This window comes from Mycolicibacterium sp. XJ2546 (assembly GCF_053483195.1).
In genome coordinates this window covers 1-57,231 of record NZ_JBEFRW010000004.1, presented here as the reverse complement: position 1 = coordinate 57,231, position 57,231 = coordinate 1, and the positions used below count along the sequence as shown (strand labels likewise).

At 67.3% G+C, this 57,231-nt stretch carries 53 protein-coding genes and 2 pseudogenes (1 of these 55 only partly in view); 34 read left to right on the top strand and 21 right to left on the bottom strand.

Annotation, left to right across the window (positions count from 1 at the left end; translation table 11 throughout):
• Positions 1-463, top strand: partial view of a Na+/H+ antiporter NhaA gene (gene nhaA, locus ABQE44_RS09230; RefSeq protein ID WP_448429310.1) — the final stretch only. 1,382 nt of this gene lie to the left of the window's left edge; 463 of the gene's 1,845 nt are visible here — the last part of the coding sequence; its start codon lies off the left edge, out of view; the stop codon is at positions 461-463.
• On the opposite strand, the gene ABQE44_RS09225 is transcribed toward nhaA, so the two are convergent.
• Complete coding sequence (locus tag ABQE44_RS09225; RefSeq protein ID WP_448429308.1) at positions 460-1,437, bottom strand: LysR family transcriptional regulator; 978 nt, start codon at positions 1,435-1,437, stop codon at positions 460-462. The two genes, nhaA and ABQE44_RS09225, sit on opposite strands and share 4 nt — an antisense overlap.
• 137 nt (positions 1,438-1,574) lie before the next feature.
• Here ABQE44_RS09225 and ABQE44_RS09220 point away from each other — a divergent pair, with 137 nt between their 5' ends.
• The 8 genes and pseudogenes from ABQE44_RS09220 to ABQE44_RS09185 all read left to right on the top strand — a co-directional run.
• Positions 1,575-2,447 carry an FAD binding domain-containing protein gene (locus ABQE44_RS09220; protein ID WP_448429306.1) on the top strand — a complete coding sequence of 291 codons (873 nt, stop codon included), beginning with the start codon at positions 1,575-1,577 and terminating at the stop codon, positions 2,445-2,447.
• An 18-nt stretch (positions 2,448-2,465) separates the two neighbouring features.
• On the top strand, positions 2,466-2,948 hold the full coding sequence (locus ABQE44_RS09215; protein ID WP_448392424.1) for a (2Fe-2S)-binding protein: 483 nt from the start codon (positions 2,466-2,468) through the stop codon (positions 2,946-2,948).
• Positions 2,945-5,347, top strand: coding sequence for an aerobic carbon-monoxide dehydrogenase large subunit (locus ABQE44_RS09210; protein ID WP_448429304.1), 2,403 nt, complete (start codon positions 2,945-2,947; stop codon positions 5,345-5,347). The genes ABQE44_RS09215 and ABQE44_RS09210 overlap by 4 nt, the downstream gene beginning before the upstream one ends.
• An 8-nt stretch (positions 5,348-5,355) precedes the next feature.
• Positions 5,356-6,129, top strand: coding sequence for an XdhC family protein (locus ABQE44_RS09205; RefSeq protein ID WP_448429302.1), 774 nt, complete (start codon positions 5,356-5,358; stop codon positions 6,127-6,129).
• Positions 6,111-6,707 carry a nucleotidyltransferase family protein gene (locus ABQE44_RS09200; protein WP_448429300.1) on the top strand — a complete coding sequence of 199 codons (597 nt, stop codon included), beginning with the start codon at positions 6,111-6,113 and terminating at the stop codon, positions 6,705-6,707. Before ABQE44_RS09205 ends, ABQE44_RS09200 begins: the two co-directional genes overlap by 19 nt.
• Positions 6,704-7,591: an AAA family ATPase gene (locus ABQE44_RS09195; protein ID WP_448429298.1), complete on the top strand. Its 888-nt coding sequence runs from the start codon at positions 6,704-6,706 to the stop codon at positions 7,589-7,591. Before ABQE44_RS09200 ends, ABQE44_RS09195 begins: the two co-directional genes overlap by 4 nt.
• Positions 7,592-7,610: 19 nt before the next feature.
• Positions 7,611-8,267 carry an SRPBCC family protein gene (locus ABQE44_RS09190; protein WP_448429296.1) on the top strand — a complete coding sequence of 219 codons (657 nt, stop codon included), beginning with the start codon at positions 7,611-7,613 and terminating at the stop codon, positions 8,265-8,267.
• 2 nt (positions 8,268-8,269) lie between these two features.
• Positions 8,270-9,442, top strand: a pseudogene (locus ABQE44_RS09185) (vWA domain-containing protein); the annotation flags it as partial.
• A gap of 21 nt (positions 9,443-9,463) precedes the next feature.
• On the opposite strand, the gene ABQE44_RS09180 reads toward ABQE44_RS09185, so the two are convergent.
• The gene (locus ABQE44_RS09180; RefSeq protein ID WP_448392679.1) at positions 9,464-10,141 is read right to left on the bottom strand and encodes a DedA family protein; all 678 of its coding nucleotides are present in this window, start codon (positions 10,139-10,141) and stop codon (positions 9,464-9,466) included.
• 130 nt (positions 10,142-10,271) lie between these two features.
• Between ABQE44_RS09180 and ABQE44_RS09175 the strand changes: the two genes are divergently transcribed.
• A complete protein-coding gene (locus ABQE44_RS09175; protein ID WP_448392418.1) occupies positions 10,272-11,285 on the top strand; it encodes an alcohol dehydrogenase catalytic domain-containing protein in 1,014 nt (337 codons plus the stop codon).
• 44 nt (positions 11,286-11,329) lie between these two features.
• On the opposite strand, the gene ABQE44_RS09170 is transcribed toward ABQE44_RS09175, so the two are convergent.
• Positions 11,330-12,178 (bottom strand): Rv0361 family membrane protein, encoded by an 849-nt coding sequence (locus ABQE44_RS09170; RefSeq protein ID WP_448392417.1) that lies wholly within the window; start codon positions 12,176-12,178, stop codon positions 11,330-11,332.
• A 92-nt stretch (positions 12,179-12,270) separates the two neighbouring features.
• Between ABQE44_RS09170 and ABQE44_RS09165 the strand changes: the two genes are divergently transcribed.
• Positions 12,271-12,687, top strand: coding sequence for a DUF3151 domain-containing protein (locus ABQE44_RS09165; protein WP_448392416.1), 417 nt, complete (start codon positions 12,271-12,273; stop codon positions 12,685-12,687).
• Here the strand turns inward: ABQE44_RS09165 and ABQE44_RS09160 are convergent.
• A complete protein-coding gene (locus ABQE44_RS09160) occupies positions 12,684-13,574 on the bottom strand; it encodes a cation diffusion facilitator family transporter (RefSeq protein ID WP_448429294.1) in 891 nt (296 codons plus the stop codon). The genes ABQE44_RS09165 and ABQE44_RS09160 overlap by 4 nt on opposite strands.
• Before the next feature lie 75 nt (positions 13,575-13,649).
• A complete protein-coding gene (locus ABQE44_RS09155; RefSeq protein ID WP_448429292.1) occupies positions 13,650-14,429 on the bottom strand; it encodes a site-2 protease family protein in 780 nt (259 codons plus the stop codon).
• Positions 14,430-14,462: 33 nt separating this feature from the next.
• On the opposite strand from ABQE44_RS09155, the gene ABQE44_RS09150 reads away from it, so the two are divergent.
• Positions 14,463-15,815, top strand: a complete 1,353-nt coding sequence (locus ABQE44_RS09150) for a cytochrome P450 (RefSeq protein WP_448392413.1) — start codon at positions 14,463-14,465, stop codon at positions 15,813-15,815.
• Here ABQE44_RS09150 and ABQE44_RS09145 read toward each other — a convergent pair.
• Positions 15,766-16,341, bottom strand: a complete 576-nt coding sequence (locus tag ABQE44_RS09145; protein ID WP_448392412.1) for a peptidase M50 — start codon at positions 16,339-16,341, stop codon at positions 15,766-15,768. The two genes, ABQE44_RS09150 and ABQE44_RS09145, sit on opposite strands and share 50 nt — an antisense overlap.
• An 89-nt stretch (positions 16,342-16,430) precedes the next feature.
• Between ABQE44_RS09145 and ABQE44_RS09140 the strand changes: the two genes are divergently transcribed.
• Genes ABQE44_RS09140 through ABQE44_RS09130 form a run of 3 tightly spaced genes read left to right on the top strand, consistent with a single transcriptional unit; the run spans position 16,431 to position 19,017 of the window.
• Positions 16,431-17,729: an adenylosuccinate synthase gene (locus ABQE44_RS09140; RefSeq protein ID WP_448392411.1), complete on the top strand. Its 1,299-nt coding sequence runs from the start codon at positions 16,431-16,433 to the stop codon at positions 17,727-17,729.
• The gene (locus ABQE44_RS09135) at positions 17,726-18,361 is read left to right on the top strand and encodes a PaaI family thioesterase (RefSeq protein WP_448392410.1); all 636 of its coding nucleotides are present in this window, start codon (positions 17,726-17,728) and stop codon (positions 18,359-18,361) included. Before ABQE44_RS09140 ends, ABQE44_RS09135 begins: the two co-directional genes overlap by 4 nt.
• 44 nt (positions 18,362-18,405) lie before the next feature.
• On the top strand, positions 18,406-19,017 hold the full coding sequence (locus tag ABQE44_RS09130; RefSeq protein WP_448392409.1) for a hypothetical protein: 612 nt from the start codon (positions 18,406-18,408) through the stop codon (positions 19,015-19,017).
• A gap of 108 nt (positions 19,018-19,125) precedes the next feature.
• Here the strand turns inward: ABQE44_RS09130 and ABQE44_RS09125 are convergent, their stop codons facing one another.
• From ABQE44_RS09125 to ABQE44_RS09115, 3 genes are all read right to left on the bottom strand, one after another.
• Complete coding sequence (locus ABQE44_RS09125; RefSeq protein ID WP_448392408.1) at positions 19,126-19,344, bottom strand: ferredoxin; 219 nt, start codon at positions 19,342-19,344, stop codon at positions 19,126-19,128.
• Positions 19,341-20,546 carry a cytochrome P450 gene (locus ABQE44_RS09120; RefSeq protein WP_448392407.1) on the bottom strand — a complete coding sequence of 402 codons (1,206 nt, stop codon included), beginning with the start codon at positions 20,544-20,546 and terminating at the stop codon, positions 19,341-19,343. The genes ABQE44_RS09125 and ABQE44_RS09120 overlap by 4 nt, the downstream gene beginning before the upstream one ends.
• A gap of 62 nt (positions 20,547-20,608) precedes the next feature.
• Positions 20,609-22,633: an MMPL family transporter gene (locus ABQE44_RS09115; RefSeq protein ID WP_448429290.1), complete on the bottom strand. Its 2,025-nt coding sequence runs from the start codon at positions 22,631-22,633 to the stop codon at positions 20,609-20,611.
• A 66-nt stretch (positions 22,634-22,699) separates the two neighbouring features.
• Between ABQE44_RS09115 and purT the strand changes: the two genes are divergently transcribed.
• Genes purT through ABQE44_RS09090 form a run of 5 tightly spaced genes read left to right on the top strand, consistent with a single transcriptional unit; the run spans position 22,700 to position 26,432 of the window.
• Positions 22,700-23,923, top strand: a complete 1,224-nt coding sequence (gene purT, locus ABQE44_RS09110) for a formate-dependent phosphoribosylglycinamide formyltransferase (RefSeq protein WP_448429288.1) — start codon at positions 22,700-22,702, stop codon at positions 23,921-23,923.
• 2 nt (positions 23,924-23,925) lie between these two features.
• The gene (locus ABQE44_RS09105) at positions 23,926-24,366 is read left to right on the top strand and encodes an Rv0361 family membrane protein (RefSeq protein WP_448392404.1); all 441 of its coding nucleotides are present in this window, start codon (positions 23,926-23,928) and stop codon (positions 24,364-24,366) included.
• Between the two features lie 19 nt (positions 24,367-24,385).
• The gene (locus ABQE44_RS09100; RefSeq protein WP_448392403.1) at positions 24,386-24,799 is read left to right on the top strand and encodes a rhodanese-like domain-containing protein; all 414 of its coding nucleotides are present in this window, start codon (positions 24,386-24,388) and stop codon (positions 24,797-24,799) included.
• Positions 24,796-26,016: an O-succinylhomoserine sulfhydrylase gene (locus ABQE44_RS09095; RefSeq protein ID WP_448429286.1), complete on the top strand. Its 1,221-nt coding sequence runs from the start codon at positions 24,796-24,798 to the stop codon at positions 26,014-26,016. Before ABQE44_RS09100 ends, ABQE44_RS09095 begins: the two co-directional genes overlap by 4 nt.
• Positions 26,016-26,432, top strand: coding sequence for a hypothetical protein (locus ABQE44_RS09090; protein ID WP_448392401.1), 417 nt, complete (start codon positions 26,016-26,018; stop codon positions 26,430-26,432). Before ABQE44_RS09095 ends, ABQE44_RS09090 begins: the two co-directional genes overlap by 1 nt.
• An 88-nt stretch (positions 26,433-26,520) precedes the next feature.
• On the opposite strand, the gene ABQE44_RS09085 is transcribed toward ABQE44_RS09090, so the two are convergent.
• Positions 26,521-27,372, bottom strand: a complete 852-nt coding sequence (locus ABQE44_RS09085; RefSeq protein WP_448429284.1) for an SDR family oxidoreductase — start codon at positions 27,370-27,372, stop codon at positions 26,521-26,523.
• A gap of 82 nt (positions 27,373-27,454) precedes the next feature.
• On the opposite strand from ABQE44_RS09085, the gene ABQE44_RS09080 reads away from it, so the two are divergent.
• Together ABQE44_RS09080 and ABQE44_RS09075 are read left to right on the top strand one after the other, a co-directional pair.
• Positions 27,455-27,973: a GNAT family N-acetyltransferase gene (locus tag ABQE44_RS09080; protein WP_448392399.1), complete on the top strand. Its 519-nt coding sequence runs from the start codon at positions 27,455-27,457 to the stop codon at positions 27,971-27,973.
• The gene (locus tag ABQE44_RS09075) at positions 27,970-28,266 is read left to right on the top strand and encodes a hypothetical protein (protein ID WP_448392398.1); all 297 of its coding nucleotides are present in this window, start codon (positions 27,970-27,972) and stop codon (positions 28,264-28,266) included. Before ABQE44_RS09080 ends, ABQE44_RS09075 begins: the two co-directional genes overlap by 4 nt.
• On the opposite strand, the gene ABQE44_RS09070 is transcribed toward ABQE44_RS09075, so the two are convergent.
• Entirely contained in the window at positions 28,259-29,005 is a 747-nt protein-coding gene (locus tag ABQE44_RS09070; RefSeq protein WP_448392397.1) for an MBL fold metallo-hydrolase, read from the bottom strand. The genes ABQE44_RS09075 and ABQE44_RS09070 overlap by 8 nt on opposite strands.
• 34 nt (positions 29,006-29,039) lie before the next feature.
• On the opposite strand from ABQE44_RS09070, the gene fgd reads away from it, so the two are divergent.
• A complete protein-coding gene (fgd, locus tag ABQE44_RS09065) occupies positions 29,040-30,050 on the top strand; it encodes a glucose-6-phosphate dehydrogenase (coenzyme-F420) (RefSeq protein WP_448429282.1) in 1,011 nt (336 codons plus the stop codon).
• Here the strand turns inward: fgd and ABQE44_RS09060 are convergent.
• From ABQE44_RS09060 to ABQE44_RS09045, 4 genes are read right to left on the bottom strand one after another with little or no spacing between them, the layout of a single operon-like run.
• Entirely contained in the window at positions 29,953-31,767 is a 1,815-nt protein-coding gene (locus ABQE44_RS09060; RefSeq protein WP_448392395.1) for a glycosyltransferase family protein, read from the bottom strand. The two genes, fgd and ABQE44_RS09060, sit on opposite strands and share 98 nt — an antisense overlap.
• A gap of 1 nt (position 31,768) precedes the next feature.
• Positions 31,769-33,706: a hypothetical protein gene (locus tag ABQE44_RS09055; RefSeq protein ID WP_448392394.1), complete on the bottom strand. Its 1,938-nt coding sequence runs from the start codon at positions 33,704-33,706 to the stop codon at positions 31,769-31,771.
• The gene (locus tag ABQE44_RS09050; protein ID WP_448429281.1) at positions 33,703-35,130 is read right to left on the bottom strand and encodes a glycosyltransferase family 2 protein; all 1,428 of its coding nucleotides are present in this window, start codon (positions 35,128-35,130) and stop codon (positions 33,703-33,705) included. Before ABQE44_RS09050 ends, ABQE44_RS09055 begins: the two co-directional genes overlap by 4 nt.
• Positions 35,123-36,625 (bottom strand): hypothetical protein, encoded by a 1,503-nt coding sequence (locus ABQE44_RS09045; RefSeq protein ID WP_448392392.1) that lies wholly within the window; start codon positions 36,623-36,625, stop codon positions 35,123-35,125. The genes ABQE44_RS09050 and ABQE44_RS09045 overlap by 8 nt, the downstream gene beginning before the upstream one ends.
• A 274-nt stretch (positions 36,626-36,899) precedes the next feature.
• On the opposite strand from ABQE44_RS09045, the gene pta reads away from it, so the two are divergent.
• Positions 36,900-38,972, top strand: a complete 2,073-nt coding sequence (gene pta, locus ABQE44_RS09040) for a phosphate acetyltransferase (protein WP_448429279.1) — start codon at positions 36,900-36,902, stop codon at positions 38,970-38,972.
• The gene (locus ABQE44_RS09035) at positions 38,972-40,177 is read left to right on the top strand and encodes an acetate kinase (protein ID WP_448429277.1); all 1,206 of its coding nucleotides are present in this window, start codon (positions 38,972-38,974) and stop codon (positions 40,175-40,177) included. The genes pta and ABQE44_RS09035 overlap by 1 nt, the downstream gene beginning before the upstream one ends.
• 91 nt (positions 40,178-40,268) lie before the next feature.
• On the opposite strand, the gene ABQE44_RS09030 is transcribed toward ABQE44_RS09035, so the two are convergent.
• Complete coding sequence (locus tag ABQE44_RS09030) at positions 40,269-40,703, bottom strand: STAS domain-containing protein (RefSeq protein WP_448429275.1); 435 nt, start codon at positions 40,701-40,703, stop codon at positions 40,269-40,271.
• 259 nt (positions 40,704-40,962) lie between these two features.
• Positions 40,963-42,600 carry a PGRS repeat-containing protein gene (locus ABQE44_RS09025; protein ID WP_448429273.1) on the bottom strand — a complete coding sequence of 546 codons (1,638 nt, stop codon included), beginning with the start codon at positions 42,598-42,600 and terminating at the stop codon, positions 40,963-40,965.
• A 176-nt stretch (positions 42,601-42,776) separates the two neighbouring features.
• On the opposite strand from ABQE44_RS09025, the gene ABQE44_RS09020 reads away from it, so the two are divergent.
• A complete protein-coding gene (locus ABQE44_RS09020) occupies positions 42,777-45,356 on the top strand; it encodes an ATP-binding protein (protein WP_448429271.1) in 2,580 nt (859 codons plus the stop codon).
• Between the two features lie 6 nt (positions 45,357-45,362).
• Here ABQE44_RS09020 and ABQE44_RS09015 read toward each other — a convergent pair whose 3' ends face one another.
• Genes ABQE44_RS09015 through glnX form a run of 3 tightly spaced genes read right to left on the bottom strand, consistent with a single transcriptional unit; the run spans position 45,363 to position 49,949 of the window.
• Positions 45,363-47,657: a serine/threonine-protein kinase PknG gene (locus tag ABQE44_RS09015; RefSeq protein ID WP_448429269.1), complete on the bottom strand. Its 2,295-nt coding sequence runs from the start codon at positions 47,655-47,657 to the stop codon at positions 45,363-45,365.
• Positions 47,657-48,622: a glutamate ABC transporter substrate-binding protein gene (locus tag ABQE44_RS09010; RefSeq protein ID WP_448392387.1), complete on the bottom strand. Its 966-nt coding sequence runs from the start codon at positions 48,620-48,622 to the stop codon at positions 47,657-47,659. The genes ABQE44_RS09015 and ABQE44_RS09010 overlap by 1 nt, the downstream gene beginning before the upstream one ends.
• A 10-nt stretch (positions 48,623-48,632) precedes the next feature.
• Positions 48,633-49,949 (bottom strand): protein kinase G-activating protein GlnX, encoded by a 1,317-nt coding sequence (glnX, locus tag ABQE44_RS09005; RefSeq protein WP_448392386.1) that lies wholly within the window; start codon positions 49,947-49,949, stop codon positions 48,633-48,635.
• Positions 49,950-50,071: 122 nt separating this feature from the next.
• On the opposite strand from glnX, the gene ABQE44_RS09000 reads away from it, so the two are divergent.
• The gene (locus ABQE44_RS09000) at positions 50,072-50,569 is read left to right on the top strand and encodes an NUDIX hydrolase (RefSeq protein ID WP_448429267.1); all 498 of its coding nucleotides are present in this window, start codon (positions 50,072-50,074) and stop codon (positions 50,567-50,569) included.
• Here ABQE44_RS09000 and thiE read toward each other — a convergent pair.
• Positions 50,562-51,230 (bottom strand): thiamine phosphate synthase, encoded by a 669-nt coding sequence (gene thiE / locus ABQE44_RS08995; protein ID WP_448429265.1) that lies wholly within the window; start codon positions 51,228-51,230, stop codon positions 50,562-50,564. The genes ABQE44_RS09000 and thiE overlap by 8 nt on opposite strands.
• A gap of 114 nt (positions 51,231-51,344) precedes the next feature.
• Here thiE and thiO point away from each other — a divergent pair, with 114 nt between their 5' ends.
• From thiO to ABQE44_RS08960, 7 genes and pseudogenes are all read left to right on the top strand, one after another.
• Positions 51,345-52,400, top strand: a complete 1,056-nt coding sequence (gene thiO, locus ABQE44_RS08990) for a glycine oxidase ThiO (protein ID WP_448429263.1) — start codon at positions 51,345-51,347, stop codon at positions 52,398-52,400.
• Complete coding sequence (gene thiS / locus ABQE44_RS08985; RefSeq protein ID WP_448392382.1) at positions 52,397-52,594, top strand: sulfur carrier protein ThiS; 198 nt, start codon at positions 52,397-52,399, stop codon at positions 52,592-52,594. The genes thiO and thiS overlap by 4 nt, the downstream gene beginning before the upstream one ends.
• Positions 52,587-53,345 carry a thiazole synthase gene (gene thiG / locus ABQE44_RS08980; protein ID WP_448429261.1) on the top strand — a complete coding sequence of 253 codons (759 nt, stop codon included), beginning with the start codon at positions 52,587-52,589 and terminating at the stop codon, positions 53,343-53,345. The genes thiS and thiG overlap by 8 nt, the downstream gene beginning before the upstream one ends.
• Positions 53,342-54,103 carry an SGNH/GDSL hydrolase family protein gene (locus ABQE44_RS08975; RefSeq protein ID WP_448429259.1) on the top strand — a complete coding sequence of 254 codons (762 nt, stop codon included), beginning with the start codon at positions 53,342-53,344 and terminating at the stop codon, positions 54,101-54,103. The genes thiG and ABQE44_RS08975 overlap by 4 nt, the downstream gene beginning before the upstream one ends.
• A 12-nt stretch (positions 54,104-54,115) precedes the next feature.
• Positions 54,116-55,027: an ATP-binding cassette domain-containing protein gene (locus tag ABQE44_RS08970; RefSeq protein ID WP_448429257.1), complete on the top strand. Its 912-nt coding sequence runs from the start codon at positions 54,116-54,118 to the stop codon at positions 55,025-55,027.
• Positions 55,024-55,779, top strand: coding sequence for an ABC transporter permease (locus tag ABQE44_RS08965; RefSeq protein ID WP_448429255.1), 756 nt, complete (start codon positions 55,024-55,026; stop codon positions 55,777-55,779). The genes ABQE44_RS08970 and ABQE44_RS08965 overlap by 4 nt, the downstream gene beginning before the upstream one ends.
• A 660-nt stretch (positions 55,780-56,439) precedes the next feature.
• Positions 56,440-57,231: pseudogene (locus ABQE44_RS08960) on the top strand (hypothetical protein); the annotation flags it as partial.

Genomic DNA, 57,231 nt, shown 5'->3' with positions numbered 1-57,231 from the left:
GAGCCTGGTCGAATACGGCGACTTCGAATGCCCGTTCTGCAGCCGCACCACGGGCGCCATCGACGAGGTGCTCGCCCATTTCGGTGACCAGCTGTGCTACGTGTGGCGCCACCTGCCGCTGGAACGGGCGCATCCGCGGGCCTTCGACGCCGCGCGGGCCAGCGAGGCCGCCGCGCTCCAGGACAGGTTCTGGGAGATGGGCCACGAGCTATTCGGACACCAGGACGATCTGGAGTGGTCGGATATGTACCGCTACGCGGTGGCCGCGGGCTGCGACATCGAGCAGTTCGACCAGGATGTGCGTGTGCATCCGTCGAAGGTGCTGCACCGGGTGACCGACGACGCGCAGGATGCCGAGGAGATGGACCTCAACGCGACCCCGACGTTCTTCGTCAACGGCAGGCGGCATAAGGGCCCGTGGGACGCCGCCAGCCTGATCCGCGCGTTGGAGGCGGCCCGCTAGCTCCAGAGCGTGACGTGGATCTTGGGCCGAAACCGCCGCACGCTCACACCGGCGCCCCGCAGCATCGCCTGGGTGCACCGCGGTGTGGTGATGAACCGGAGCAACTCGGAGGCGGCGGGCTGGCGGGCTGCGGGTGACAATGTCATCGCGCACCACTCGCCTGGCCGCTGCAGCCGCGGACCCTTGACGTGCACGAGCCGGCCCGCGGCCAGGTCCTTACCCACGGCGAAACCGATCGCCAGGCTGACACCGCCGACATGCTCGACCTCCTCCAATGCGGCGGCGTCACTTTGGAAGATCCGCTGTTGTCCTTCCGGAATCGCCAGATCCTCGAGCATCAAGGCGATCTCACCGTCGACGCTGCCCGCCGACGGGCCGAGCATCCACTGTTGTTCGTGCAGCGCCGAAAGGGGTGGCGGCACATCGGCGAACGCCGCCAACGGGTTGTTGGGCGCTGTCACCGTCAGGATCTGGTAGTTGAGGAACGGCCGCAGGACGATCGACCCGTCGTCGAGGCCGCCGACGTCGTCGGCGATACGGCCCAGGGCAATGTCCACGGCCCGGGAGGCGATCAGTTCCCGGAACCGGCTCGTCGGGTGCACGCTCAGCTCCACCGAGAGGTCCTTGGCGCGCGCCGAGAACAGCTCGATGAGGCCAGGCGCCGCGTGTTCGGCGAACGCGCTGGACGCCGCGACGCGCAGCAGCCGCCGACCGTGGGCGGCCTCGGTGACCTCGATCGCCGTCTGCTGCTGCAGGCCGAGGATCTCCACGGCCCGGCTGGCCAGCCGCAGACCGCCGGGGGTGAACGCCAGACCCGCAGACGTCCGGGTGAACAACGGGTCGTCGAGTTCCTTGCGCAACTGCGCGACGTGCATGGAGATCCCGGCGTCGGATACGCCGAGTTCCTCGGCGGCCGCGTGCACCGAACCCAACCGCACGACGGCCGAGAACGCACGAAGCTGAGCCGGGGTCACGACGTGAGACTACGTCGGTAGTCGCCGGACCGGACCGAAGTCGACGGGCCAGTTAAGCGATCGCTTAACTCGCGGTTGACGCCCTGGTCAACGGCACCCACACTGGGGGCCCAGCCCAAATCTGTGAGGACGATCACATGCAGGTCCCCGGACCATTCGAATACGAACGCGCCACCAGCGTCAGTCACGCCGTCGGGCTCCTGGACCGCCTCGGAGACGGGGCGATGGTCGTCGCGGGCGGCCACAGCCTGTTGCCGATGATGAAGCTGCGCATCGCCAACCCCGAGTACCTCGTCGACATCAACGACCTGGTGGGCGAGCTGGGCTACATCGAGGTGGAACCGAGCCGGGTGCGCATCGGCGCGATGACGCGGCACCGACAGGCCCTGGAGTCCGACGCGCTCGCCGCGGTGTGCCCGATCTTCCGGGACGCCGAGAAGGTGATCGCCGACCCGGTGGTCCGCAACCGCGGCACCGTCGGCGGCTCCCTGTGCCAGGCCGATCCCGCCGAGGATCTGACGACCGTGTGCACCGTGCTCGACGCGGTGTGCGTGGCACGCGGCCCGTCGGGAGAGCGCGAGATCCCGATCGACGACTTTCTGGCCGGGCCGTACGAGACCGCGCTGGCCCACAACGAACTGCTCACCGAGGTCCGTATCCCGCTGCGCCGGCACAGCTCCAGCGCCTACGCGAAGGTCGAGCGTCGCGTCGGGGACTGGGCGGTCGCTGCGGCCGGCGCCACGGTGACGCTGGACGGTGACACGCTGGCCACGGCTCGGCTCGGGCTGACCGCGGTCAACACCGACCCGGCCGCGCTGGCCACCGTCGGTGCGGGCCTGGCCGGGCGGCCGGCCACCGAGGAGACGTTCGCCGAGGCGGGCCGCGACGCCGCGCAGGCGTGCAACCCGGTCAGCGATATGCGCGGCAGCGCGGAGTACAAGCGCCACCTCGCCTCCGAGCTCATCATCCGAACGTTGCGCACCGCGGTGGCGCGGGCGCGAAACAACTGAGGCCGAAGGGGTCTGAGAATGCAAGTGAACATGACCGTCAACGGCGAACCGGTGGCCGCCGAGGTTGAGCCCCGCACGCTGCTCGTGCACTTCCTGCGAGACCAGCTGCGGCTCACCGGAACCCATTGGGGTTGCGATACCAGCAACTGCGGCACCTGTGTGGTCGAGATGGACGGCGAGCCGGTCAAGTCGTGCACGGTGCTCGCTGCGATGGCCAGCGGGCGCGCCATCCGCACCGTGGAGGGCCTGGAGGTCGACGGCCAACTCGATCCCGTGCAGGAAGGCTTCATGCAGTGCCACGGGCTGCAGTGCGGCTTCTGCACTCCCGGGATGATGATCACCGCGCGCGCCCTGCTGGACAAGGATCCCGACCCCGACGAGGACACCATCCGGGAAGCCATCTCCGGGCAGATCTGTCGCTGCACCGGCTACACGACGATCGTGCGGTCCATCCAGTGGGCCGCCAAAGCCGGCGCGACAGAAGAGGCGGCGAACGCATGACCACCACCGAAGTACGCCCGGAAGGGTTGCCCGGCGACGCCGTCGACAACGACCAGAAGCCGTGCGGACACGGCCGGATGCTGCGCAAGGAGGATCCCCGGTTCATCAGGGGCCGCGGCAACTACGTCGACGACGTGGCCCTGCCGGGGATGCTGCACCTGGCGATCCTGCGCTCACCGTATGCGCACGCCCGCATTGTCGGCATCGATACCACTGCGGCACAAGCACATCCGAAGGTCAAGGCCGTGGTCACCGGCGCAGATCTGGCCGCCAAGGGGTTGGCGTGGATGCCGACGCTGTCCAACGATGTGCAGGCCGTGCTGGCCACCGACAAGGTGCGCTTCCAGGGTCAGGAGGTGGCCTTCGTAGTCGCCGAGGACCACTACTCGGCGCGCGACGCGCTCGAGCTCATCGACGTCGACTACGACCCCGTCGACCCCGTGATCGACGCCCGCCGTGCCCTCGAGCCCGACGCCCCGGTGATCCGCACGGATCTGGAGGGCAAGACCGACAACCACTGCTTTGACTGGGAAACCGGCGATGCCGCCGCGACCGAAGCCGCGTTCGCCAAGGCCGACGTCGTCGTCAAACAGGAAATCGTCTATCCCCGTGTGCATCCGGCGCCGATGGAAACCTGCGGCGCCGTCGCCGATCTGGACCCGGTCAGCGGCAAGCTGACCCTGTGGTCGACCACCCAGGCGCCGCACGCGCACCGCACGCTGTACGCGTTGGTCGCCGGGCTGCCCGAGCACAAGATCCGAGTCATCGCCCCCGACATCGGCGGCGGGTTCGGCAACAAGGTGCCGATCTACCCGGGTTACGTGTGCGCGATCGTCGGCTCGCTGCTGTTGGGCAAGCCGGTCAAGTGGATGGAGGACCGCAGCGAGAACCTGACGTCCACCGGGTTCGCCCGCGACTACATCATGCTCGGCGAGATCGCCGCCACCAACGACGGCAAGATTCTGGCGATCCGGTCCAACGTGCTGGCCGACCACGGCGCGTTCAACGGCACCGCGGCCCCGGTGAAGTATCCGGCCGGGTTCTTCGGAGTGTTCACCGGCAGCTACGACATCGAGGCCGCGTACTGCCATATGACCGCGGTGTACACGAACAAGGCGCCCGGCGGGGTGGCCTATGCCTGTTCGTTCCGCATCACCGAGGCGGTCTACCTCGTCGAGCGGTTGGTGGACTGTTTGGCCTACGAGCTGAAGATGGATCCCGCGCAGCTGCGGCTGGCGAACCTGCTCAAACCCGAACAGTTCCCGTACAAGTCCAAGACCGGCTGGGTCTACGACTCCGGCGACTACGAGACCACGATGCGGCTGGCCATGGAGATGGTCGACTACGACGGGTTGCGCGCCGAACAGAAGGAGAAGCGCGAGCGCGGCGAGCTGATGGGCATCGGCATGTCGTTCTTCACCGAGGCCGTGGGCGCAGGCCCGCGCAAGGACATGGACATCCTCGGCCTCGGCATGGCCGACGGCTGCGAGCTGCGGGTGCATCCCACCGGCAAAGCCGTTGTGCGGCTGTCGGTTCAGACCCAGGGCCAAGGCCACGAGACGACGTTCGCCCAGATCGTCGCCGAGGAACTGGGCATCCCGCCCGACGACATCGACGTGGTGCACGGCGACACCGACCAGACCCCGTTCGGGCTCGGCACCTACGGCAGCCGCTCCACCCCGGTGTCGGGTGCGGCGGCCGCCCTGGTGGCACGCAAGGTCCGCGACAAGGCCAAGATCATCGCCGCGGGAATGCTCGAGGCCAGCGTCGCCGACCTGGAGTGGGACAAGGGCACCTTCCGGGTCAAAGGAGACCCGTCGGCCTCGGTCACCATCGCCGACATCGCGATGCGGGCCCACGGCGCAGGCGACCTGCCCGAGGGTCTCGAAGGCGGCCTGGACGCGTCGATCTGTTACAACCCCGAGAACCTCACCTATCCGTACGGCGCGTACTTCTGCGTCGTCGACATCGACCCCGGCACCGCGGTGGTCAAGGTGCGCCGGTTCCTCGCCGTCGACGATTGCGGCACCCGCATCAACCCGATGATCATCGAGGGGCAGGTGCACGGCGGCATCGTCGACGGGATCGGCATGGCGCTGATGGAGATGATCGCCTTCGACGAGGAGGGCAACTGCCTGGGCGGATCGCTGATGGACTACCTGATCCCGACCGCCGTCGAGGTTCCCAACCTGGAGACCGGCCACACCGTGACGCCATCGCCGCACCACCCGATTGGCGCGAAAGGAGTCGGCGAGTCGGCCACCGTCGGCTCACCACCCGCGGTCGTCAACGCCGTGCTGGATGCGTTGGCGCCGTTCGGTGTTCGCCACGCCGACATGCCGCTGACCCCGTCGCGGGTGTGGGAGGCGATGCAGGGCCGGGCGCAACCGCCGATCTAGGAGCTGACATGACGATCACCGAACGCGTCACCCAATTGCGGCGCGCACGCACACCGTTCGTGCACGCCACCGTGGTACGTGCCCAACAACCCGCGTCGGCACACGCGGGCGATGAGGCGATCCTGTTATCGGACGGCACGATTGAGGGGTTCGTCGGCGGGCACTGCGCGCAGAACTCGGTACGCAAGGCCGCGCTGGGCGCGTTGCAGGCCGGGGAGAGCGTGCTGCTGCGGGTGCTGCCCGACGGCGACGTGCACTATCCGGACGCGCCCGGCGCGTGTGTCGTCGTCAACCCGTGTCTGTCGGGCGGGGCGCTGGAGATCTTCCTGGCGCCCCAGGTGCCCCCACCCCTGGTCCGGATCTGCGGCGCCACCCCGATCGCCGATGCGCTGGCCCAGATGTGCACGGTCCTGGGCTACGACGTCGCACGCGACGACGGCGATTTCGGCCGCGCCACCGCGGTCGTCATCGCCACCCACGGGGGACCGGAGGCCGAGATGATCCGCGCGGCGCTCGATGCCGGCGCGGGATACGTCGGGTTGGTGGCCAGCAGGGTCCGCGGCCAGGCGATCCTCGACGAACTCGACCTGACCGATGCGCAGCGGCAACGTGTACACACCCCGGTGGGCCTGCCGATCGGCGCGAAGACACCGGCGGAGATCGCGGTGTCCATCCTGGCCGAGGTCATCCGGGGCATCCGCGTCGACGGCCTGACCGCCGCCCGCGCCGCGGCGAGCACACCCGAGACGCCGAGAGAGGAAGCATGCCACGGTCACCGGTGACGGGAATTGTGCTGGCGGCGGGGTCATCTCGCCGGTTGGGTGGTACGCCTAAGCAGCTGTTGAAACTCGGTGACACCACCCTGCTGGGCGCCACCCTCGCGGTCGCCAGAAGTTGTCCGTTCGACCAGCTCATCGTCACCCTCGGCGGCGCGGCGGATGCGGTGCGCAAGGCGGTGTTCCTCGACGGCATCGACATCGTGATCGCCGACGACGCCGCATCGGGTTGTTCCTCGTCGCTGCGCACCGCGTTGCCGTGGGTGGACCCGCGCGCCGAGGGCATCGTGCTGATGCTAGGCGACCAGCCGGGCGTGGCACGTGAGACGGTCACCGAACTCATCGCGGCGGGCCGGCGGGCCCCGATCGCGGTGTGCCGGTATGCTGACGGCATCGGCCATCCGTTCTGGTTGAGCCGCAAAGTGTTTGGCGATCTCGCCGAATTGCACGGTGACAAGGGTGTGTGGCGGATGATCGAGTCCGATCGGTACGACGTGCGGCACGTCGACATCGACGAGTCGATACCGCTGGACGTCGACACCTGGGACGACTACGAACGCCTGCTCGCATCGGTGGCGCGATGACCCGATCATCGGCACTGTTCGCCGATGTCGACGACGTCATCCGTCGCTTCGACTCCCACGACTACCTGCTGGACACCGGTACTGCGTCGGCGATCTATCTGGCGGTCACGCTGGGACGTCCGCTGCTGCTGGAGGGCGAACCCGGGGTCGGCAAGACGACTGCGGCCAAAGTCCTTGCCGCGGTTTCGGGTTCACCACTGCTGCGGCTGCAGTGCTACGAGGGGCTGACCGCCGCCGAGGCGCTCTACGACTGGAACTATCAACGTCAGCTGCTGTCGATCCGGTTGGCCGAAGCCCGCGGCGACGGGATCGACGAATCCGATCTGTACACCGAGGCGTATTTGGTCGACCGGCCGATCCTGCAGTGCGTCCGGTACCGCGGACCCGGCGCGCCGATCCTGCTGATCGACGAGATCGACCGAGCCGACGACGAATTCGAGGCGCTGCTGCTGGAGTTCCTCGGCGAAGCCGCCGTCACCGTGCCGGAACTGGGCACCTTTGTCGCCGACCGGCCACCGATCGTCGTGCTCACCTCGAACCGCAGCCGTGATCTGCACGACGCGCTGCGGCGGCGGTGCCTGTACCACTGGATCGACTACCCGGACCCGGTGCGCGCAGCGGACATCTTGCGCCGCACCGTGCCCGGCGCAAGCGCCCCGCTGATCGAGCACGCCGCCCAGTTCGTCGGCGCGACAAGGAGTCTCGACCTCGATAAGCCACCAGGCGTTGCGGAAACTATCGACTGGGTCGCCGCGCTCGTCGCGCTCGGGGTGACCGACCTGGTCGGTGCTGACAGTGAACGAGGTCTGGCCAGTTTGGGTGCACTGGCCAAAACCCCCGACGATTACGCGGCGATCAACGATGCGTTCGCCGAGTACCGCTGAAAACTGAGAGGAAAGCTTGATGAAAATCGCCAACGAGTTCACCGTCAGTGTCCCGGTCGAAGATACTTGGGAGCTGCTGAATGATCTCGAACAGGTCATCCCGCTCATGCCGGGAGCCCAGATGACCGGCCGCGACGGCGACGACGTGCTCGGCAAGGTCAAGGTGAAGGTCGGTCCGGTGACCAGTGAGTTCAGCGGCAAGGTGCACTTCGTCGAACAGAACGCCGAGGAGCACCGCGCGGTCATCGACGCCAAGGGTAAGGAGGCCCGCGGCACCGGAAACGCCGCCGCGACCGTCATCGCTCAGTTGCACGCCGAAGGCGACCACACCCGGGTCAACGTCGACACCGATCTGAAGGTGGTCGGCAAGCTGGCCCAGTTCGGAAGCAGCATGCTGCAACAGGTTTCGGAAAAGCTGCTCGGCCAGTTCGTCGAGGCGCTCGAGGAGAAGCTGGCCGCCGACCGGGCGGCCGCGCTGCCCGCACCCGAACACGACGGCGTTGCACCGGTGACCCCGCTGCCCCAACCCGCTGCCGCCAAGCCGCAATCGGAAGCCATCGACCTGCTGGAACTCGCCGGTGGCGGAGCGTTGAAGAAATACGCGCCTGCGGTGCTGGGTGCCGTCCTGGCCGCGGTTGTCGTGTTGATGCTCGTGCGAAAGGCCCGGCGCGGGTAACGATGACGACACCGTATCTGCTGCGCGGCGTCGATATCGCCGCCTTCGCCGTCGCGCTGGTGGATCGGTTACACAACGGTGGTGTGGCGGTCTCCGCCAGCGGACCGACAGGATTCGTCGAGGTGCTGCAACACCGATGGCCCGCCACCCGAACGCAGCTGTACTGGGCGGCGCGGCTGACCCTGGTGAACCGGGTCGAGCACATCGCGCCGTTCGACGCGGTGTTCGACAGGGTGTTCGCCGACGCCGTACTCGGCGTGGACCCGCCCGGGCTCAAACGCAGCCTCGGCACCACCGTCGCCACCGAAGTGGGCGTGCCCGGCCGCGCGGACGTCGTCGCTGAAGGCGGGCTGCCGTGGAGCACCCGGCCCGCATCGGTGACAGCGACCGACCCGCACGACGGCGATCTCGGCATCCCCGACACCCTGCCCAGCCGGATCGTGGCCTGCGCCGACGAACCGTTCGGCAGCTTCGACCCCGACGAGCTTCGGCTGCTGGGCCGGTGGCTGGAACAGTCCGTAGTGCGCTGGCCGCAGCGCCGCACCATGCGTCGCGAGCCGCATCGGACCGGTAAACGCATCGACCTGCGGGCGACCATGAAGCAGTCGCGCGAGACGGGCTGGGAGACGATGCGGGTCGCGCGAACCCGGGCCCGTGCGCACCCGCGTCGCGTCGTGCTGCTGTGCGACGTCAGCCGCTCGATGCAGCCCTACGCCACCATCTATCTGCACCTGATGCGCGCTGCGGCGTTGCGGCACAGCGGGATCCGGCCCGAGGTGTTCGCGTTCTCCACATCGCTGACCCGGCTCACCGCGGCACTTTCCCACCGTTCCGCGGAGGTCGCGCTGGCCAGGGCCAACGCCAAGGTCACGGACCGATACGGCGGAACACGCGTCGGGCACTGCGTGGGGGAACTACTGTCGGCGCCGCACGGCAACGCGCTACGCGGCGCGGTGGTGATCATCGCCTCCGACGGATGGGACAGCGATCCGCCGGAGATTCTGGATCGGGCGCTGGCGCGGGTGCGTCGGCGCGCGCAGACGCTGGTGTGGCTCAACCCCCGCGCCGCACATCCCGACTTCCGCCCGCTGGCCGGTTCGATGGCCGCCGCAATGCCCTACTGCGATCACTTTCTGCCCGCGGACTCGGCTGACCGGGCTGAAGAAATTGTTCGCCGTGCTCGCCGACCAAGCGGTCTAGGACGGCTGCTCGGTGGCCGGCTGCGCGGTCCCGCCGGCGCGCTTGGCGGCGCGACGACGTTTGAGCCACTCCAGCAGCATCGGCATCACCGACACCACCACGATCGCGATGACGATCGGCTCGAGCAGGTTCTGGATGAACTCGAACTGGCCCAGCCAGTAGCCGAGCAGCGTCAATCCCACGCCCCACACGACGGCGCCGACGATGTTGTACAGCGCGAACACCGGATAGCTCATCCGGGCCGCGCCCGCGGTCAACGGCGCGAGCGTCCGCACAATCGGCACGAACCGGGCGATCACGATCGCGAACGGGCCGCGCTGCACGAAGAACTCGTGCGCCTCGTCGAGGTACCTCTGCTTGAGGAACCGGGCGTCGGGCTTGAACATCGCCGTGCCGATGTTGCGGCCGATCCAGTAACCGGCCTGACCGCCGAGGATCGCGGCGATCGGAATGAACACCAGCAGCTGCCACAGCTGGAAGTTGATGGTTTGGCCGCCCTCTTCGGCCAGCGCCGCCGTGCCCGCGGCCAGCATTCCGGCCACAAACAGCAGCGAGTCCCCCGGCAGGATCGGGAACAGCACCCCCGACTCGACGAAGATCACGACCAACAGGCCCACCAGCGCCCAGGTACCGAAGTACCCGAGCAGCGTCATCGGGTCCAGAAAGTCCGGCATGAGCGCCAGCTGGTCACTCGCCGCCAAAAAAGCCGTGGTGGTCACAACGCCCCAAGATACCGTCGCTCGCGCCGATCCAGGAAAACGTCGTCGGCGGGCGCCGGCGCGTCGGCGCCACTAATCTTCGAATATGCCGACGCACAGAGCCGTCCTTGTGGAATCCGCCGGTGCGCCCCTGGTGCTCAGCGACGTCGAGACGACGTCACCGCCGCGCGACCACGTGCGCATCGCCGTCGCGGCGTGCGGGGTGTGCGGCACCGACCACGGCATCGTCAACGGCGGGTTCCCGGGGATGACATGGCCGGTCACGCCGGGGCACGAACTCAGCGGCACGATCGCCGAACTCGGCGACGGCGTCGACACATTCGCGGTCGGTGACCGGGTCGTGGTCGGCTGGTTCGGCGGCAACTGCAACAGATGCGTGCCGTGCCGCAAAGGTCAGTTCCTGCAGTGCGTGCGGATGCAGGTGCCGAGCTGGCACTATCCGGGCGGCTATGCCGAGTCGGCCGTCGTACCGGTGACCGCGTTGGCGCGCATCCCGGATGAGTTGTCCTTCGCCGAGGCAGGCCCGATGGGCTGCGCCGGCGTCACCACCTTCAACGCGCTGCGACGCACCGCGGCCCGGCCCGGCGACCTCGTCGCCGTGGTCGGCGTCGGCGGGCTCGGACATCTCGGGGTGCAGTGGGCCAGGGCGATGGGCTTCGAAACGGTCGCGGTCGCCCGCGGTGCCGACAAAGCCGACGACGCGCGCACCCTCGGTGCACACCACTACGTCGATTCCACCGCCGAGGACGTCGCGGCGGCGCTTCAGGCGCTCGGTGGCGCGTCCGTGGTGTTGGCGACCGCAGCGAACTCGGCGGCGATCGGCCAGGCCGTCGGCGGTCTCGGCCCCGAGGGCGATCTGGTGGTCGTCGGCGTGTCACCCGATCCGTTGCCGATCACCCCGGGGGAGTTGATCATGGCCGGGCGTCGCGTGACCGGGCACCCTTCGGGCACGTCGCGCGATGTGGAGGAGACCATGCGCTTCGCCGTACAGACGGGGGTGCGGGCCTGGATCGAGGAGCGGCCGCTGGCCGAGGCCGCCGATGCGTACGCCGCGATGGCGGCCGGCCGCGCACGCTACCGCGTGGTCCTCACCATGTGATTTGGGCGCGCCTACGCCCGCTCAGCGTCCATGAGCGCGCCGAATCACGCTTGCGGCGCCTGGCAGATCTTCCACTGGTCGTCGCGGAACTGCAGGTCGAAACTGCGGGTCGAGCGGGTCTGCGGGGCGAACGCCATGAACGTGGTGACGTTGGCCTCGGCGTGGTCGCCGTTGACCACCACCTCGTCGATGCTGGCCACCACCGGGTACTGCTTGGCCGCCGCGACGCGGGCGTGGGTCTCGGCCCACGCCTGGTCGTTGTACTTGACGTAGCTGTCGCGGGTGGCGCCGCAGGTGATGCTGCGCAGGGTGGCCAGATCGCCGTTCTGGATCGCGATGTCGAAGTTCTGGATCGTCGAGCGCACCTGGTCCTGCTGCGACACCTTCGACTCCGAACCGCGCGTCAGCAACACCGTGCCGAGGATCGCGACGGCTACCAGCGCCGCGATCACCAGGACCACCGCGATCACCCAGCCCCAGCTGCGACGGTTCTGCGGCGGCGCCTTGGGCTCCTCGCCGCGAGGCGGAATCACCTGCGGTGCAACGGGTTTCTGCGGTGGTGGCGCACCCGGCGGCGGCGAGAACACCTCGGTGGCTGGATCGTGCGGGGTGTCGATCTGCTGGGTAGAGCCGGCGTCGAAACCCGACGGCGCGGTGAACCGGCGCTCGCCCGGTTGGCTCACCGGGGCCTGCTCGGTGTTGGCCTCGGCCTGCGAGATCACCTCGGTGGCCGGTTCGTGATCGGGATCCGGCGGCGGCAGCACCTCGGTGGCGGCGTCGGAATCGTGGCGCGCGACGTCGCCGGATTCGGTGGAATCTACGCGGTCGGCGTCGTCGACGGCGGCCTCGTCGACCTCGTCATCTGGCTGGTCAGGCCCTGATGGGTTCGGCATCCGTGCTGCATTCCTCCCTTACGACGCTACGGCCGGAAGCTTAATCATCCGGCCGGATCTCTGCTTTGCCCGACGCACGGCACAATGGGGCCATGACGCGGATGGGTGATCTCCTCGGACCGGATCCGGTACTACTTCCCGCTGACAGCGCCGCGGAAGCGGAGTTGGCGGACGCCGAGAACCCCGCCATCGTGGCGGCTGCGCATCCGACGGCGTCGGTTGCGTGGGCGGCGCTGGCGGAGACCGCGCTGGCCGATGATCAGGCCGTCACCGCCTACGCGTACGCCCGCACCGGCTACCACCGCGGGCTGGATCAGTTGCGCCGCAATGGCTGGAAGGGCTACGGGCCGGTGCCCTACAGCCACGAACCCAACCGCGGGTTCCTACGGTGTGTCGCGGCGCTGGCCCGCGCCGCCGACACGATCGGCGAGGCCGACGAGTATCAGCGCTGTCTTGACCTGCTCGACGACTGCGATCCCGAAGCACGCTCGGCGTTCGGGCTGGCTTAGTCGGCCTCACACCGGCAGTCCGCGGCGTCGCCTGGCGGCTCCACCTGAACCGTTGAGTGGTCCAAACCGCGGGCCGTCAACACCGCACGCGCGTCATCGAGTACCTGCGCGGAGTCTCGGGTGCTCGTCAGGTGCGCGGTGACTATGTCCTTGCCGGGCACCAAGGTCCACACATGCAGGTCGTGCACTTCGGTGACGCCCTCGACCTCGCACAGCGCGGTGCGCAGCTCGTCGACGTCGATGTGGGTCGGTGAGGATTCCGAGAGGATTCGCAGGGCGGCGCGGGCCAGCGAGAACGCCCGCGGCAGCACCCACAACGCAACGAAGACGGCGACCACCACGTCGGCGTAGGGCCAGTTCGTGGTGACCGTGACGATGCCGGCGATCAGCACGCCCACGCTGCCCACGGTGTCGGCGAGGACTTCCATGTAGGCGCCCTTGACGGCCAGGCTGCTCTCGGAGTGCGACCGCAACAGCAGCACGACGACCGCGTTGGCGGCCAACCCGGCCAGCGCAACGACGATCATCGGTACGCCGGGCACGTCGGGCGCGTCGCCGAGCCGTTCGACCGCCTCGTAGAGGATGAACGCCGCCACCCCGACCAGCAGCACCGCGTTGGCGACGGCGGTGAACACCTCGGCGCGGTGCCACCCGTAGGTGCGGGCGGGAGAGGTGCTGCCGCGGCGGGCCAGTAGCACCGCGGTCAGGCCCATGAACATCGCCACCAGGTCGGTGAGCATGTGGCCGGCGTCGGCGAGCAGCGCGATCGAGTTGATCAGCAGCGCGGTCGTGAGCTCCAGCACGAAGAATGCGGTGAGGATCGCCGCCGCGATGACCATCCGCGATACGCGGGCATCAACCGATCCGTGCGCATGTCCGACACCCATGCCAGCAAGATATGCATAAATACGCATATATTCAAGGCGGCGGCTTGCGCGGGGCCTTTCGCCGCCCCGCAGGATCTAGAGCCAGGCGGACCAGAACCGAGTCAGCGCGTTGCCGGTACCCACGAGCTGTCGAGGCACGCCGGAGATGTCGAAGATCCACAGCACGATGTCCCAGAACCACTGGTTGAGCCCGGGGGCCAGCAGCAGGATCAGCAGGATGAAGAAGCCCCACTGCTTGACGGGTTGCAGGGCCCGCTGGGTTTCCGGGCTCAGGTGCGGTTCCAGGGCGCCGTAACCGTCGAGGCCGGGGATCGGCAGCATGTTGAGCACGAACGCGGTGACCTGCAAGAAGCCCAGGAACGCCACGCCGGACCAGAACACCGAGCGCTGCGCGTCGTGCATGACCGCGGTCAGGCTCAGCAGCAGCACCGCGAAGGCCAGGTTGACGGCTGGGCCGCCGAGGCTGACCAGAGTCTTCTGGCGGTTGGTCATGAACGACGTACGCACCCACACGGCTCCGCCGGGTAGGCCGATGCCGCCGATCGCGATGATCAGGATCGGCAGCCCGATCGACAGCAGCGGGTTGGAGTACTTGAACGGGTTCAGCGTCAGGTAGCCGCGGAGGGGGACGTCGTGGTCGCCGAAGCGCCACGCCGTGAAGGCGTGGGCGAACTCGTGCAGGCACAGCGTCACCACCCAGCCGGCGATGACGAAGATGAACACCCCGACGTAGGCCAGCACGTCCGGCGCGTCGGCGGCCGCCCATGCCAGTGCGCCGCCGACCGCCGTCAGCGCGACGATGGCCAGGAAGACCGGGCTGGGCCGCACCGACTGGTTCAGCGGACGGATAGTCACGGCTCGAAACCTACCGCTGTGAGACAGTCGGGTATGCGACCACCGAGCCTGCCTGCACCGAAACCGTTCAGCGCGGTGTTCGGGGGCGTGTACGCCGCGGCATACGGGGTGGGCGGCCAGCAGCTCGTGCACCAGCTGGTGCGGCGTTGCGGCCCGGTGGTGGAACTCCCGGTGCTGGGCTTCGGAAAGGTGGTCGCCGTCGGCGATGCGACGCTGGCCAAGCAGGTGTTCACCGAGAAGTCCGACGTCCTGCTGGGCGGCGAAGGGGTGGGGCCGGCGGCGGCCATCTACGGCCCACGATCGATGTTCGTCCAAGAGGAGCCCGAGCACCTGCGCAGGCGCCGGTTGCTGACCCCGCCGCTGCACGGCCAGATGCTGGACAGCTACGTGCCGATCATCGAGGCGGCGACGCGGTCGGCGATGGCGACCTGGCCGGTCGGGCGGCCGATGCGCATGCTGAAAGCGGCGCGTGAACTCACCCTGGATGTCATCGTGCAGGTCATCTTCGGGGTCCAGGATCCGGAATCGGTGGCGCGGTTCGGCAAGCCGTTCGAGCAGCTGCTCGACTTGGCGCTGGCCGAGGAGACACCGGTGCGATACGCGCTGCGCCGGGTGGGAGCGCTGCGCCGGTGGGGCAAGCTGTCCGACGTCAACCGCAGGATCGACGAGCTGGTAATGCCGCTGATCGCCGAACGGCGCTCCGATCCTTGCTCCGCCGACCGAACGGACATTCTCAGCATCCTCGCGCACGCCCGCACCGACGACGGGGACCGGCTGTCCGAGGACGAGATTCGAGCCGACCTCATCACCTTGATGCTCGCGGGTCACGAAACCACCGCGACGACCCTGGCTTGGCTGATCGACCTGCTGCTGCACCACCCGGACACGTTGGCACGGGTGCGCGAAGAAGCCCGGTCCGGCGACACCGAGTACACCGAGGCCGCCATCTCCGAAACGTTGCGGCTGTGGCCGGCCGCGCCGATCACCGGCCGGATGACCACCGGCCCCTACCGGCTGGGCGACTACCTCCTCGACCCGGGAACGCGCATCGTGCTGCTGCTCGATGTCGTGAATCGCGATCCCAGCACCTACCCCGAGCCCGACGAGTTCCGGCCCGAGCGGTTCATCGGCAGCCGACCGCACCCCTATGCCTGGATCCCGTTCGGCGGCGGTCTCAAACGGTGTATCGGCGCCAGCTTCTCGATGTGCGAGCTGACCACCACGCTTCACACCATCCTGCGTGAGGGCCATCTGGAACCGGTCAGCTCCCGGCAAGAGGCCGCGCCACTGCGGGCCGCGCCGGTCGTTGTGCCACGCGACGGCACGATGGTGCGGTTCATACCCGCAACCAGCCCTCGGTGTGCCGGTAGAACGTCGAACGCCTGACCGGGCGGGCGGCCGGCACCCCGTCGCGCAGCACGGTGGCGCCCGTCGTGCCCAACTGGGCGGCGCGGCCGGTAACCCAGCGCAACCGACCCCTGCGCAGTACCGCCGCGCGCAGCCCCGGCAACGTCGACGTGGGTTCGACGCGGACCCCGGGGGTCTCGCCGTCGAACAGCACGGTGTCGTCGACGACGGCCTCACCAAGAAGGGGCTTACCGGCCGGGTCGCCGCGCCATTCCGCGGCGCCGACGACCACGGTGCCGGTTTCGTCGCGGATCAACGGCACCCGCGTGGCGGCGCCGTGCAGCGCCCGGCGCACCTGCCATGGACGTCGTACGTGCGCGACCTCGACGTCGAGCCGGTCGGTGCGCAGTAGCCGGGTCAGCACGCCGGCCAGGTCGGCATCCGACCCCACGACGATCATCCGACGACAGGCGACCTCGGGGCTGTCGACGACGGGCAAACCACGCAGCGGGCGGGGCAGTCTGCGGTCGCCGAACGACAACACCACGATGTCAGCGGCGCTCAACGCGGCTCCTCACATGGGGCTGGGATAAGGTAGCTCACCGGCTGCAAAGTGTTGATGCAAGAGTAGCGGCGAACTGCGAGGACCGAGCCATGCCGGCAATCGTGCTCATCGGCGCCCAGTGGGGCGACGAGGGCAAAGGAAAAGCCACCGATCTACTCGGTGGGCGTGTCCAGTGGGTGGTGCGCTACCAGGGCGGCAACAACGCCGGCCATACCGTCGTGCTGCCCACCGGCGAGAACTTTGCCCTTCACTTGATCCCCTCGGGCATCCTCACGCCCGGCGTTACCAACGTCATCGGAAACGGCGTCGTCGTCGACCCGGGTGTACTGCTCACCGAGCTCAAGGGGCTCGAAGACCGCGGCATCGACACCGAACGGCTACTCATCTCGGCCGACGCCCACCTGCTGATGCCGTATCACGTCGCGATCGACAAGGTCGTGGAACGCTATGCGGGCAGCAAGAAGATCGGCACCACCGGCCGAGGTATCGGCCCGTGCTACCAGGACAAGATCGCCCGCATCGGAATTCGCGTCGCCGACGTCCGCGATCCCGTCTTGCTCGCCGAAAAGATCGAAGCCGCACTGGAGTTCAAAAACCAGGTGCTGGTGAAGGTCTACAACCGCAAAGCGGTCGACGCCGACGAGGTGGTCGAGACCCTGCTGGAGCAGGCCGAAGGGTTCGAACAACGCATCGCCGACACCCGCTACCTGCTCAACACCGCGCTGGAAGACGGCGAGACGGTTCTGCTGGAAGGCTCGCAGGGCACCCTGCTCGACGTCGACCACGGCACGTATCCCTATGTGACGTCGTCGAATCCGACGGCTGGTGGTGCAGCGGTCGGATCCGGTATCGGCCCCACCCGCATCACCACGGTGCTGGGGATCCTCAAGGCGTACACCACGCGGGTGGGCTCGGGCCCGTTCCCGACCGAGTTGTTCGACGAGAAGGGCGAATACCTTTCGAAGGCGGGCGGTGAGGTCGGTGTGACGACGGGACGGCAGCGCCGCTGCGGATGGTTCGACGCGGTGATTGCCCGCTACGCCACCCGCGTCAACGGAATCACCGACTACTTCCTGACCAAACTCGACGTGCTGTCCAGCCTGGAGACCGTGCCGGTGTGCGTGGGTTACCGAGTGGACGGTAAACGCCTCACCGACATGCCGATGACCCAGTCCGACATCGCTCGCGCCGAACCGATCTACGAGGAACTGCCAGGTTGGTGGGAAGACATCTCCGGGGCCCGTGAGTTCGACGATCTGCCCGCCAAAGCACGCGACTACGTGTTGCGGGTGCAAGAGCTTGCAGGAGCGTATGTTTCGTGTATCGGGGTGGGCCCTGGCCGCGAACAGACCATCGTGCGCCGTGACGTCCTGGCGGCCCGTTCGTGAGCCAAGATCCGCATCTGATCGACCCCGACTACGACAAGCATGGCGGCTTCCCCGATTTCGAGCCCGCGCAGCCAGGGCCGGGGTTCGGCCGGTTCCTGACCGCGATGCGCCGCCTGCAGGATTTGGCTGTCTCCGCCGATCCCGACGGTGACACATGGGACTTGGCCGCCGACCGCACCGAGGAACTCGTCAAGCTGCTCGAACCTTTCGAAGCACCCGAAGGCGTCGGGCCGGCCAACCGGGTGCCGGATCTGCCCGGCGCCGGCAGCCTGCTGATGCCGCCGTACCGGGATGTCACTATGAGCCCCGAGGGTGTCGAGCTCACCGTGCAGTTCAGCCGGTTCTCGGTGGGCGGTAACTCCGCGGTTCACGGGGGCGTGCTGCCGTTGCTGTTCGACTCGGTGTTCGGCATGGTCATCCACGCCGTCGGCCGGCCGATCAGCCGCACCGCGTTCTTGCACGTGGACTACCGCAAGGTGACCCCCATCGACACGCCGTTGACGGCGCGGGGGTGGATGCGAAAAGCCGAGGGCCGCAAGGCGTTCGTCAACGCCGAACTGCGAGACCCGGACGCGAACCTGCTCGCCGAAGCCAACGGGCTGATGATTCTGCTGCTGCCCGGACAACCGTGAACTCGCCGCGACCACACCGGCTTTCGACACCGAGGGCGGCTGCGGTGGCCGGGGTGCTGTTCGCGCTGCTCTTCGGTACTGCACTCGTGCTGATCCGCACCGCTCTGCCCGACGGGGCTGAACCCGGATCGCAGTGGATCGCGGGCGCGAGCGGCCAACTGCGGGCCTCGGCGATCCTGATGCCGTTCGCCGGCATCGCGTTTCTGTGGTTCATCGGTGTCATCCGTGACGGCTTCGGCCGCTACGAGGACAAGTTCTTTGCGACGGTGTTCATCGGCAGCGGTCTGCTGTTCTTGGCGATGATCTTCGCGTCGTCGGCGGTGGGTGCGGGCCTGGTCGCCAGCCGGGCTGGTCAGGCCGACGTGACCGCGCGCGACGAGGTAGCGGCGTTCGGCCAGGCCATGCTCGAAGTCCTCAGCACCACCTACGGACTGCGGATGGCTGCGGTGTTCATGATCTCGCTGGCTACCATCTGGCTGCGGACCGGGCTGATGCCCCGCTGGCTTGTCGTGGCCACCTACCTGGTGGCCGTCGGGCTTCTGATCGCCGCCGACGTCAGCATGTGGCTGGTGCTGGCGTTCCCGCTGTGGGTGCTGGTGGTCAGTATTTTGCTGCTGGTCCGGGCCGGCGTGATCGACCTCGATCATCAGCCGTAAGCCACGAGCGCTGAATATGATCGTGGGCTCGGTGCAAAAGGCTGACGACGGATGGCGCAGCTGGGCGTGGCCCGCCAGCAACCGCGGGCTGTGCTTGGAGCAGGACGACTAGTCGATCAGCCGCAACGCCTGTGAGGGGCAGAGCTTGACCGCTTCCTGCACGTTGTGCACCTGTTCCTCGGGCACCTCGCCGGTTTGGACGTCTCCGCCGTCCGTGTCGACAAGGACCACCACGATGCCGTCGTCGTCCTGATCGAACACCGCGTCGGCCACCATCACACAGTTTCCCGCTTGGATGCACACATTGCGGTCAGCTTGAACTTTCACCATTTCACCTTCAACGATTTCAGACCGTAGATGAAGTGAAACGACCGGAACGGTACATCGTCGAAATCCTCGGCCAGCTCCAACGTCGGAAACCTGCGCAGCAGTGCGGGAAACGCGATGCGCATCTCCATTCGGGCCAGCGGCGCGCCGAGACAGTGGTGCACACCGTGGCCGAACCCGAGATGCCCGATCGCGCCGCGCCGGATGTCGAACAGGTCGGGCGCGTCGATGAAGTCCGGATCGCGGTTGCCCGACGGCAATGAGACGAACACGAGTTCGCCCGCCGGGATCTTTACCCCGGCCACTTCGACGTCGGTGGTGGTGTAACGCGGAATCGCGCTGTGCACGATCGACAACCACCGCATCAGCTCCTCCACCGCGGGTCCCACGGCGTCCGGGTCGTCACGCACTGCGGCCAACTGGTCGGGGTGGCGCAGCAGCGCCAATGTGCCCAGCCCCAACATGTTCGACGTGGTCTCGTGTCCCGCGAGCAGCAGCAGGCCGGCCACGCCGATGAGCTCGTCGTCGGTGAGGTCGGCGCCGTGCTCGCGGACCAGCATGCCAAGGATGTCGTCGCCGGGCTCGGTGCGGGCGCGCTCGACCAGCGAGCCCATGTAGGCGCGGCCCTGCCGCTGCATGTCCAGCCGCTCGGCAACGGGCGCGGACAGGTCGAGTTGACGCGCGCTGCGCTGCTGGAACTCCGCGCGGTCTTCGTAGGGCACCCCCAGCAGTTCGCAGATCGCCAGCGACGGAATCGGCAGCGCGAAGGCTTCGACCAGGTCGACGGGCGGACCGGCGCCGGCCATCGCGTCGAGGTGCTCGTCGACGATTTGGGTGATGCGCGGTTCCAGCCGCTTCATCCGCCTGATGGTGAACTCCGGGGTGAGCATGCGGCGCAGCCGCTGGTGTTCGGGCGGGTCGAGGCCCAGCAGGTTTCCGGAGCGGGCCCTGGCCAACTCTTCCTCGGAAAGCGTTGGCGCGCCGGGCAGCACGAAACCGGGTGGACGGACGTTGGAGAACCGTTCGTGATCCGACAGCACGGCCTTGATGTCGTCATGGCGGGTCACCAGGTAGACCTGCATGCCGAACGAGTTGGTCGACGTGGACACCCCGAGGCGCTCGCGGATCTCCCGCAGCGCTGGCGTCGGGTTGAACCCGTCGCGCCGCATGTGCAGCGGCGGCGCCGCAACGGATTCGGTCATGCTTTCGACGGTACCGGCGAGCGCTCGCGCCGGGACCGACGCTTTGGTCGTTTTTACTCGCGCTAACCGTGCAAATCGTCCCTTTCGGCGGGAGAGTGGGCGCCCGACTCCCTGACCCACGGGGCCGGCCACCAGATGCGCGGGCCGATCAGCGTGAACAACGCAGGGATGATCACCGTGCGCACCAGGAACGTGTCCAACAGGATGCCGAGCCCGACGATGATGCCCACCTGGGTCAACACGATCAGCGGCAGCACGCCCAGCACGCAGAACACCGCCGCGAGCACGATGCCGGCGCTGGTGATGACAGCGCCGGTCGCCGATACCGCACGCACGATGCCGTTGCGGGTGCCGTGCTCGGGTGTCTCCTCACGCGCACGGGTGACCAAGAAGATGGTGTAGTCCACGCCCAGCGCCACCAGGAACAGGAACGCGAACAGCGGCGCGGTGTTGTCCAACGCCGGGAAGCCGAAGATGTGCACGCTGGCCCAGCCGCCCAGACCCAGCGCGGCCAGCGCGCTGAGCACCGTCACCGCCACCAGCACCAGCGGCGCCAACGCCGACCGCAGCAGCACATACAGCACAGCCAGCACCACGACCAGAATCGCCGGCACCACAACCGCCCGGTCGTGCCCCGCGGCGGCGCTGGCGTCGCGCGCGGTGGCATCCGATCCGCCAACCAACGCGTCGTCGTCGACCGCGCTGACCGAGGCGCGCAGCTCGTCGACGATGGTGAACGCCTCGTCGGACGCCGGTTCCGCGTCGAGCACCACCGACCACTGGGTGAGCCCGGTCGGGCTTTGGCCCGCCGGCGTCGCCGACACCACGCCGGGCGTCTCGGTGATCGCGCGTTCGACGTCGGCCGCCCGATCGGTCGGCGCGACCACGTGCGTCGGGTCGGTCAGGCCGCTGGGAAAGTGCTCGGAGAGCCGTTCGTATCCGGTGACGGACTCGGCCTGCACCCGGAATTGTTCAGTCTGAGACAGGCCGACCGGCGTGTTCCACACCCCGATGCACAACAGCGCCAGCCCCGCGATCGACACCGCAGCGACCGGGCCGGGACGGCGGGCCACCGATTCGGCGATGCGGTGCCAGATCCCGCTGTCGGTCAGGGGTTTGGCGCCCATCTGCGGAATGAACGGCCAGAACAACCGCCTGCCGAACAACGCCAGCAGCGGCGGCAGCACCAATAGCACGTACACCGCAGCGACGATCAACCCGGCCGCCGCCTGCACCCCGAGGCTGCGCACACTCGGTGAGGAGGCGAAGATCAGCGTCAGTAACGCCAGCACCACCGTCGCGTTGCTCGCCAAGATGGCCGGCCCGGCCCGACGCACCGCGGTGCCCAACCCCTCGCGGTGGTTCTCCTTGCGGCCCAACTCCTCTCGGTAGCGCGAGATCAGCAGCAACGCGTAGTTGGTGCCCGCGCCGAACACCAGCACGCTGGTGATGCCCGACGTCGACCCGTCCGGCGTCATGCCGACGGCCTGAGCCACGGCGGTGCCCAGCACCGCGGCCACCCGGTCGGCGAACCCGATCACCGCCAACGGCACCAGCCACAGCACGGGGGAGCGGTACGTGATGATCAGCAGCACCGCCACGACGGTGGCCGTCACCGCCAGCAGCGTGATGTTGGCGCCCGAGAACGAGTTGGCGATATCGGCGCCGAACGCCGGGCCGCCCGTGACCTCGGTGCGCAGATCCGGCGGTAGCCCCGCCGCGGCCTGCTGGCGCAGCTGCTTGACCGCGTCGTTGAGCTCGAAGCCCGACAGCTCCGAGTCCAGCGGCACCGCCGCCAGCGCGGCCTGGCCGTCGGCGGAGACCTGTGCGGGCCACTTCTGGTTGACGGCGTCGATGTCGGCCGGGCTCAGCAACGCGCCGTCGGTACGGGTGACGACGATGATCGCGGGGGCGGCGTCGCCTCCGGGGAACTGCGCGCGCAGCTCGTCGACGCGGGCGGACTCGGCGGAGTCGGGCACCGGAACCGGCGACCGGTCACTGGAATCGTCGCTGCCGATCAGCGCCATCAACAGGCCGGAGACCCCGACCACGAGCACGGCCACTATCCAGGACACGCGGCGCGACATACCCACCAATATTTCAGAGATGCCCATGAGCCCGCTGGGCCGGTATCTGGCAGGCTGGACGGCGCGATGAGTGACACGACCGAACCGGACACAGCCCCAGAGCCGAAATCGGCGAACTCGACGGTGATGCTGCTCGGTGCCGGCGAGCTGAGCCGCGAGCTGGCACTGGCTTTTCAGGGGCTGGGCGCCGATGTCATCGCGGTGGACCGCTACGCCGACGCGCCCGCACACGCGGTGGCCGAGCGGTCGGTCGTCGCCCAGATGACCGACGCCGACGCGCTGACCGCGCTGATCGAGAAGGAAGCGCCGCGCTACATCGTGGCCGAGGCCGGGTTGATCGCCGCCGATGCGTTGATCGCGGTCGCCGAACGGGGCGAGGTCGAGGTGTTCCCGACCCCGCGCAGCACCCGGCTGTCACTGGACCGGGAGGGTCTGCGCCGGCTGGCCGCCGACGAACTGGGCCTGCCCACCGCGCCGTTCTGGTTCGCCGGTTCGGCCGAGGAGTTGACCGCGGTGGCCCAACACGCCGGCTTTCCGCTGGTGGTCAAGCCCGTCTCGGCGGCGCCGGGTGAGGGGGAGTCCGTGCTGCTGCGGGTCGAGGACGTCGAGCCGGCGTGGCAGCGCGCCGTCGTCGCGGGCCGGATCCCGCACAACCGGGTGATGGCCGAGACGGTCGTCGACGTCGACTTCGAGGTCACGCTGCTGACCGTGCGGACCACCGGACCGACGGGGCCGACGGTGCATTTCTGCGAGCCGATCGGTCACCGCCAGGTCGACGGCGGCGTGCTGGAATGCTGGCAGCCGCAGCCGATGCCGTCGGCCGCGCTGGATGTCGCCAAGTCGATCGCCGCGCGCATTGTGAACTCGCTGGGCGGGCGCGGCGTGTTCGGTGTCGAGCTGCTGGTGCGCGGCGACGAGGTGTACTTCGACAGCGTGCAGCCGCGTCTGCACGACAGTGGTTTGGTAACTCTGCGCTCCCAACGGCTTTCGGAGTTCGAACTGCACGCGCGTGCGATCCTCGGCCTGCCGGTGGACACCATCATGATTTCTCCGGCCGCCGCCGAAGTGGCCTACGCCGGTGCCGAATCCACCACCGGGGCGGGGGTGGACCCGCAGGCCGTGCTCGCCGATGCGCTGACCGTGGCCGAAAGCGACGTGCGGTTGTTCAACCGGCCCGACGACGGCGAGACGCCGCGCCGGTTGGGGGTGGCGATCGCGACCGCGGCCGACCCGATCGTGGCCCGCGACCGCGCGAGGCGCGTCACGGCGGCGCTGCGCGGGCTCTGGTAGCCATGTCCGAGCCGAATCAGGCGGACCGGCCGACGATGGGGCCGTTTCTGGCTGCGCTGGCCGTCGTGGCGCTCGTCGGCGTCGGCATCGTGATGTTCAATCTGTTGGGCGACGGCGAACCGTCCGCCGAGCAGCAGGTCGCCCGCGCGGTGATCGCGCAGAACGACGCGCTGCAGCGGGAGAGCTACGCCGACTTCCGTTCCCACACGTGTGCCGCCGAACGCGGCACCGAAGCCGACATGCTTGCCGGTCAACAGGATTCGGTCGAGTCGCGCGGCGAGCGGTTCGTCGACGACGTCACCGACGTCGAGGTCGACGGTGAGCGTGCCAGCGCCGAGGTGACCTACCACTTCGACAAGGCGCCGGACGCCAAAACCACTGTTCCCATCAGCTTTGTCCGCGAAGACGGGGCATGGAAGGTCTGTTCGGCCGGTCCCAGGTAGCTATGGGAGACTTCGGTCCGTGAACTATGCCGGAGACATCACGCCGCAGGAGGCCTGGACGCTGCTGACCGACGTCCCGGAGGCAGTGCTCGTGGATTGTCGCACCGAAGCCGAATGGCGTTTCGTCGGCGTTCCGGATCTGGGCCCGCTGCGGCGCGATGTCGTGTTCATCGAATGGAACCGCTCCGACGGTACGCACAACGAGGCGTTCGTCGAGGACCTCGTCGACCAGATCGGTGACAACGCCGAGCGGCCGGTGGTGTTCTTGTGCCGCTCGGGTAACCGCTCGATCGGCGCCGCGGAGGCCGCCACCGCGGCCGGTATCGCGCCCGCCTACAACGTGCTCGACGGGTTCGAAGGCCACCTCGACGAGCGCTGGCACCGCGGGGGAAGCGGGTGGAAGGCCGTCGGCCTGCCGTGGAAGCAGTCATGAGCGACGACCCCGAAGTGCCGTCGGTGCGGCGGCCCGCCGAACTGCCCGACGGTGTCGGGCAGGCCACCATCGGTGCGCGCGGCGGGCTGCTGCGGTCGCAGTTCGAGGAGACCGCTGAGGCGATGTACCTCACGTCGGGATACGTCTATGCATCGGCCGCCGAGGCCGAAAAGGCGTTCACCGGCGAGGTCGACCGCTACGTGTACTCGCGCTACGGCAACCCGACCATCTCGATGTTCGAGGAGCGGCTGCGCCTGATCGAAGGCGCGCCCGCCTGCTTTGCTACGGCCACCGGGATGGCGGCGGTGTTCACGTCGCTGGGCGCGTTGCTCGGCGCCGGTGACCGCTTGGTCGCCGCGCGCAGCCTGTTCGGTTCGTGCTTTGTGGTGTGCGACGAGATCCTGCCCCGGTGGGGTGTGGAAACGGTTTTCGTCGACGGCGAGGATCTGTCCCAGTGGGAACAGGCGCTATCAGTGCCGACCGCGGCCGTGTTCTTCGAGACGCCGTCGAACCCGATGCAGTCGCTGGTCGACATTGCCGCGGTGTGCGAGCTCGCCCACGACGCGGGTGCAAAAGTGGTGCTGGACAACGTATTCGCCACCCCGATTCTGCAGCAAGGCTTTCCGCTCGGTGTCGACGTCGTGGTGTATTCGGGCACCAAGCACATCGACGGGCAGGGTCGCGTGCTCGGCGGGGCGATTCTGGGCGACAAGGACTACATCGACGAACCGGTGCAAAAACTGATGCGCCACACCGGCCCGGCGATCAGCGCATTCAATGCGTGGACGCTGCTGAAAGGTTTGGAGACGTTGGCGCTTCGGGTGGAATATCAGAACGCGTCGGCGCAGCGCATCGCGGAGTTCTTGGAGAACCATCCTGCCGTCAGCTGGGTGCGGTACCCGTTCCTGGAATCGCATCCGCAGTACGACCTGGCCAAGCGCCAGATGACTGGCGGCGGCACGGTGATCACGTTCGAGCTGGGAAGCGGCACAAAGCAGCGCGCCTTCGAAGTGCTTGACAAGCTGCGACTCATCGACATCTCCAACAACCTGGGCGACGCCAAGTCGCTGGTCACCCATCCGTCCACCACCACCCACCGCGCGATGGGCCCGGAGGGCAGGGCGGCGATCGGACTCGGCGACGGGGTGGTGCGAATCTCGGTGGGGCTGGAAAACACTGAGGATCTGATCGCCGACATCGACGAGGCGTTGAGTTAGTGTCGCGGCGGTCGAATGAGAAGAAGGCACGGCGGCGCAAGCGGCGGGCCGCGCGCGACGCCCGCTGGGTGCCGGACTCCGTCATGGCCGCGATGTCCGACGACATCGAAATCGCCGCGGTGCTCGAGGAGTTGGACCAACGCATCACCGAGCGCGGCTGGGTCTTCGACGACGACGCCTCCGACGACGAGTCGGCGCTGTGGTTCTATGCGCCCTCACAGGCCGACGTCGGCGACGACGACACCGTCGACGCGACGACGATCGTGCTGACCGCAGCCGACAACGCCGACATCGTCCACGTGGTGTTCGTCGGTACCGGCGAGGACTACCAGTTCGGCTTCGAGGAGCTGTTCGAGTGCCTCGACGTGATCGAGGCATACCGCGCCGGCGATCAGGTACCGAGCTTCACCCCTTAGCGTGAAGGCGGCGTGAGAGCTCATCCTCGTACGCTTTTTCCCTCGCTTTCCGTACCAGGCTGTGCGCTCGCGGGGCTGCCGGTAACGGCTAGTCCTCCACTACGCCCTGGGCGTCCTGCGCGCGCTGCTCGTAGCCCTGGCGCGCGGTGGCGTCGAATTCCAGGAACACCCGGTCCAGTCCCAGCTTGTTGTTCAGCCAACGGCGTGCGCGCGGGCCGAGCAGCTGCGCGGCCTGCGCGGTGAACCGCAGCGGAGGCGGAACGGAGACATGGGTTTTCGGCTTCTGCAGTGTCTTGACCACGGCCGCGGCGATGTCTTCGGGCTCCACCGGCTTGATGGCTCCGCTGCTCTTGGTGCCCGAGATCAGCTCGGTTTTGGTGAACGGCGGCATGATCACGGAGACGTCGACACCGTGCGGCGCCATCTCGTCGGCCAGCGCGGCCGACAGCCCCACCACGCCGAACTTGGCGCCCACGTACACCACCTGGCCCGGCACCGGGATGAGGCCCGACAGCGAGGCGATGTTGATGACGTGTCCGCTGCGGCGCGCGATCATGCCCGGCAGCACCAGCTGGCAGCCCGCGATGACGCCGTAGAGGTTCACCTCGATCGAGGACCGGATGGACTGCTCGGATTGCTCGAGGAACGGGCCGATCGGCATCACGCCCGCGTTGTTGATGAGCACGTCGATGTGGCCGCCACCGTCGGTGCGCGCCTTGTCCAGAAACGTCGTGAACGACTCGCGGTCGGTGACGTCGAGCGGATACCCCGACACCGGCCCGAGCTTGGTGAGCTGAGCGACGGCCGACTCCTGAAAGGCCACGTCACGGTCGCCGATCACCACCCGCGCGCCGTGCTCGAGCAGCGCCTTCGCGGTCGCGTAGCCGATGCCGCGGGCAGCGCCGGTGATCGCGATGGTCTTGCCCCTGATGTTGTCCATGCGGCCAAACTTTACACGTGTCAAGTTCATCGGGGAAGCGTGCCGGAATAGGCCTGCGCTCCTCGCGGTAGACATGGAAGTGATGCACCTTCGCTTCGTACCGGTCACTCAGGACGACCCGCTGGCTGCGCCGCTGCTCGCCGAGTTGGCCAAGGAGTACGCCGGCCGGTACGGCGGCAGCGAGGAACGCGTCATGAAATGGCTGCGTTCGGTGCCGCCGCACGCTTTCGCCCCGCCTAGCGGCGGGCTGCTGATCGGGATGCTCGGCGATCAGCCGGTCACCGGCGGCGGGTTCTGCCGCTTCGACGAGAACACCGCAGAACTCAAGCGCATCTGGACCGACAGCCGGTTTCGGCGTCAGGGTCACGCGAGGGCGCTGCTGGCCGCGCTGGAGGCCGAGATCGCCGCGCGCGGCTATCGGCGGGTGTACCTGATGACCGGAGACCGCCAACCCGAGGCTGAAGCGCTTTATCTGGCAACCGGATACATTCCCCTGGACGAACCGTTGCCGTCAGACGGTGAGGTGTTTCCTGTCGCGTTTGCCAAGGCTCTCAACGGGCAAACCGTGGCAATCGAGGCCGACAGGGAAGTGGACATGTGACGTTGACGCAGACGACCGTCGGCTGGCTGATCCTGTTGGCTGCCGCCGGAACGTTTGCGCTCGGGCTCGCGTCGCGGGTGTTCATCGGCCGGAGGCGAAACACCAGGTCGGTGCGCGGGATGGTCCGGTTGTTCCGCCGGACCGGGGTGGCGCGCGTGCTGTTCGGCCGGTTCGAGGATGACGTGCTCGACGACGAAGAACTCGACAGCATGATCCTGATGCCAGCCGTCGTGGTGGGGTGCGGGCTGTGCCTGACCGCGATCTTCCTGCTGGGTTACCAGAGCCTCATTTGAGAGTCGCCCCGCGCCTGGCGGTTTCGGCGGCCTGCCGGACTGATCCGCGCCACACCGGTCCGTGTCCTGGCAGCAGCACCTCGGCGTCGAGCCTCGCCAATGCGCCCAGGCTGCGCACGCAGCCGTCTTGGTCGTGGTTGAACAGCGTGGGCAGCAGCTGCGGCCCGCCGCGCGGTGCCAGCGGGTGCCCGGTGACCAGCGCGTCACCGCTGATCAGCACACCGTCCACCAGATAGGAGCAGTGCCCGCCGGTGTGGCCAGGGGTGGCAACCGCAACCGGCTGGCCGGGCAGCGCCGCGGCGACGTCGTCGGTGAGCGGTTGGGCCGCCGGTATACCTTCGCGGGTCAGTGCACCCTTGCGGGTGATCGCCACCGTCCACGCCAGATAACGCGGGTGCCAGATGTGCTTGGCGATGTCGACCGGCGATGCCTGCTCCAGGTACTCGCGTTTGGCGTGGCCCACCTCGGCGGCATGCGAATATACCGGTGTGCCATGGATTTTGGAGAACCAGATGGCCGAACCGAAATGGTCGACGTGGGCGTGCGTGAGCAGGATCGCCCGCAGGTGCTCGACGCCGAAGCCCAGTTGGCGCAGCGACGCCAGCACTTCGTCGCGGCTGCCGGGGAAACCGGCGTCGATCAGCAGCACACCATCACCGTCGGTGACTAGCGTCCAGTTGACGAGCTCGGTATGGGCGAAATGGACGGTGTCGGTGACGGCGGTCAGGACCGGTGCCATCCCGCGAGTCTAGATAGTGGAGTAGAACTGAGACGTGGCTGAACTCAAACTCGGATACAAGGCGTCGGCGGAGCAGTTCGCCCCGCGTGAACTCGTCGAATTGGGCGTCGAGGCAGAAGCACACGGCATGGACAGCGCGACGGTCAGCGATCACTTCCAGCCCTGGCGGCACGAGGGCGGCCACGCGCCGTTCTCGCTGTCCTGGATGACGGCGGTCGGTGAACGCACCAAGCGCATCGTGCTGGGCACGTCGGTGCTGACGCCGACCTTCCGCTACAACCCGGCCGTCATCGCGCAGGCGTTCGCCACCATGGGCTGCCTGTACCCGGACCGGATCTTCCTCGGGGTGGGCACCGGGGAGGCGCTCAACGAGATCGCCACCGGCTACGAGGGCGACTGGCCGGAGTTCAAGGAGCGCTTCGCCCGGCTGCGGGAATCCGTGCGGCTGATGCGTGAGCTGTGGCTCGGCGACCGGGTGGACTTCGACGGCGAGTATTACCACACCAAGGGGGCGTCGATCTACGACGTGCCCGACGGCGGCATACCGGTCTACATCGCCGCGGGCGGCCCGGTGGTGGCCAAGTACGCCGGCCGCGCGGGCGACGGGTTCATCTGCACGTCAGGTAAGGGTGCGGAGCTGTACCAGGACAAGCTCATCCCCGCGGTCAAAGAAGGCGCCGAGAAGGCCGACCGCAACGCCGACGACATCGACCGGATGATCGAGATCAAGATCTCCTATGACCCGGACCCGGACCTGGCGTTGGAGAACACCCGGTTCTGGGCGCCGCTGTCGCTGACCGCCGAGCAGAAGCACAGCATCGACGACCCGATCGAGATGGAGAAGGCCGCCGACGCGCTGCCGATCGAACAGGTGGCCAAACGCTGGATTGTCGCGTCAGATCCGGACGAAGCCGTCGAAAAGGTCGGCCAGTACGTGAAGTGGGGGCTCAACCACCTGGTGTTCCACGCGCCGGGGCACGATCAGCGCCGGTTCCTGGAGCTGTTTCAGAAGGACCTGGAGCCCCGGTTGCGCCGGCTTGGCTGATCTGATCCGCGGTCGGCTTGGCGGTCGCCGGCCGCCCGGTCGTGCGGTAGATCCGGAACCGTTCGTCGCCCGTCGCGCCGTATACCGAATGCACCAGCGTGCCGAGCCCGGCGCCGTCCTGCCATAGCGTCGGATAGCGCAGGTTCAGGGCATCGGCGTTGCTGATGTTCGGATTGCTCGCCACGATGTACCGCACGCCGAAGTCCCACGGCCGGTTCAGCGCCGCGGCGAAGTCGTAATCGCTGGTGATCACGAATTGGCGTGGCCGGTCCGACGCCAACCAGACACCCCAGGTGTTGAACGTGTCCATCAACACCGCGCCGTCGGGCAGCCGCTTGCGGTCGAAGTAGTCGGCCAGCGCACGGTCGTTGACCATCAGCCGTCGGTACCACTGTTCCTCAGGCGGATACCGCTCCGGGTCGACTAGGGACCGCAGACCGAACTGAAGTTGTTGATTGCCGATCCGTTCGTCGGCCATCGCGGCGAGGGTCACCGGAATCCCGATCATCAGTGAGACGCTCAGCAGCACCGCACCCGCGCGAGCCGCCACATTATCGGCAAGCCCCCGAACGTCTTTGCCAGTTGAACCAGGCTCCCACAATGCCAGCGCTACACAGATCACCAGCGGGACGGCCAACAGGTAGAACCGGAACCAGCCGAAAGTGGACGACGTGTACTGGCCCCACACGGCGAATGCCAGAACGGGTCCGAGCACGGCGACCGGCACCAGCGCGTCGGCTCTCCGGCGCAGCACGCTGTGTGCGACGGCGACCGCCACAGCCAACACGACGAACGGCTGCATCCCGAGCAATCGTGCGGCGATCACCACCCAGTCGCTGGACGCGGCCTCGCCAAGCGGGCCGCCCCGCTCCGCTGCAGCGCTGACCTGACTGTCGTTGCCGTACTGCGATGACAACGTCGCGAACAGTTCACCTGAAACCACCCAGCTGGTCAGTGCCCAGACGATGAAGGCTGTAGCCAGCGGGAAGAGCACGATGATGACACAGAGAATGGCGTTGTTGACTCGTTGCGATCGATGTGCGGCGTGGAATGCGAAGGCCCCGACGAGTAGCGCCGCACCGCAGGCGGCGGGGACCGTTTCATAGCGACAGAGGTAACCGAGGCCCAAAGCGATGCCGGCCCAGGCCAAATCGCCCACCCGCTCAAAACGCACCCACTGCAGGAGGTGGCGCACGCACCACAGGAGGCAAAATATATGGGCCGCTTCGCTCATCCCGGATGCCCCGTAGATGATGATCATCGGCTGCAGCGCGAAGCATCCGACGGCCAACCAACGCCAGGCCTTACCCACGCCGCGGTCCAGCGCGATACGCCGTATCAGCACAGCCGCGGCCGCCATGAACAACGCGCTCTGCATAACGCCGGCCAGTCCGTGGGTCTTCAGTTCGGGCCACCACTGGCTGAGCGGAAGCATCGGTATCTGAACCATGCTCGGCAGCGGATTCCAGACGAAGCCGATGGCCGACAGATGCGGATGGCGGCTCATCACCACGTATCCGGCATTGGCGACACGGCTCGGTGCATCCGGATCGAACATGTTGAACTGCAACACGAGTACGGCCCCGACGGCGAAGTACAGGATGGACAGCGCAACGAACAGGCCGACGCCCCAGACGCGCCGAGGTTCAGTGGCGGGCGCGGGGTCGCTGGCGACTGACCCTGCGTCGCCGGCAATCGAAGGCCGTACGGTTACCACCTCACTGGGTACCGCGTCGCCGGCGGATAACCAACAGCACAGCCGCTGCGATCACGATCGCGACACCGGCGGCGATCGACGCCCATGCCCACCACTTCCAGTGGTCCCCGGGATATTCGTTGATCAGCCCGCCGCCTTCGCGCACGGTGAGGTTGACGGTCTGCCGCTCGGCGCCGGTGGCAACGACGTCACCGGACAGCGATGCCCAGCGGTTCTCGAGGCCGCGGATGTAGTTGAACGCGTCTGCGACGAGAGACCAGTCACCGCGGCCTGATATCGCCAGCACGGTACGGCCGTTGTGAGTGAACGCCTGTACGACGCCCAGCGGACCGCCCAGATCCAGCTCGGTATCTGGGCTCGCGTTGACGTTGACGGTGTTCGCTGCACCCGGCTGGATCGGTGGATTCATTCCAGCGTTTGCCATTTCGCTACCTTCGGTCACCGCCAACAGGCCCGTGCCGGCAGAGGCGGCTTCCGCGAACGACGTGAGTTTGGGACGCAGCGCCACCGTCGTCTGCTGTCCCATCAGGTTGATCGCTTGCGCGGCGTAGGTCAGATGCTCCGGGTTGTCGATGGCCACATCGAAGTCCGGTGTGAACGCCATGGGCAGAACCGGAAACCCGCCACGGTTGTGGGTGCCGGGTGTGACGGTCACCGTCGACTGTGGGTCCAGCGCGAAGGTCATACGATCGTTCAACGGTGCGCATTCCTGACGGGGGCTGTACCGCAGCTCCATAGCGATACCGATCGTTGAGGTGATCGACTCGGGAGGTATGTCACCGATGACGTCCAGCACGCCGGATTCGTCGAGAACATGGGTGGCCAGCACGGTGGAGCCGGAGCGGATCAGGATCGATGCCTCGCCGCCGACCACGGGTGTGTACTTGGCTTTGACGTGCACCTTCGCGTGGCTGATCGGCCCGAGAGCGAACTTGCTGACGTCGAAGCCGGCGTACAGCGTGCTGGTTCCCAGCACCGACGCCTCGCCGGCCATGCCGAGCTGCGCGAACGTCTTTATGTTGGTGGCCTGGCTGCGGTCCTCCAGCGCTGAAAGCGTTGCGGCCGAGGGTGACTGGGCCAGACTGAAGCGTCGGTCGGCGAACAGGTCGACCTGCTGCACCAGCTCTTGACCGGTGCCGGTGATCGCCAACGCCGCATCCTGTGTGCCGGCGTTCTCGACCTTCAGCGCCGCAGTTGCGCCGTCGCGAATGTCGATCACCCGCCGCGCTGTGCTGCTCGCCGGCGACACCGCGCCGTCGGAACTGTCCACCTCGATCCGCACGGGCATCGGCCGGTACAGATGGGTCAGTTCAGCGACCAGATCCAGCGCGGCCTGCTGTTGGCTTTCCGTTGGTGCCGAACCAACGCGGATGAGGACCTGGTCGAGGTAGCCGGGCAGAAAATCCGCGACGGTGCGGGGTGCCGGAGTGGGGCCGGAGAACGCCGCTGCCAGCTGGCTCAACGCCAGCGAGGGCCGTTGTGTACAGCTGTCGACGGCGACGGTCTTGTCGCGCAGCACGAAACTGAGTTGAGCCTGCCCGTCGTTGATCTCGGCGCGTGAGATGTCGACTTTGAACGGTACGGTGGCCATATCGGCTGGCACGGGGATCGTGCCGAGCACGACGCCGCGTCCGTCGGAAACTTCGATCCGGCCCTCGACGACGTTGACCACCGATCCGACTTGACCGGTCAGCGTCGTCGGTGTCACGCCCGACGGCACCGGAATCGAAACGCTGGTCGACTGGTTCGACCCGATCAGCTCCAAGCGGTCCGGAAGCCCCAACTCCGGCCAGACGATCGGCGGCGTCACGTTGGAGCCGGGAATACCAGAGTCCCGTGGATCCGCTGAGGCACGTGGCAGCTCGGGCTGCATGACTTGCGCCCATAGGGCCGCGACGACGACGAGGGCGACGCCCACCGTCCGGACGATTGCGGTCACTGAGAACCTCCAGCGGATGGCGGTGAAATATGCGGAGCTGTCAGCCCGTGAACTGTCTTCTCCCAGAAGAACGGTCGGAACAGCAACTGGTAGATGGCTTTTACGGCGGCAACCGCCTGAAGCAGCCAGTACACCGGTGTCAGAAGTGCGGCCGGCCACAGATGGGGTTTGCCGAGTTCTTTGGTGACGACCAGCCCGGAGTAGATCGACAACGGAGCACCGATGAGGAACAGCGTCAAGCAGATGTAGTAGGTCGTCGGCGGAAAGACCATCGCGATGAAGTGAGGGCGTCCCAACACCCAGACCAGTAACGTGAACCAGAACACCAGGTTGCAGACTGCGGTCAACGGCACTCCACCGGTCATGTTGAGCAGTCGGAGTATTGCCTTTGTTCCGATCTCGCGCCGCAGTCCCGAGGGGTTGCGCAGATGCACGAGCATGGTCTGCAGGTAACCCTTGTACCAGCGGGACCGTTGCCTGATCCAGTTCACCACGTCGGAGTTGGCCTCTTCCAACGTGATCGAGTCCAGGATCATGGTGCGGTAGCCATGCCGCGCCAGTCGCACACCGAGGTCGGCGTCCTCGGTGACGTTGTACTCGTCCCATCCGCCGATCTCCCGCCAGGTGGCGGTCGACATGTGGTTTGAGGTACCGCCGAGGGGGACCACGCAACGGGCTTTCTCGACGGCGGGCAGGATGACGCCGAACCACTGGTCGTACTCCAGGGAGAACCACCGCGTGAGCAGGTTCTGCTTTTCGTTGAAGTAGCCGAGTCTTGCTTGCAGGCACCCGATTTCGTCGGGCAGCCGGCAGAATGCGGCCACGGCGCGGCGCAACTGCAACGGCTCGGGGATGTCCTCGGCGTCATAGATCGTCACCATTTCGCCGCGTAGATCCGGCAGCGACATCCCGTAATTGCAGGCTTTCGGTTTGGTCTTCGGCAGGCTGTGCGGAACCAGGACAACCCGCACAGATTCGAGTTCGGCGCCGATCAGCGCCGCCTGGGTGGCGACGTCGTCCTCTTCGACCAACAGCAGCACTTCCAGCTTGTCACGCGGGTAGTCGAGCTTGCCGACTCCGTTGATCAGGTTCGTCACGATCGACGGTTCGTCGTAAACAGGTAGCAGGACCGTATAGACCGGGAGTTCGTCGTCGGACAGTGCCAACGCTTCCTCGCGGGTCACACGCACCATCGCCGATTCGCGAAGTCCTTTGAACAGCAGGTAGTTCCGGTCGATGGTCGCAGCCAGGTAGAACAGGGCGACGATACCTGTCAACAGTGGCGCGACAACGTGTGGCGCCGCGATGACGGTGCCTACCACAATTGCGGCCAGCGCGCCGAACCGCAGGAGCGACTTACGGTTCAGCGCGGTACGTGCCGAGAAGTGGGCCGGCAGGTGCGCCGGGATGAGGGCTTTAGTCACTGGTCGGTGCCCCGGTGGCCTCGGCCGACTTGACGAGACCACGCGTCAGGTGGTCGGCGCGGCTGAGAACCGATTGGTCCACCTCACCGTCGACATGGGGTTGCTGTCGTGTGGTCCACAGCGCCGGTTTGACCGAGGTGTCCAACAGGGACAGCGGCGCGGGGTCCGGAGGCATGTCGCGCCCGTCGAAGGACTGGCTGACGATCACCGTGACGGTTTGGTATTCACTGCCGGCGTGCCAGTTCCAGGTGACGGCGTACCAGTGCTGATCACTGCCGTACATCGCTGCATCGGCGTTGGTGTGCACGATCCTGGCGCCTTCCGGAAGTCCGGCCGACGGCGGAGCAGGCCGGTATTCCACTGGGCTGGCGCTCGGGTACCACACCGCGCCCGCGAAATCGTCCTGCGCCGCGCGGCTGGGGCTGGTCATTACATCGACTGCGGCCGCAGGCATCGCCGCGCTTCCGGGTAGCGCGTAGCGCAGCAGGGTCGCGTCCGCGCCGAGGGATCGGGTGATGAACGGGAACGCCTCCGGCGCGGTGAGACCGGCGTGTGCGGTCCAATCAGCCGGGACCGACGGCGCGTCGGCCTGACGGGAGGAGGAAAAGTTCACGACGGCCAGCACGATCGCGATGACCGTGAGCGCGGCCAGCGATACCGGCGAGAGGCGCGGGAGACGCGCGTCGGAGGGCTGCGGTTCGTCGCTCATCGACCGTGTCATGCGGTGCAACATGACAGCGCTCAGCACCGGGAGGGCGCCCGCACCGATGACGACCGCGGTGAGTAGGCCGATATACGCCTCGAGGAACGTCACAACGACGGCGGCCAAAACGAAGCAGCCCGCGGTCGCGATCAGCCGGTGCCGTAACCCGGCGGCTTCTGACGCGAGGAACACCGCGACGGCACCCACACCGGCGGCCAGCAGGGCCGCGGCATCGTCGGAGCCGCCGAGTGCGGCCGTGGCCAGCAAGAAAGGCAGTGGTGTTGCGCAGCAGACCGCGAACACCCATAGCTTCCACATGTGCACCACATGGCGGGCGCCGAACAGAATCACCAGCAGGCAGGCGAACCATACGACGAAGCCCAAGGACTGTAGGCGCCAGAGCGAGGACAGCGTCGACATGCGTTCGCTCAGCAAATGGATCGCCGTGAAGCACGAGATTCCCACGAATGCGGCGATGATCCAGTCGGACTCCGAATCGCCGACGCCACGTGACGGGCGGCGGTAGCCGGTCGCGATCAGCACCATGAGAAGCGGGGTGATCGCCAGAATGACCGTGCGCGAGCCGGCCGCGGCATCGGCGACAGCCTGGCCGAACACCCCGAAGTAGCCGACCAGGCCGAGTGTGGCGGCGATGCCGAGCCGTGCGGAGAACGGCAGGTCTGCGACCGATGCACGCCGACGCGGGACAGTACTGACCGGCCGCTGCGTGAGCACCACGCTCAAGGTGGACGGTTGTGTCCTGAGATCGGGCGGAACTGCAGTGTCAGTCATGGTCCTCGCAACCGGGCAGGGGGCCTACCGAAACACTCCCGCGCCATTGCAAGGAGTTTGCTAGCTTTGCGCTCGCAAGTAATTTACCAGATGGTTAGTAGTGCTGACGTGTCGGTACGTCAATTTATAACGCCAACGCAAATTCGATCGTCTTTCCTGAGACGAAGGTCACACGCGTTTTTTCCCGCGCGGCGGAAATCCAGCAGGCCGGTATGAGCCGGCCGAGCGGTTTCCCGGCCGACCGGCGGAGGGTGATTGCCTTAGGCTGGCGTGCGTGCCCGCTGATCCATATGGGATCTACGTCGCCTCACCCGAGGGCGATACCGGTAAGTCGACGATCGCCCTCGGCATCCTGCACCGGCTGACCGCCACGGTCGCCAAGGTCGGTGTCTTCCGGCCCATCACCCGCCTCGGGGAACAGCGCGACTACATCCTCGAATTGCTGCTCGCCCACGCGACGGCGGATCTCGCCTACGACGACTGCGTGGGGGTCAGCTACCAGCAGCTCCACGACGACCGGGATGCGGCGGTTGCCGACATCGTGGACCGCTACCACCAGGTCGCCGAACAGTGCGACGCGGTGCTGATCGTGGGCAGCGACTACACCGACGTCGCCACGCCCAGCGAGCTGTCGACGAACGCACGCATCGCCGCCAACCTCAAGGCGCCGGTGGTACTGGCGGTGAAAGCCAAGAACCGTACCCCCGACGAGGTCGTCAAGCTCGTCGACATGTGTCTTGACGAGGTGGCCACACAGCATGCGTACACCGCCGCCGTGGTGGCCAACCGCTGTGACCCCGACCAGATGGCCGAGGTCGCCGAGGCGCTCGAGTCCTTCAAGCCGAACTGCTATGTGCTGCCCGAGGCGCCGCTGTTGGTGGCGCCGACGGTCGCGGAGCTGCAGAAGGCGGTAGACGGTTCGATGGTGATCGGCGATCCGGTCCTGCTCAACCGCGAGGTGACGAGCATGATGGTGGCCGGCATGACCGCCGAGCACGTGTTGGAACGGCTGACCGAGGGCGTCGGCGTCATCGCCGCCGGCGACCGGTCCGACGTTGTGCTGGCCCTGTCCAGCGCGCATGCCGCCGAAGGCTTCCCGTCGTTGTCGTGCATCATTCTCAACGGCGGCCTGCAACTGCATCCGTCGATTGCCGCACTCGTTTCGGGTCTCGGCCTGCGGTTGCCCATTCTCGCGACAGGGCTGCGCACGTTCGAAACCGCAAGCAGGGTGGCGGCGACACGGGGCCGGGTGACCACCACGTCGCAGCGCAAGGTCGACACCGCGCTGCAGTTGATGGAGACCCACGTCGACACCGCCGAACTGCTCGCCCAGCTTGCCATTCCGATACCCGACGTCGTCACCCCACAGATGTTCACCTACCAGCTGCTGGACCAGGCCCGGTCGGACCGCAAGCACATCGTGCTGCCCGAAGGCGACGACGACCGCATCCTGCGGGCCGCAGGCCGGTTGTTGCGCCGCCACGTCGCCGACCTCACCATCCTCGGCGACGAATCCCAGATCCGTTTCCGCGCAGCGGAGCTCGGGATTGATCTGTCCTCGGTGACCGTGCTCAACCCGCAGACCAGCGACCTGTGCGACAAGTTCGCCGAGCAGTACGCCGAACTGCGCAAACACAAAGGCGTCACCGTCGAGCAGGCCCGCGAGATCATCCACGACGTCTCGTATTTCGGCACCATGCTAGTGCACAACGACATGGTCGACGGTATGGTTTCGGGGGCCAAGCACACGACCGCCCACACCGTGCGGCCCGCCTTCGAGATCATCAAAACCTCACCCGGCGTCTCCACCGTGTCGAGCATCTTCCTCATGTGCCTTGCCGACCGGGTGCTCGCATACGGCGACTGTGCGATCGTGCCGGACCCGACGTCAGAGCAACTGGCCGACATCGCGATCTCCTCGGCAAGTACCGCGGCCCGGTTCGGCATCGAACCGCGGGTCGCCATGCTGTCGTATTCGACGGGCAGCAGCGGTTCTGGCGCCGACGTGGAAAAGGTCAGGCTGGCAACCGAACTCGTACAGGACCGCGCACCCGAACTGCTTGTCGACGGCCCGATCCAGTACGACGCGGCGGTGGAGCCCTCCGTCGCCGCATCGAAGATGCCCGAATCCAAGGTCGCCGGCCGCGCGACGGTGCTGATCTTTCCCGACCTCAACACCGGCAACAACACCTACAAGGCGGTGCAGCGCAGCGCAGGTGCCATCGCGATCGGCCCAGTATTACAGGGTCTAAACAAGCCTGTGAACGATCTGTCGCGGGGCGCACTGGTCGAGGACATCGTGAACACCGTCGCGATCACGGCGATTCAAACCCAGGGGCAACGGTGATGACCGCGCCGGCCCGGACGGTGCTGGTCGTCAACTCGGGCTCGTCGTCGCTGAAATGTCAGCTCATCGACCCGGATTCGGGCGCATCGCTGGCTGACGGCACCGTGGAACGCATCGGAGAGGACTCCGCGCTGGCCGGGGTGACGGTCGGGGAGCGCGAAGTCCGGCGCGACGGTCCGGCCATCGCCGATCACGAGGGGGCACTACGCACCGCGTTCGACCTGCTCGACGAGGCAGGCGCCAGCCTGGACGAGCTCAACCTGGTCGCCGTCGGCCACCGCGCCGTGCACGGCGGACGCAGCTTCTATGCGCCGACGTTGGTGACAGACGAGTTGATCGCCAAGATGCGCGAGCTGGCACCGCTTGCGCCACTGCACAATCCGCCCAGTGTGTTGGGCATGGAGGTGGCCCGCAAGATCCTGCCGGACCTGCCGCACATCGCCGTCTTCGACACAGGCTTCTTCCACGACCTTCCCGCGGCCGCGTCGACCTACGCGATCGACCGGGACACCGCACGAAAGTGGCACATCCGCCGGTACGGGTTCCATGGCACCTCGCACCAATACGTCAGCGAGCAGGCGGCGGCGTTCCTCGACGTGCCGCTGGAGTCGCTGAATCAGATCGTGCTGCACCTCGGCAACGGCGCGTCCGCGTCGGCCATCGCCGGTGGGCGACCGGTGGATACGTCGATGGGCCTGACACCGCTGGAGGGGCTGGTGATGGGCACCCGTCCCGGTGACGTCGACGCCGGCATCATCTTCTACCTCGCGCGCACGGCGAGGATGAGCATCGACGAGATCGACGAGATGCTCAACCGGCGCTCGGGAGTCTTCGGCCTCGGCGGCGAGATCGACTTCCGCGAGCTTCACGAACAGATCGAATCTGGTGACGCGACAGCGCAATTGGCTTACGACGTGTATATCCACCGGCTACGTAAGTACATCGGTGCATACATGGCGTTGCTCGGCAACACCGACGTCATCGTGTTCACCGCCGGGGTGGGGGAGAACGACGCCAACGTGCGCCGGGACGCGCTGACGGGATTGGCGGGGTTGGGCGTCGAACTCGACGAGCACCTCAACGCCAGCCCTGGCAAGACCGCCCGCCGTATTTCGGCCGAAAACTCACCGACGACGGTGCTGGTGATTCCCACCAACGAGGAACTGGCCATCGCCCGCGACTGCATCGCAGTGCTCGGCTCGTAACGACTCGGAGAGTCTCGAGTGTGGGATTGATCGACGCGAAATCGGCTGATGCGTGCCTCAACCCAACACTCGACCAGCGGGTTGGGGTGGCTTAGGCGCCCGCGACGAGCGCGCGGTCCCCGGCCTGCAAATCGTCGAGCACCGACTGCGGCTTTTCGAGCGGCAGGGTGGCGTCGGGATTGCAGATCGCCAGCAGGCGGCGGACCTGCCTGCCGCAGCGCAGCTGCCAGGTGATGCTGTTGCGCGAGCAGATCACGTTGATGTTGTGCAGCGCGGCGTACCCGGGGGTGCCGAAGAAGTCGACCAGCCGGAGATCCAGCAGCAGCTGCGAGGCGCCGACGAGCTGGGCTTCCACATACGTCACCATGGCGCGGCTGTTGGTCGCGTCGACCTCACCCTCCACCGTGACAACAACGTCAGAGCCCCGATGGGCTGCGCAGAACTGAGCGCGGTGGTGGTGTTCGCGCCGGTCCAGCGCATCAGGGTCCGGACGGAATACCCGCAGAGTTCCAACTGCAGCGGACACAATGGACTCCCTCAGCCGAAATTCACGATTCGTACTGTGGGTGCCGCCAGGGGTCGGGTTGCGCACCGATGACGTCACCAGTCAGCTGTTAACTCAACCTGATCGGAGATTACTACGAAATCCGTTGCTTGACCATGATCGATCTGCGAGCGAAACCACTGGTCGAAGCAGTATGGAGCAGGTCTGCGACAACCGTTTCCGTAGCCCGGTCCAGCAAAGCTAGAAGGTGCTGGTTCGGTGAGCCGCCGCTTCCGTCGGGTCACCCGTCGCTGCCGTCATTTCCGTTGTTGGTGCTGCCGGTACCGCCCTTACCGCCGACGCCCCCGGGGCTACCGCCATTGCCGCCGTCGCCGCCGTTTCCGTTGCCCGAGTTACTGGTTCCAGATCCGCCATCCCCACCTGTCCCGCCAGCAGAACCCTCACCGCCGTTCCCACCGTTCCCGCCGTCGCCACCGCTTCCCGAGCTGGTCTGGCTATCCGCGTCGCCGCCGAGGCCGCCGTCACCGCCGTCGCCGCGGAACCCGCCGTCACCGCCTTTCCCCCCGGGACCGCCGGATGCACCGCCGGGGCCCGTGTTGGACGACGAGCCTCCCGCGGCGCCGTTGCCGCCGTCGCCGAGGAACCCGCCGTCGCCGCCATCGCCACCCTTACCGCCGCCGACGGTGCCGGAGTCGCTTTCAGCGTTGCCGCCCACCGCGCCGTTGCCGCCGGCCCCGCCGAAGCCGCCGTTGCCTCCATCGCCGCCGTTACCGCCGATGACGTCGCCGACAAAACTGGTCCCCGTACCGCCCACGGCTCCGTTGCCGCCGTCCGCGAGGAACCCACCGTCACCACCGTTTCCGCCGTTGCCACCGACCGCGGTGCCGCTGAGGCTCGATCCGCCACCACCGACACCGCCGGCGCCGGCGGTACCGCGGAATCCGCCGTCACCGCCGTGGCCGCCGCTTCCGCCTATCGCGAGGTCAGGGGCGAAGGCGCCACCGCCCTCACCTCCCGCGCCGCCACTACCGATCAGCCCACTGTCGCCGCCGTTGCCACCCCTGCCGCCGGTCGCGGCGATCGAGTCTGTGGCGTAGCCGCCGTCACCGCCCGCGCCGCCGTTGCCGAGAAGTGCACCGCCGTCACCGCCCGCGCCACCGTTGCCGGCCCGGACGCCGTCAGCGCCGTTGCTGCCGTCGCCCATAGCTTCGGCGCCGTCGCCGCCGTCTCCGCCGTTGCCGAACAGTCCAGCGCGCCCGCCGTTGCCGCCGTTCTGACCAGGGTCGACACCGTTACCACCGGTTCCGCCGTTTCCCATCAGCCAGCCGCCGTTGCCGCCGTCTTGGCCGGGTCCGCCGTCGGCTCCGTTGCCGATGAGCCAGCCGCCGTCTTGCCCGGGTTCGACGCCGTTGCCGATCAGCCAGCCGCCCGGCCCGACGATGGGTCGTACACCGGGCCCGAGCAGTGACACGGGGTTGCCGGCGGTGCCGCCTGGAATCCGGGCGCTGCTCCCCGATGCTGTTTCTGTTGCGCCCGGCTGCGCGTACACAATGGGGGAGAACGACAGCGCGCTGCTTACCGCGAACCGCGTCTCGCCGGGAGCATCGTGGTCTGACTCAGCGGACCCGGCCGGCCCGGTCGGGTCCGCTACACCGGTGTATTGTCCACGCAGGTACGACACCGTCGAGAATGGTTGCGGCGCCGGTGGAATCGGTCCAACCGGTGCCATGTTCGGTTGTGCATGGGTGGTCGCGGTCAAGTTCACGCGCGGGCAGACGGTGTGCATGGCGCCACGCCCAGACGGTGTCGGTGCCGCCACCACGGCCGCCCCGACACCAAGAGCCAACGCGAGCGTTCCCAGCCGCCCGATGGGGCGTGCGGTGCTGGCCAGCAGGTTCGCCGGCGGCTGGTAATTCATGGTTCGTGTTCTCCTGTTCCGAGCTGCCGCCGGCTCCAGCAGGCGGGTCGCAGCCAGTGTTGCTCGATCGCCGAGACACCGGCATCGGGAGAAACTCCCCATGTTCGGGCCTTGGGGCACCCCCCAGATAACCGTTTCCGCTGGTCGGAGCAGTCCGGGCTCGATACCATCAGCAGGTGAGGCTGACCGAGCGTGCACGCGAGCTTGGCGAGCTCACCGCCGCGGCCGACGATGCACGGAATGGCGCCGGTGGTGTGGTCATCGTGTGCGGCGAGTCCGGCGCCGGGAAAACTTCGTTCGTCGACTCCTTCGCCCAGATTTGGCCCGACCGCGAACGGATCATCGCGGCCGCGTGCGATCCGCTGTCGACGCCGCGACCGCTGGGGCCGATCCACGATCTCGCGGAGCAACTCGAGGACACAACGCAAGAACTCCTCCGGGACGGTGCCCGGCCCTATGAGATCTATTCCGCGGTGTTCGACGATTTCAGCAGGGAACCATCGGTGGTGGTGATCGATGATCTGCACTGGGCCGATCAAGGCACCGTCGACCTGCTTCGCTTCGTGCTCCGCCGCGTCCACCGGACCCGATCGCTGGTCGTGGGCACCGTGCGCGACGACGAGATCACAACCACGCACCCCATGCGGGCTCTGCTCGGCGACGTGGCCCGAGCCGCCAACGCAAAATCGCTCACGCTGCCGCCGTTGAGCATCGAGGCCGTCACGGACTTGGTGGGTGACAGTCCCATCGACCCAACATGGCTGCACGGCATCACCGGCGGAAACGCGTTTTTCGTCACCGAGATGCTCGACCACGCCGGAACTGATTTACCGACGACGGTACGTGATGCGATCTTGTCCCGAACCGTCGGTCTCGATGTACTCGAGTGGGATCTGTTGTACCTCTTGGCATGTGCGAGCGGACCCATCCCCGACGCGCTTCTCGTGAGTCTGGGTGTCACGGTGCCCACGTTGCGCGCGCTGAACGAGCTGAAACTCATCCGTCGAAGTGATCGCGGCGTGGCCTTCCGCCACGATTTGTGCCGGCTCGCGGTCAGCAGCGTGATCCCGCCCGGGGCCGAACCGGCCCTGCACCGCCGCATGATCGAGGCCTACGAGTCGGCGTCGCTCGCCGATCCCGCGGTAATCACCCATCACGTGCTCGGCACCGGCGATCCTGACCGCATCCGGTTGGCCGCATCCGACGCGGGCCGCGCGGCAGCGCGATCCGGCGCGCATAGGCAGGCGATCGAGTTCTACCGGATCGCGCTTGACCGTGGCGGTCCGGTGTCGGCCCATACGGAGGCCGAGCTGCTCGAACTACTTGCCCACGAATACTTCCTGACCGACCAGCTACCCGATGCGATCGCGGTGCGCAACCGTGCGCTGAGGCTGAGGCAGCAGACCGACCTGGCGGCAGCGGTGAGCGTGAACCACAACGCATTGGCGATGTACGAATGGAGCGACGGCAACCGTTCGAGCGCGGAACACCACGCGGCGCAAGCGATCGCTGTCCTCGAAGGTCAGAGCACCGGTCCGGTGGAACTCGCGCTGATCGGCCATGCCACCGCGACGCAGGCACTCATCGCCGTGATGGCAGGCGATCTGAACCGTACGGAGACCTTGTTAGCTCGGGCGAGAAGTTTCGCCCGCAAGACCGACGATCAAGCCCTCGCCGTCTGGCTTCGGGTGATAGAGGGCTACCGCGGGTACGCAGGCGACGGCGACGGGCGATCCGCGGTCCTGGCAGCCCTGAGTGCAGCTCCTGTGCACTTCGACGACATCTATTCGCATGCCTATGCCGGCCTCATCTACCTCGATGTGGAACACCGCCGGCTCGAGCAGGCGGCGGAGTTGCTCGACGTCGGCCTGCCGCTGAGCATCGAACGAGACGTGCCGCTTGCGCGGTCCTGGCAATTGGGTGAGCGCGCGCGGATGCAACTGTTTCTGGGGGATTGGGACGATGCCCTTGTCGACGCCGAGACCGTCCTGACCACCCAGAGCGGCCAGTTGGCCCGTGCCTGGCCGTTGCTTGTACGCGGACTCATCGCGCTTCGCCGCGACGAATCAGGCGCAGCGGATATCGAGGAGCAGTGGCAGCTCGTCGGCCGGCTGGGTGAACCGATTCGCCGCGTGGCCGGGGCGGCGGGGGTCGTCGAATTATCCTGGCTCAGCGGCGAGTTCGGAGAGCAACTGCACGCTTGCCGGGCCCTCCTCGAAGGCCGTCCGAACGATGGCCTCCAATGGTCGCGCGGGGAGCTGGGGATGTGGCTGCACCGCATCGATCCCGCTGTCGATGCGGAAGATGTCGCCGAGCCCTACCGGTTGCTGCTGACTGGGGAGTGCGAGGCGGCCGCCGATGAATTCCTACGGCTGTCTATGCCATATGAGGCGGCGTTGGCGTTCGTCGATTCCGCCGACCCCGATCTGGCCCGCCGCGGCTTGGACATGTTGGATCGCCTCGGTGCCAACGCAGTGGCCGCCAGGGTTCGCGGTGAGCTGCGGGCACAAGGGATGGCCGTGGTGCCCGCGCGTCGTCGCTCGAGCACGCTGACGAATCCCGCGGGCCTGACGATGCGACAGGTCGACGTGCTGCGGCTGATGGGAGACGGGCTCACCAACGCCGAACTCGCTGAGCGGTTGTACCTGTCGGTCAAGACAGTCGACAAGCACGTCTCGGCGATCCTGACCAAGCTTCACGCCGGGAACCGGCGTGAAGCTGTGCGGAGCGCACGCGCCCTGGGCATCCTTGACTGAGCCCGGCTAGAACGTCGACGTGGGCCGCACGCTGTTGGCCAGGTCCACCAGCGCATAGCGGTGCGCCTGGGTCGGTGCGGCGCGCGCCAGGGCCCGCAGCGACGCCTCGACGCCCAGCTGCAGACCGTGCTGGGTGAACGGGAAGCCGAGGATGTGGTTGGTGCTCGCGGTGTGGTCGGCGTTGTCGGCCAACCAGTCCATCGCGGTGCCCAGCACCAGCGCCCGGATCTGCAGCACGCGCGGCTCGGTGTCGGGCAGTGCCTCGACGCGGCGGGCGGCATTGCGGATGTGTTCTTCGGTGATCTCGCTCATCGAGCGACCGGACAGCAGCGTGACCGCGCTCGTCAACCGGGCGGTGGTGAAGTGCCGCGACATCGCGGGCACCTGGTCCAACGTTCTCACCGCGGCGTCGCGGTCACCGGCTGCCGCTTGCGCGCGGGCCAACCCGAACGCGGCCGAGATGATGCCGTTGTCGGTGGACCACACGGTGTTGTAGAACTTGCGCTCCGCCGACTCTTCGATGTTGGAGCCGGCCAACTCGGCGGTGGCGGCCAGTGCGAGCTTGGGCGCCAGCTCGCCGGGAAGGGTGTCCAGCACTTCGGTGAAATGTTTTGTGGCGGCGACGTAGTCAGCCGTCAACAGCGCGGCCACGGCGCGGAACCACACCAGCCGCCACCGCCAACCCACCCGGCCGGTCAGGTCGTCGAGCTTGCGGGTGGCCTTGGCGACGTCGCCGAGGTCCAGCAGGGCGCGCACCTCCATCAACGGCAGTTCGACGGACTCCGACAGGTCGACACCCTCCGAGTCCAGCGCACCGTGCCGAGCCGCGCGCAGCTGGTCCAGCGTCTGGATGGGCTGGCTCAGCACGCTAGCCGACAGCACCGGCGCACCCACGTCGGTCGGGTCGAGCAGCGGTACCGGCAGCGCCTTGACGATCTCCTGGGCGGTCAGCTTCTCCGAGTGCACCTGGCCGTCGAGGTAGACGTCGGTATGTGCCACCAGCAGATCGATGCCGAACGTCGACCGGGTGGGGGAGAACACCGCCGACAGGCCGGGTCGTGGGGTGCCGGTGTCGCGGGCGACTACCTCGCGCAGCACGCCGAGCAACTGGCTCGACATCTCGTCGGCGCTTGCGAACCTGCGCCGCGGATCCGGGTCGATGGCGCGGCGCAACAGCCGGCCGAACGAATCGTATTCGGCGAGAACGGGATCGTCCTCGGGCAACCCGTCGACGTAACGACCCTTGCGGGTGCGCAGCTTCAACGTCAACGCTGCCAGCGTGCGCCCGACGGTGTAGATGTCGGTGGCCACGGTGGGGCCGGTGCGCACGATCTCCGGTGCCTGGTAACCCGGCGTACCGTAGAGGTAGCCGAACGAGTTGAGGGTCGAGACCGCGCCGAGGTCGATCAGCTTGAGCTGCTCCTCGGTGATCATGATGTTCTCGGGCTTGAGGTCGTTGTAGGCCAGCCCGATCGAGTGCAGGTAGCCCAGCGCCGGCAGGATCTCCAGCATGTAGCCGATGCTTCGGTCGACCGGAAGCTTCTCTCCCCGTGCCGGTTTGAGCGATGTGCCGCCGACGTACTCCATCACGATGTAGCCGACCGGGTTACCGTGCTTGTCCGCGTGCTCGACGAAGTTGTAGATCTTGACGATCCCCGGATGAGTCACCTCGGCGAGGAACCGGCGTTCGGCCATCGCCATCTTCTGGGCTTCGGCGTCACCGGAATGCACCAGACCCTTGAGCACCACCGGTCGCTTGTTGACGTTGTGGTCCAGCGCCAGATACACCCAGCCGAGACCGCCGTGAGCGATACAACCCTTGATCTCGTACTGGTCGGCGACCATGTCACCCGGATTTAGCTGCGGCAGAAAGGAATACGAACTACCGCAGTACGGGCACCAGCCCTCCGACTGTGCGGGGCTCTCAGCTGTGGCGCGGCCGACGGGACGTCCGCAGTTCCAGCAGAACCGTTTGGACTCCGCGACCACCGGGTTGCGCATCAACGCCGCGAGCGGGTCCTTGGCCCGCACCCGCGGTATCTCCACCAACCCGCCCCCGAGCCGGCGGGTGGGTGAGAGCGCCCTGGTCGCCGTGGTGTGTTCGTGGGGTTCGGTGTCGCCGATGTCGTCGTCGTCGTCATCGTCGAATTGCGGACGGAACACCGCCTGGGTGGCCATCGGGCGCACCGTCGACGCCGAATCCATGCCCATGTCGTCGAAGCTGGCCGGTTGCGTACCGACCATCGGCTCGTCCGCGCCGGCGCGGTCCTCGTCGAAGTCGTCGTCTCGCACGTCAGCCATCAGTCCGAATACCTCGCGACCGGGGGCGCCGGCGCCGGGCCGAGCACCGTCAGCCACTTGCGATACAACGTGTACCACGTGCCATCGCGGCGAATGCGCTCCAACGTTCCGTTGACGAAACGCACCAGCCCGGTGTTGTCCTTGTTGATGCCGATTCCGTAGGGCTGCTGGCTGAGGCTGGGCCCCACGATGTGCAGGTAGGGATCCTGTGCCACCAGGCCGGCCAAGATGGTGTCGTCGGTGCTGACCGCGTCGACCTGCCGCTGCTGGAGTGCGACCAGGCAGTCCGCCCACGCCACCACGCCGACGATGACCGGCGGCGGCGTGATCTCCTGGATCCGCCGCAACGACGTCGTGCCCTTCGCCACGCACACCCGCTTACCGGACAGGTCCGACGGCTGCGCGATCGTCGAATCCCGCGACGCCATGATGCGCTGGTTGGCGTTGAGATACACCGTGGAGAAGTTGACCAGCTTCTTGCGCTCGCAGGTGATCGTCATGGTCTTGACGACGACGTCGACCTCGTTGTTCTCCAACCCGGCGATCCGGTCGGCTGAGGACAGGATCCGGTACTCCACCTGTGACGGGGAACCGAAGATGTCGCGCGCGATCTCGCCGGCGATGTCGACGTCGAATCCGGTGATCTGACCCGTGATGGGATCGCGGAAGGAAAACAGGTTGCTGCCGATGTCGAGGCCGACGATCAACCGGCCGCGCGCGCGGATGTCAGCCACCGCGGCGTCCGCCTCGGCCTTGGTCGGAAACGGGCGAAGGCTTTCCGTACGGTCGCAGTCGTCGTCGTCCTCGTCCGGCACCCGCGCCGGCCGCGGCGGCAATTCCTCCATGCCCGCCGGCGTGGGCGGAACCAGCGTGACCCCCGGCGGCGTCGTCGTCGGCGTCGTCTGGCCGCAACCGGACAACAACAACGCCGTTGCGGCCAGCAGCACGCCCAACTTTTTCCCCATCACCGGCAAATCACCTGTACTCGCTAAGCCTCGGCCACAACCCCAGCGCCACTGAAATCGCGGCGACGATGCTCAGCACCGCGGCGCCCACCGTCGCTCCGGACAGCACCCGGTAGGCGTTGACGATGTTGTTGCGCAGTTGGCTGCGGCTCTCCTCGATCCCCTTGCTCAACGCCGCGTCGAGCTGGTTGAAGGCCGGGGTGGAGTCGTCCTCACGCGTACCCAGCGCTACCTGGGTGGCGGCCTGGTAGTTGCCCACGCTGATGTAGGCGTTGATGCGGTCGTCGGCCGCCCGCCAGCGCGCAAGCAACTGCTCGGCGTCGACGAGGTCGGTCTTGTCGACCGCGTCGTCGCGGGCCAGGTACTCCGACAGCTGCTCGGCCATCATGTCGATGCGCTGATAGTAGGACTGCTTACGCGCGGTTTCATCACCACGCCGGATCAGCGACAAAATTTCGTCGGCGCGGGCCTGTTGCGCGCTGATCGCCAGGTTCGTGACGGTCTTGAGCGATTGAGCCGCAGTGTCTTTCGCGCTGCGGCTGTCGGCGGTCGAGAGCACCAACGCGGTGCCGACCCAGATCAACATGATCGACACGGCCAACCCGCCGGCCACGAAGCCGATGTTGATGCGCCGTCGGGTCCGCCGCGCCAGCCAGCGGTTGGCGAACACCCCGAACAGCAACGTCGCGAGCACCACCAGGATCACCGGACCCGGAATCCGCGTGGAGGCCGACGTCTCGGCGTCCACCAGCCCCGAGGTCTGCTCATACAGCTCTTGGGCGTTGGGCAGCATTTGGGTCTGCATCAACGCCGAGGCCTCCGACAGGTACGACGAGCCGACCGGGTTTCCGGACCGGTTGTTGGTGCGCGCGGTCTCGACCAGCCCGGTGTAGACGGAAAGTTGGGCGTTGATGCGGCCGAGCAGTTGGATCATGTCCTCGTCGGTCAACCCGCTGGACGCACGGGTGACCGCGACCGAGGCGTCGGTGATGGCCTGCTCGTAGCGTTGCCGCACATCGCGGGGTTCGGCGCCGGCGATGAACGCGGTGGCCGCGGCGGCGTCGGCGACCGACAGCGTGGTGTAGAGCTGCCCGGCGGCGAACGCCAACGGTTCGGTGTGGTTGAGCACCCTGGTCAGCACCTGCTGGCGGTCGTTGATCGTCGTCGACGTCGCGAACGCGCTGGCGATCACGAGCGCAGAAAGCACGAACCCGATGCTCAGGATCCGGCCGGGCGTAGTCCAGAAAAACCACCACCGCGGGTGCGCAGGGGTCGGCGACCGCGACGCGAGCGGCTCGGTCGACGGGTGCGCCAACTCCACAGTCACGTGCGCGCGGACCTCATCACTCTTATCCGACTCGTGCTTTTCCGGCTATCGTTCCGACCGCTCCCACTCTATAAAAAAAGTCTAAGAGGTTCGGGACGCGCGCGCGTCCGTATTCTGATGCCGTGCGTGGCGACGGTGACGGCTGGGTGGTGGCGGACACCGGGGCCGCTTTCTGGGGCAGGTTCGGCGCGGCGGGCTTGTTGCTACGCGCGCCGGATCCGAGCGGGACGGCTGCGGTGCTCCTGCAGCACCGAGCGGTGTGGAGTCATCAGGGCGGCACCTGGGGGTTGCCCGGCGGGGCCCGCGACAGCCACGAATCCGCCGAGGAGGCCGCCGTGCGCGAGGCGCAGGAAGAGGCCGGGCTGGCCGCCGAACGGCTCACGGTGCGCACCACCGTCGTCACCGCGGAGGTATCCGGTCCGGGCGGCGCCTACTGGACCTACACCACCGTCATCGCCGACGCCCCCGAACAGCTGGCGACCATCCCGAACCGGGAGAGCGCCGAGCTGCGGTGGGTCCCCGTCGAGCAGATCACCGATCTGCCGCTGCATCCGGGGTTCGCCGCGAGCTGGGAGCGGCTGCACTCGCTGACTGCATCGATTCCGCTGCTGATCAACTAGCGTCCCGCAGCGCCGCCTTCAGGTGTTGCGCCGCGGCGCGCGGATCGTCGGCAGCGGTAATCGCCCGCACCACCACGATGCGGCGCGCACCCGCGTCGAGTACCTCGGGCAGCCGCTGCGCGTCGATTCCGCCGATCGCGAACCACGGTTTATCCGTGTGCAGTTCGGCGGCCGCGCGGACGAGGGGCAGCCCGGGGGCGGGCCGGCCCGGTTTGGTCGGCGTCGGCCAGCATGGGCCGACGCAGAAGTAGTCGACGGCTTCGGTGACGGCGGCGCTGACCTGGTCGGGATCGTGGGTGGACCGGCCGATCAGCGGGTCGGGGCCGATGACGTCTCGCGCGACGGCCAGCGGCAGATCGTCCTGGCCGAGGTGCAGCACGTTGGCACCGGCCGCCAACGCGATGTCGGCGCGGTCGTTGACCGCCAGCAGCGCGCCGTGGCGCCGCGCCGCATCAGCGAGCGTGGCCAGCGCGTCAAGTTCCTCGCGGGCCTCCAGCGGGCCGAACTGTTGCTCACCCGGTGAACCCTTGTCACGCAGCTGGATGATGTCGACCCCGCCGGCCAGCGCCGCGTCCGCGAACTCGGCGAGGTCGCCGCGCTCACGTCGGGCGTCGGTGCACAGGTACAGCGTTGCGCTCGCCAGGCGGTCACGGATGTTCACACGGCGAACCGTAACGCTTTCGCCCGAGTAGGCTGGGTGGCGCTACACGGGAGTCCCGGGAACGGGGGCTGAGAGTGGGCCGCCCTGCCCTTACCGTCACACCTGATCCGGGTCATGCCGGCGAAGGGAGGGATCTTGGATTCAGGAAGAACCGGCAGGTCGCTGGCCGTCATCGGCGGTGGCGTCATCGGGCTGTCTGTCGCCCGCCGGGCCGCGCTGGACGGCTGGGCGGTCCGGGTGCATCGCAGCGACGGGCGCGGCGCCTCCTGGGTGGCCGGCGGGATGTTGGCCCCGCACAGCGAGGGCTGGCCCGGTGAGGACGAGTTGCTGCGGCTAGGCCTGGAGTCGCTGGAGTTGTGGCGCGACGGTTTCCTCGACGGCTTGCCCGACGACGTCGTCACCGCGCGCGAGTCGTTGGTGGTCGCGGTAGACCGGGCCGACGTCGCCGATCTGAAGCGGGTCGGCGGGTGGTTGGCCGCCCAGGGGCATCCGGTGAGCGTGATCTCCTCCGCACGCGATGTCGAACCCTTGCTCGCACAGAGCATCCGCCACGGGCTGCGGGCCGAAACCGAACTGGCCGTGGACAACCGGGCCGTCGTCGCGGCGCTGGAAGCGCACTGTGAGCGGCTCGGGGTGCAGTGGGCGCCGTCGGTGCGGCAGCTCAGCGACGTGCAGGGCGACGTGGTCGTGATCGCGAACGGGATTGACGCGCCTGCGCTTTGGCCCGGCCTGCCGATCCGCCCGGTGAAAGGCGAGGTGCTGCGGTTGCGCTGGCGGCGTGGCTGCATGCCGGCGCCGCAGCGGGTGATCCGGGCCCGGGTGCACGGCAGGCAGGTGTACCTGGTGCCCCGTGCCGACGGCGTCGTCGTCGGCGCGACGCAGTACGAGCACGGCCGCGACACCGCGCCGTCGGTCACCGGGGTGCGCGAACTGCTCGACGACGCGTGCGCGGTGATGCCGGCGCTCGGGGAGTACGAGCTGGCCGAGATCTCGGCCGGTCTGCGGCCGATGACGCCGGACGGGTTACCGATTGTGGAACGGCTCGACGAACGCACGCTGGTGGCGGCAGGACACGGCCGCAACGGATTTCTATTGGCGCCGTGGACCGCACAAAAGATCGCTGCCGAACTCGATGTCATGGTTGGAGCAAGTCTTGGAGCAAACCGATGAAGGTCATCGTCAACGATGAAGCGGTCGAGGTCAACGAGGATATGACCATCGCGGCGCTGTTGTCGCACCTCGGCTTCCCCGAGAAGGGCATCGCGGTGGCTGTGGACTGGTCGGTGCTGCCGCGGTCGGAGTGGGACACCACGCTGGCCGACGGTGCGCGCCTCGATGTGGTGACGGCGGTGCAGGGTGGTTGATACGAAGCTGACGATTGCCGGGCGGGAGTTCGGATCCCGGCTGATTCTGGGCACCGGCGGTGCGGCCAACCTCGCGGTGCTGGAGCAGGCGCTGGTCGCCTCCGGCACCGAGCTGACCACGGTGGCGATGCGCCGCGTCGACTCCGAGGGCGGCACGGGCGTGTTGGATCTGCTGAACCGGCTTGGCATCTCGCCGCTGCCCAACACCGCGGGATGCCGCGGCGCAGCCGAGGCGGTGATGACCGCGCAGCTTGGCCGCGAAGCGCTGCAGACCGACTGGGTCAAGCTCGAGGTGATCGCCGACGAGCGCACGTTACTCCCCGACGCCGTCGAATTGGTCAAGGCCGCAGAACAATTGGTCGACGACGGTTTCATCGTGCTGCCCTACACCAACGACGATCCGGTACTGGCGCGCCGGCTCGAGGACACCGGCTGCGGGGCGGTGATGCCACTGGGTTCGCCCATCGGCACCGGGTTGGGGATCGCCAACCCACACAACATCGAGATGATCGTCGAGGCCGCTTCGGTACCGGTGATACTCGACGCCGGCATCGGCACGGCGAGCGATGCGGCGCTGGCGATGGAACTTGGTTGCGATGCTGTACTTTTGGCATCCGCGGTCACCCGCGCCGACGACCCGCCCACCATGGCCGCCGCGATGGCGTCGGCGATCACCGCCGGATACCTCGCCCGGCAGGCTGGGCGGATTCCGAAGCGGTTCTGGGCGCGGGCGTCCAGCCCGTCGATATGAGTCGCTATGTGGCGCTGGGCAGTTCGATGGCGGCCGGACCGGGTATCCGTCCGAGAGCCACGGGCAGCCCGTTCACGGCGGGCCGATCGGCGCGCAACTATCCGCACCTGGTTGCCGAGCGGCTCGGTCTCGACCTCGTCGACGTGACGTATTCCGGTGCGACGACGGCGAACCTGCTTCGTATCAGACAACTCGGTGCGCGCCCGCAGATCGAGGCGCTCGACGGTTCCGAAGACCTTGTCACGGTGACGATCGGCGGCAATGACGTGGGCTACGTACCGTTGCTGTTCGCCGCAGGCCTGCCGCACGCGATACGTAAGGTGCCGGTGCTCGGTGCCGCGGTGCAGGCCAAACTCGACCGCTCGGCCCGTGACCGTGCGCTGGCGGAGGTCGGTGACGCGCTGAAGGAAGTGGGCCGCGCCCTACGGCAGCGGTCACCGCGCGCCGACGTAGTTTTCGTCGACTACCTCACGCTGCTGCCGCCACCGGGAACCTCGGCGCCTCCGTTGACGGAATCGGACGTCGCGACCGGACGGCACCTCGCCGACGAACTCGAACGCCTCACCGCCGAGGCGGCGGCGGCCACCGGGTGCGGGCTGGTCCGTGTCGCTGAGCCCAGCCGCGAGCACCACGCGTGGTCGACCGACCCGTGGACGACCAAATTCGGGCTGCCCTGGCCCGGCCGCCCGGCGCCACTGCATCCCAACGCAACAGGTATGCGCGTGGTCGCGGACCTGGTTGTGGCAGAGGTTGCCTGACATCATGGGTCGATGATCGAGCTGTCCGGGCTGACGAAGGCGTTTGGCCGTAAGCGTGCGGTCGACGGCCTGACGTGCTCGATTGAACCGGGATTGGTAACAGGATTTCTCGGGCCCAACGGGGCGGGCAAGACCACCACCATGCGGCTGATCCTCGGACTTGATCACCCGACATCAGGCACAGCAACGATCAACGGTCGCGCCTACCGCGAGTTGACGTTCCCGTTGTGCACTGTCGGGGCATTGTTAGACGCGAGGCAGGCACATCCCAACCGTTCGGCGCGTAACCATCTGCGTTGGATCGCCGCCTCCAACCGCATTCCGGTGAAGCGCGTCGACGAGGTGCTCGAAATCGTCGGGTTGAGCGCTGTCGCAGACAAGAAGGCCGGCACACTGTCGCTGGGGATGAGCCAGCGACTCGGCATCGCCGCCGCGCTGCTGGGCGATCCGCCGGTGCTGCTGTTTGACGAACCAGTGAATGGTCTTGACCCCGAGGGTATTCGGTGGGTGCGCACCTTGATGCGCACCTTGGCATCCGAGGGCCGCACCGTGCTGGTCTCCAGCCACCTACTCGCGGAGATGGCCAACACCGCCGACCGCCTGGTCGTGATTGGCAAGGGCAGACTGATCGCATCGACGACCGTTAGTGAGTTCGTCAGGCGGTCGGGCGACGACACCATCCGTGTCCGTAGCCCTCAGATGGGCGTGCTAGCTCGAGTATTGGCCGACGCGGGTCTGCCAGCGCACGCCACAGCGGGAGATTCTGCGTTGGTGGTTCGCGGCGCGGCGATAGAAGTTGTCGGCGAACTGGCCGCCCGGCACGGCATTACGTTGCACGAGTTGAGCTCGCAGCAGGCCTCGCTCGAGGAGGCATATATGAAGCTCACCGACGAGTCCGTCGAGTACCGAACGGTTAATTCGTGAGCGCCGTCGCGTTGCTCAATGCTGAGCGCATCAAGCTCTCGACCACTCGATCGTCGCTGTGGATCGCGGTGACTGCTGCAGGTCTTAGTTTGGCGCTGGCCACACTTCAAGGGGCGTTAGCGCGCGGGCCGGGACTGGCGCCGGAGCGGGCAGCATTGGGTGTCGCGGTGTTCGGTGTACCGGTGTTGATGGTTCTGGCGTCGATGACGGTGACGGCCGAATACCGCAGCGCAATTATTCGGACCACGTTCGTCGCAGCGCCCAATCGCACTATGGTTCTAGTCGCGAAAGCGCTTGTGATCGCGGTTTTTTCGGGAATCTATGCTGCGGTGCTTGTAGTGGGTTCCGTTATCGTGGCGCGCCTATTCACCACGCCTGACATTGCGGCCGGACTGTCGCTGACGTTGCCCGATGTATGGCGGGTGACCGGTGCCATCGCGCTCTACGCAGCGCTGGCGGCGACACTGGGTGTCGGCGTTGGTGCGCTGCTGCGCGCTGGGCCAGGCGCGGTGGCAGCGCTCTTGCTGTGGCCATTGGTTGTCGAACCGATGCTGGGCAACCTGCCTGATGTGGGACCGGCGGTTGGGCCTTACCTGCCGTTCGCCAACATCTTCATCGTCACCGAGGTCCCGTGGATCTACCCCGCCTACGCTATGCCCTGGGGGCCTGTCGGCTCGCTGGGATATTTCGCGGCGGTGGTTGCAGTGCTGTTCGGTGCCGCGGCCGTCGTGCTGAACGCGCGGGACGCCTGATTGCGGTGCCGGTGGGAATCGCAGCCGCGGGCCTGAACATTGAAAACGTGCCGGACTGTGATGGTAGTCATAGCTACGTCGGACGATGGTGCTCGTGTTGCTTACGTGACTCGGCGGGCGCGGCAAGCCGGGCGTTCAAGATCGCGCACCCGGGCTGCTCCCGAGTCGTTTATCTGCACATACGTCATTTTTTAGTAGAGGGTACGAGTGTTGTGGTGGTCTGTGGGCAAGAGAACCGGCAGACGCATCACAGCAAATAATTGGCGGAGATGGTCACGGACTGCTCGGCAGCGGTCGCACGGGAGTTCACCTGACGCCAGGGTGCCGTTTACCTCGAGTTGATTTACCCGTGACACTGCACCAGCCATTGCTATGTAGGGCCTTCGGCGCGACTGCTACTTCGTAGCACCTAGTTATGCCCATTTCAGGGAGCGATACGCGGGTGGGCGTGTGCCGAGTCGGCGTTGCTGAAAGCGAGTAAGGGTGTATTAGCTTCCAGCTCGTTCGGTGGAGTAGAACCTCTGTAGTCGTGACGCCCAGAATCAATTCATTCCGATTTCGCGAAAGCTGGCAAACTGTTTGGAAAGGGTGCCATCATGCTCCTGTGGGCCATATGTCCCAATGAGGGGACATAGCCTTCCGACGGGAGGGGTCGGGTCGATGGGTGAGAAGGCGTCTAGCAAGGGACGACATCGCGCGACATCGAAACAGCCGCCGGGTGGTGTGACGGACGTTGGCCAGAAGCCTTCGCACGGCCGGCACCGCGCAGCGCCGAACAAGCCGTCTGGTAATCGTTCGGTCAAAGCGACGATCCTCGCCGGGGGGATGGCGATTGCTCTTGCCACCTACCAAGCGCCGCCGGCCCCGCCAGTGCAACTGCTTTACGCGCCGGGGAGCTTATTAGGTGGGTCCGGAGCGGTGCCTTTGGCGCCGGCCGACGATGGTGGCGGCAGTGACGGAGATGGCGCTGGCACCGGAGACTCCACGGGCAGTAGGACTACGACTGGTGGCCCGGCCGATGACAGCAACGATGGAGCCGCCGACTCAAGTGATGACGTAGGTTTCGGCGCCGGAGGAGTGGCGAGATCCGGTGCGCCGAGAGCCACCCTAGGTCTGCTCGACGGTCTGCTCGACAGCGCGCTCGACAGCACACTCGATACGACACTTGACACTTCGCTCGACGCGGTCACCGACTTGGTGGATCAGACCGATTTGACCGACGCGGTCACCGATGTTCTTGATCAAAGTGACCTGGTTGATGCCGTCACCGATGTAGTCGATGAGACCGATGTCGTTGACGCGGTGACTGATGTGGTTGATCAGACGGATGCCGTGGATGCGGTGACGGATTTGGTCGATCAGTCCGACGTCGTTGACACGGTGACAGACCTCGTCGATCAGACCGACGCGGTCGATGCGGTAACTGATTTGGTCGATCAGTCCGACGTCGTT

What these genes read in the sequence shown, in the direction of transcription:
- ABQE44_RS08975 (WP_448429259.1), top strand. Translation starts at nt 53,342, where the DNA reads ATGAGTCGCTATGTGGCGCTGGGCAGTTCGATGGCGGCCGGACCGGGT.
- ABQE44_RS09190 (WP_448429296.1), top strand. Translation starts at nt 7,611, where the DNA reads ATGAAAATCGCCAACGAGTTCACCGTCAGTGTCCCGGTCGAAGATACT.
- ABQE44_RS09180 (WP_448392679.1), bottom strand. Translation starts at nt 10,141, where the DNA reads ATGCCGGACTTTCTGGACCCGATGACGCTGCTCGGGTACTTCGGTACC.
- ABQE44_RS09095 (WP_448429286.1), top strand. Translation starts at nt 24,796, where the DNA reads ATGAGCGACGACCCCGAAGTGCCGTCGGTGCGGCGGCCCGCCGAACTG.
- ABQE44_RS09105 (WP_448392404.1), top strand. Translation starts at nt 23,926, where the DNA reads ATGTCCGAGCCGAATCAGGCGGACCGGCCGACGATGGGGCCGTTTCTG.
- purT (WP_448429288.1), top strand. Translation starts at nt 22,700, where the DNA reads ATGAGTGACACGACCGAACCGGACACAGCCCCAGAGCCGAAATCGGCG.
- ABQE44_RS09070 (WP_448392397.1), bottom strand. Translation starts at nt 29,005, where the DNA reads ATGGCACCGGTCCTGACCGCCGTCACCGACACCGTCCATTTCGCCCAT.
- ABQE44_RS09170 (WP_448392417.1), bottom strand. Translation starts at nt 12,178, where the DNA reads ATGCCGAACCCATCAGGGCCTGACCAGCCAGATGACGAGGTCGACGAG.
- ABQE44_RS09085 (WP_448429284.1), bottom strand. Translation starts at nt 27,372, where the DNA reads ATGGACAACATCAGGGGCAAGACCATCGCGATCACCGGCGCTGCCCGC.
- ABQE44_RS09025 (WP_448429273.1), bottom strand. Translation starts at nt 42,600, where the DNA reads ATGAATTACCAGCCGCCGGCGAACCTGCTGGCCAGCACCGCACGCCCC.
- thiS (WP_448392382.1), top strand. Translation starts at nt 52,397, where the DNA reads ATGAAGGTCATCGTCAACGATGAAGCGGTCGAGGTCAACGAGGATATG.
- ABQE44_RS08970 (WP_448429257.1), top strand. Translation starts at nt 54,116, where the DNA reads ATGATCGAGCTGTCCGGGCTGACGAAGGCGTTTGGCCGTAAGCGTGCG.
- ABQE44_RS09200 (WP_448429300.1), top strand. Translation starts at nt 6,111, where the DNA reads ATGCCACGGTCACCGGTGACGGGAATTGTGCTGGCGGCGGGGTCATCT.
- ABQE44_RS09160 (WP_448429294.1), bottom strand. Translation starts at nt 13,574, where the DNA reads ATGGGTGTCGGACATGCGCACGGATCGGTTGATGCCCGCGTATCGCGG.
- ABQE44_RS09175 (WP_448392418.1), top strand. Translation starts at nt 10,272, where the DNA reads ATGCCGACGCACAGAGCCGTCCTTGTGGAATCCGCCGGTGCGCCCCTG.
- ABQE44_RS09010 (WP_448392387.1), bottom strand. Translation starts at nt 48,622, where the DNA reads ATGGGGAAAAAGTTGGGCGTGCTGCTGGCCGCAACGGCGTTGTTGTTG.
- ABQE44_RS09195 (WP_448429298.1), top strand. Translation starts at nt 6,704, where the DNA reads ATGACCCGATCATCGGCACTGTTCGCCGATGTCGACGACGTCATCCGT.
- ABQE44_RS09165 (WP_448392416.1), top strand. Translation starts at nt 12,271, where the DNA reads ATGACGCGGATGGGTGATCTCCTCGGACCGGATCCGGTACTACTTCCC.
- ABQE44_RS09215 (WP_448392424.1), top strand. Translation starts at nt 2,466, where the DNA reads ATGCAAGTGAACATGACCGTCAACGGCGAACCGGTGGCCGCCGAGGTT.
- thiO (WP_448429263.1), top strand. Translation starts at nt 51,345, where the DNA reads ATGCCGGCGAAGGGAGGGATCTTGGATTCAGGAAGAACCGGCAGGTCG.
- ABQE44_RS09035 (WP_448429277.1), top strand. Translation starts at nt 38,972, where the DNA reads ATGACCGCGCCGGCCCGGACGGTGCTGGTCGTCAACTCGGGCTCGTCG.
- ABQE44_RS09210 (WP_448429304.1), top strand. Translation starts at nt 2,945, where the DNA reads ATGACCACCACCGAAGTACGCCCGGAAGGGTTGCCCGGCGACGCCGTC.
- ABQE44_RS09150 (WP_448392413.1), top strand. Translation starts at nt 14,463, where the DNA reads ATGCGACCACCGAGCCTGCCTGCACCGAAACCGTTCAGCGCGGTGTTC.
- ABQE44_RS09045 (WP_448392392.1), bottom strand. Translation starts at nt 36,625, where the DNA reads ATGACTGACACTGCAGTTCCGCCCGATCTCAGGACACAACCGTCCACC.
- ABQE44_RS09140 (WP_448392411.1), top strand. Translation starts at nt 16,431, where the DNA reads ATGCCGGCAATCGTGCTCATCGGCGCCCAGTGGGGCGACGAGGGCAAA.
- ABQE44_RS09015 (WP_448429269.1), bottom strand. Translation starts at nt 47,657, where the DNA reads ATGGCTGACGTGCGAGACGACGACTTCGACGAGGACCGCGCCGGCGCG.
- ABQE44_RS09080 (WP_448392399.1), top strand. Translation starts at nt 27,455, where the DNA reads ATGCACCTTCGCTTCGTACCGGTCACTCAGGACGACCCGCTGGCTGCG.
- ABQE44_RS09120 (WP_448392407.1), bottom strand. Translation starts at nt 20,546, where the DNA reads ATGACCGAATCCGTTGCGGCGCCGCCGCTGCACATGCGGCGCGACGGG.
- ABQE44_RS09205 (WP_448429302.1), top strand. Translation starts at nt 5,356, where the DNA reads ATGACGATCACCGAACGCGTCACCCAATTGCGGCGCGCACGCACACCG.
- ABQE44_RS09220 (WP_448429306.1), top strand. Translation starts at nt 1,575, where the DNA reads ATGCAGGTCCCCGGACCATTCGAATACGAACGCGCCACCAGCGTCAGT.
- ABQE44_RS09115 (WP_448429290.1), bottom strand. Translation starts at nt 22,633, where the DNA reads ATGTCGCGCCGCGTGTCCTGGATAGTGGCCGTGCTCGTGGTCGGGGTC.